Genomic DNA, 55359 nt, shown 5'->3' on the forward strand with positions numbered 1-55359 from the left:
GAAAGGCCCCTTCATGGCAAAATTTGCCATGAAGGGGCCTTTCATCTCAAAAGGGGGAGACGGCCTCAGTAGCGGTAGAACTTCTCCTTGCGGCCCTGGCGCACCAGCTTGAGCCACTGCAAGAAAGCCTTCGGATCCCGCTTCACCCCGACGAAGTACAGCCCGAACCGCACCACTTCGAGCGCGCCGATCTTGCGCATTCCCGGCTGCGACAGCAGGTACCCGCGGTTGCGGTAGGTGTAGTAGCGCTTGACCTCGTTCTCCGGGTCCTGCGCGTGGAACCGGCCGCCCAGCATCGGCTTGAACTCGTCCGAGCCGTCCGGGTGCAGGTACGCGGTCTTGAGCGACGTGCCGAACGGCAGCCCCGAACGCACCAGGCGCCGGTGCAGTTCGACCTCGTCGCCGCGGAAGAACAGCCGCAGGTCCGGCACGCCGACGACGTCCAAAGTGGACGCGCGGAACAACGCGCCGTTCATCAGCGAGGCGATACCGGGCAGGAAGTCGACGCCCAGTTCCGACGACGAACGTTTCCAGGTCAGCCCGCGCCGCAACGGGAACGCGAGCTTGTCCGGCGCGTCGATGTTGGACACCACGGGGGAGATCTCGGCCAGATCCCGCTTTTCGGCCTCGTCCAACAGGATCGCGAGGACGTTCTCGTCGGCGGGACGGCCGTCGTCGTCGGCCAGCCAGATCCAGTCCGCGCCCAGCGAGAGCGCGTGCAGCATGCCGAGCGCGAACCCGCCCGCGCCACCGAGGTTGCGGTGCGAAGGCAGGTACGTGAAGGGGAGCGGGTAGCTCTCGACGATGTCCCGCGCCGACTTGTCCGGCCCGTTGTCGACCACGACGAGGTGGTCGACCGGCCGCGTCTGCGCGGCGATCACCTTGAGCGAGTCCGCGAGCAGTTCCCGCCGATGGCGCGTGACGACGACGCCGACGACGGCGCCTTCGGGCAACTGCCGGGTCTCGCTGGTCATCCTTGGCCGCCGTTCGTGAGCGCCACTGCCTCGGGCTCGGGCTCGATGCCGAACCGCTCCAGTGTCTCCTGGCTCATGTTCTCGAACGGGTCGCGCCCCTTGTAGCCGGTGAGCACGTCACGCAGCGAACCGCGCTGTTTGACGTGTCCCTCGTCCATCCAGATCGCGGAATCGCAGAGCTCGAAGAGGAACTCGTCCGAGTGGCTGGCGAACACCAGGATGCCGGACCGCTTCACCAGGTCCTTCAGCCGGTCCTTGGCCTTGTTGAGGAACGCCGCGTCGACCGCGCCGATGCCCTCGTCGAGGATCAGGATCTCCGGGTCGATCGAGGTGACCACACCCAGCGCCAAGCGCACGCGCATACCGGTCGAGTACGTCCGCAGTGGCATCTGCAGGTAGTCGCCGAGTTCGGTGAACTCGGCGATGTCGTCGACGCGGGACTCCATCTGCTTCGCGGTCATCCCGAGGAACAGGCCGCGGATGATGATGTTCTCCATCCCCGAGATCTCCGGGTCCATGCCGATGCCCAGGTCGAAGACCGGTGCGATCTTGCCGGAGATCCTCGCCGAACCTCGGGTGGGCTCGTAGATGCCGGACAGCAGGCGCAGCAGGGTCGACTTCCCGGCACCGTTGTGACCGACGAGGCCGACACGGTCACCTTCGCGGAGCTGGAGACTCACGTCATGCAGGGCCTCGATGATCGGCACCTTGCTCTCGGTGCCGATCTTGCCGCCGACCTTGCCCAGCACCTTCTTTTTCATGGAGCGGGTCTTCGCGTCGAAGATGGGGAAGTCGACGTAGGCGTTGTGCACATCAATGCTGACCATCTGTCACACCCAATAAGAGACGCGGGAACGGTAATTACGCATCGCGACCAGGGCGAGGCCCCAGCCGACGACTGTGATGCCGAGCACCACGTACCAGCTGTTGATGCTGACCGCTTGTCCGATCAGCGGCGCACGCACGATCTGGATGAAGTGGAAGAGCGGGTTGGCGTAGACGAACGGCAAGGCTCCCGAAATGCTGTCACGGGCACCGCCTGCCATCAGCTGGTCGATCGGCCACACGATCGGCGTCATGTAGAAGAGCAGCTGGATGAGCGAGTTGATCACCTGCGGGATGTCGCGGTAGCGAGTCGAGATGATGCCCAGGAGCAGGGTGACCCAGCCGGCGTTCAGTGCGAGCACCAGGATGCCGGGGATCGCGCTCAGTGAGTACCAGCCGATGCCGGGGTGGCACAGGACCTGCCCGACGCATTCGCCGCTCATCGCATACGGCTGGTCCAGGCTGGTGAAGAAGATCGCGACCACGATGACGTAGACGATCAGGTTGTGCGCCAGCATCAGCGTCTGCCGCCACACCGTGCGGAGGACGTACACCGAGAGCGGGGCCGGGAGCTGTTTGATCAGCCCTTCGTTGGAGATGAAGGTCTCCATGCCCTCGGACAGGCAGCCGCTGATGAAGCCCCAGATGATGAAGCCGGTGCTGATGTAGGGCAGGAACGTCGCTGTCGGCAGAGCGAACAACTGTGAATACAGCAGTCCGAGGCCCAGCGCGATGATGCCCTGGCTGATGGTGATCCAGAACGGGCCGATCACCGAGCGGCGATAACGCTGCTTGATGTCCTGCCAGCCGAGGTGTCCCCACAGCTCTTTGGCGGCGAACCCGGTCTTGATGTCGGCGAACGCGCGCGAGAAGGTCTTGCTGTCCGAAATCGGCGGAACCGAGGTCGGCGCAGCACCGTCGGCGGCGTGAACCGTGCTGGTGGCATGCACGGGAACGAGGGTACCGATGGAGCCGATGGTGCCTGGGCCACCCCGCCCGACCACGGAAAGCTACCGACGGCTTCGCACTCGAATGCGGTGCGTGTCCTGGTATTTTCTGCCCTCATGACTGCTGCACTCGGCGACGCGAGCCTGATGGTCAATCTGCTCGCCGCATACGCCGACCGGCCGGAGCCCCGTTCGGTGGCCGTGGTCGGGAACCAGCCGCTTCCGCCGGACTCCCGGCGGGCGAAGGCCATCGACGCCTGCGACCTGGTGATCCGGGTCAACGGCTTCGTCGTGGACGAACCGGGCGGACCCGAAGCCGTCGGCAGCCGGGTGCACGTCGTCGTGTTCAACCGCGCCGTCCGCGCCACCAAGCACGTCTTCCGTGACTACCGCAAACGGCTCTACCTGCTGGTCGAGCCGGGGCGGATGCACTGGGAGCCCGAAGACATCCCGGGCTGGTGGCCCGGTGACCTCGGTTACGTGCCAGTGCCGAACCGCGAGGTCGTCCTGCCGCTCTCGGACGCGCTCGGCCTGCCGAGCCGCGAGGAGGGCCTGTGGTCGACCACCGGGACGCTCGCCGCCTGGATCGCGCGCACGTCTTTCCCGCACGCCAACCTGGTCCTGTCCGGGTTCTCGTTCATCGACGACCCGGCCCAGACCCACTGGGAGCACGCCGCCGGCGACTCCTGCATCGTCGGACCCGAGCACCGGATCGCCGCCGAGGGCAGGCTGCTCGACTCCTGGACGAAGACCGGCGAAACCGAACTCCTGCGCTGAATCGCAGCCAGCTCACCCCGAGAAGGAACCACCCATGGCAGTGCAGAAACTCCGCAGCGGCGTGATCAGCCGGATCGCCAGGCTCATCGACTTCCGGATCGACGAGCGGCTCCGCGACCTCAACGGCCGCGTCAACGACCTCGAACACGCCACCGCGGACCACCGCCGTCGGCTCGACGGCGCCGAGGGAGGCCTCGAGCACGCGCGCGGCGACCTGCGCTGGACCCGCGCCGAGCTGGACCGCCTGATCCCGAGCGTCGCGGCCCAGGAGGCCCAGCTGGAGGACCTGCGCGAGTCGCTGTCGCTGCCGGCGCACGCAGACAAGCCCGAACTGGCCGAGGCGCGCAGCCTGATCCAGGAGATCCAGCGCCAGCACGCCCAGATCCGGGTCCGGCTCGCCGGGATCGCCCGGTACGAGGACCGGCTGCGCCGTCTCGAAGAGACCATCACCGTCCCGGCAGGCGAATGACCGGCCTGCTGGTCGAAGCCGGGGAAGACGATCTCGACCGGATCCGGCGGTGGCGCAACCACCCGTCGGTCCGCCGGGTCAGTTTCACCACGCACGAGATCGGTGCCGAAGAACACCGTCGCTGGTTCGACGCGGTCCGGGCCGACCCGAGCCGTCGCGTGCTCGTCTACCGGCACGGTGGCGTGCCCGCCGGTGTCGTGCTGTTCAGCGACATCGACGTCGAGGCCGGTAGTGCGGAATGGCACTTCTACCTGGACGTCGAGGGGCTCGGCAGGGACACCCTCCCCGCCTGGCTGAAGCTGGAGGGCGCGGCCGTCGACTACGGCTTCGACGTTCTCGGCCTGAACCTGCTGGGTGGCGCGACGCTCGCGGACAACCGGCAGGTCCTGCAACTGCACAAGCGATTCGGCTTCACCGAAACACGCAGGTATGTTCGAGAGGTCGACGGCGAGCCGCGCGAGGTCGTCTGGACCGAATTGCGCGCCGCCGACCGCCGGACCAGGAAGAAGAGGTAGTCCCACCCCGATGACCGCCAGCGAGGTGCGCATCGGCGCACATGTCCTCTCGGCGGCGCACCCGCCGTTCGTGATCGCCGAAATGTCCGGTAACCACAACGGTGATCTCGGCCGGGCGCTGGAGATCGTCGACGCGATCGCCGGAACGGGCGCGCAGGCGGTCAAACTCCAGACCTACCGGCCGGACACGATCACCATCGACGTGGACACGCCGGACTTCCGGATCGGCGACTCACATTCGCTGTGGGGCGGCGAGAACCTCTACAAGCTTTACGAGCGCGCCCACACACCGTGGGAGTGGCACGAGCCGCTGTTCGAGCGTGCCCGCGCCCGCGGTCTCGAGATCTTTTCCAGCCCGTTCGACCCCACCGCCGTCGACCTGCTGGAGTCGCTGGACGCGCCCGCGTACAAGATCGCGTCGTCGGAGATCGTCGACCTGCCGCTGATCGAACTGTGCGCGAAGACCGGCAAACCGCTGATCATCTCGACCGGGATGGCCAGTGTCGCCGAGATCGACGCGGCGGTCCGGACAGCGCGCGAGGCTGGCAACGAGCAGATCGTCGTGCTCGGCTGCACGGCCAGCTACCCGGCGTCGCCCGCCGAGAGCAACCTGCGTGGCCTGCCCGTCCTGGCGGGCGTGACCGGGACACTCGTCGGCCTGTCCGACCACACGCCCGGCATCGGCGCCCCGCTCGCCGCCGTCGCGCTCGGCGCCGTCGCCATCGAAAAGCACGTGACGCTGGCCAGGAACGACGGCGGCGTCGACTCGGAATTCTCGCTGGAGCCCGCCGAACTGGCCGCGTTGGTGACCGAGTCACATCGCGCGTGGGAGGCGCTGGGCGCCGCGGTGATCGGGCCGCGTGCGAGCGAGAAGGAAGGCCTGCGGTTCCGGCGCTCCCTTTACGTCGTCGAGGACGTGCGCGCCGGGGACACGGTGACGCGGGAGAACGTCCGGTCGATCCGGCCCGCCGGCGGTCTGGCGCCCGCCGAGATCGTGAACGTGCTCGGCCGCACGTTCGCCTCCGACGTCCCGAAGGGCACCGCGCTCACCTGGGGACTGATCTAACGGAATTGTCGGGGTGGGCCGGCACCATCGCGCGGTGACCATCTCGTTCGCCGAACTGCTCGGCCCACCGCCTCCCGATCCGATCCCCGTCGACTGGCCCGGTGTCGAAGCCTGGCTTGGGCTGCGCCTGCCGAGTTCCTACAAGGCCTTGGTCGACGTCTATGGCCCGGTGTTCGTCGGCGGGCGTCTCTGGCTGAAAGCTCCCGTCGCCCGTGACGATCGCTTCGACTACGCGGGCGAACTCGCTCACTCGCACAAGCTCTGCGGCGCGCTGTCGATGGATCTTCCCATCGACGACAGGCCCAGATTCCATCCGAAGCCGGGTGGTCTGCTCGTCTGGGGAAGCACCACTTTCTCGGAGCATTTGTTCTGGGATACCGGCGCTTCGGACGATCCCGAGCACTGGCCGGTCGTGGTCTTCGGGTAGAGAGCGCTCGAGCGGGGAAAGAACCCTTGGTTCGACTTGGAAATGCCCTTCGAGGAGGCGCTGATCGCCATCGTCCGGACCGGAGTCCGGCTCTCCGATGCCACCTTGGGGCCATTGGCGCCGACGGTCGAACGGCGCTCCGACTATCTGAAGGCCCGTTCCTGGGCCGTGCCACCACCTCCTGGACCGAAGCCCGCTCCGGATCCGCGAAGGCTCGCCGCGTTCACCCAAGGGACCGGGTTGGACGCCTTGTGTGAGTTGGTTCCTCCTCCGGAGGCGCCCTACCTCGGCGAGGGTTCGTGGGACGAACTCTTCGAGCGGCTGGGCACGCGGTTGCCCACCGAGTTCGTCGCCTTGATGGAGCGATACGGCTACGGACTTTTCGCCGATTGGCTCCACTTTCCAGCGCCTCTTCGCTCGGACCATCGTGGATTGGCCAAGGCGGTGGAGGAGTCGTTGTACAACTATCGCGACCTTCGTGACGACTTCCCCGACTATCAGCCGCTCGCGGTGTGGCCGGAACCTGGCGGGTTCCTTCCCGTCGTCGACACCCAGGGTGGTGACGAAATCGGGTGGCTCACGATCGGCGAGCCGGACGAGTGGCCGGTCATCGTCTACCCACGCCACAACGACCAAGGGCCGCCACTCGACGGACGGCTCACCGATCTCATCCTCGAGTGGCTTCGCGGGAACTTCACCACGGACGGCTTCGTCAGGCTGTTCGTGGATGAAGACGATCCCTTCGAAACGATTCGTTTCGAAGGGATGAGCCCCGCCCCCGAGCAGGTCTAGCCGAAGAAGCCGTGGACCTCGTCGATGACGCGGTCCGCGTCGGCGTCGGTCAACGCCGGGAACAGCGGCAGCGAAATTTCCTGGCTGTAGTACAGCTCCGCGTTCGGGCACATCCCGCGCTGGTACCCGAGGTCCTCGAACACCGGGTGCCAGTACGCGGGAATGTAGTTGACCTGCACGCCGATTCCCTTGGCGCGCAGGTGATCGAACAGCGCGCGGCGACGTCCTTCGAGGACTCGAAGCGGGTACAGGTGCCAAACCGGGTCCGCGCCGTCGCGTACGGCGGGAGTCAGTATGCCGTCCAAAGAGGACAGTGCGGCGGTGTAACGAGCGTGGATCTCCGCGCGCCGCTTCTTGAACTCGGCGAGTCGACGGAGCTGGCTGCTTCCCAAGGCGCACAACACATCCGGCAGCCGGTAGTTGAGGCCGAACCCGTGCACTTCCTGGTGCCACGCGCCTTCGTCCGGATACCGCTGCGCGGCTTTGTCCCGCACCAGTCCGTGGTTGCGGAAATCTCGAGCCCGCGCCAGCAGCTCGTCCGAACCGGCGACCACCGCGCCACCTTCGGCCGTGGTGAGGTTCTTGGTGGGGAAGAAGGAGAACGTGGTGAGGTCGGCGAGTGAGCCGACCGGCCTGCCCTGCCAGCTTCCGCCGACGGAATGCGCCGCGTCCTCCAGGAGCAGCGCGCCGTTGTCGCGCGCGATACGGCCGAGTTCGTCCAGCTCCGCCGGGTGACCGGCGTAGTCCACGGCCGCGACGACCTTGGTCCGCGGCGTGACGGCCGCCGAAGCCGCCGCCGGATCGAGGTTGCCGGTGTCCGCTTCGACGTCGGCGAAAACGACCTTGCCGCCGAGCAGCGCGGCCGTCGCGGCGGTGGCGACGAACGTCATCGGCGAGGTGACGACCTCGTCCCCGGGGCCGATCCCGGCTGCCGCGTACGCGACGTGCAGCGCGGCCGTGCCCGAGGTGACGGCTACCGCGGGCGTGCCGCCGGTGTGCTCGGCGAGGTCGGACTCGAAGCGCGTGACGGCGGGACCGGTCGTCAGCCAGTCGCCGCGCAGCACCTCGGTGACCGCGGCGATGTCGTCGTCCGAAACCGACTGGCGGCCGTAGGGGAGGAAGTCAGCCATACTGCTCGACCAGGCTGCGCAGCTCGTCCGCGTCGAGCCACAGGTCGTTGGTGTCCGAGCGGTACGCGAAGTTCTCCGGCACGGCTTCGCCGTCCGACGGCGGTTCGTAGCCCCAGCCCGCGATATGCGGTTGGACGACGTACCGGTCGCTCAAGCGCACGGTCCGGCGGGCGTCGTCGGGGGCGATCATCTCTTCGTGCAGCTTCTCTCCGGGCCGGATGCCGACCTCGTGCATCGGCGAACCGGGCGCGATGGCCTGCGCGAGCTCCACCAGCCGCATGCTGGGGATCCGCGGCACGTAGAGCTCGCCGCCGTTCATCTGGTCGAAGGAGTCGACCACGAACTGCACGGCCTGCGGGAGCGTGATCCAGAAGCGGGTCATCTCCTTGTGCGTGATCGGCAGTGACTCACCCTTGGCCGCGAGCGCGCGGAAGAACGGGATCACGCTGCCGCGCGAGCCCATCACGTTGCCGTAGCGGACCACGGAGAACCTGGTCGGATGTGTCGCGGCGTAGTGGTTCGCGCTGATGAACATCCGGTCGGCGCACAGTTTCGTGGCGCCGTAGAGGTTGATCGGGCTGGACGCCTTGTCCGTGGAAAGCGCGACGACCTTCTTCACACCCGTGTCGATCGCGGCCTCGATGACGTTCTGCGAACCGACGACGTTGGTCTGCACGAATTCGAACGGGTTGTACTCGCCCGTGTCGACCTGTTTGAGGGCGGCGGCGTGCACCACGTAGTCGACGCCGTGCATCGCGCGCTCGAGGCGGCGGCGGTCCCGGATGTCGCCGATGAACCAGCGCAGCCTCGGGTCGTCGCCGAACTGCTGGCGCGCTTCGTACTGCTTGAGCTCGTCGCGGGAGAGCACGACCAACCGTCGCGGGTTCAGCTCGGCCAGGGCGTAGGTGATGAACGCCTTGCCGAACGAACCGGTCCCGCCGGTGAGCAGGATGCTGGAGCCATCCAGCTCGGACATCGTTGACCTCCGCGTTTCGGTGCTACTGCCGCAGGACATCATGTCACCCATGGATCCAGACCCCGGGGCCCACGTGGTCAACGCCGTCATCCAGGCACGCGCGTCGTCGACCCGGCTGCCTGGCAAGGTGCTCCGCCCGCTGGCCGGCCGGAGTGTGCTCGGCTGGGTCGTCCGCGCCGCCGCGAGTTCGCCCGGAATCGACAACGTCGTGGTCGCGACCTCGACCGAGGCCGATGACGACGCGGTGGCGGAGGAGGCCGCCCGGCACGGCGCCCTGGTCGCCAGGGGGCCGCTCGACGACGTCCTGGCGCGCTTCGCGGTGGCCGTCGAGTCGTACCCGGCCGACGCCGTGGTGCGGCTCACCGCCGACTGCCCGCTGCTGGACCCGGAGCTGATCGGGCAGCTCGTCACGCTGTGGCGGGCGACGCCGTCGCTGGACTACCTGAGCACGACCCTCGTGCGCACGCTGCCCCGAGGCTTCGACGCGGAACTCGTGCGCGCGGAAGTGCTGGCTGAGCAGGTCGAGACCGCCCGCGGCGCCGACCGGGAACACGTCACTTCGGGTATCTACTCGCGGCCGGAGACGTACTCGTGCTCCGGTGTCGTGGTCAGCCCACCCGCCGACGACCTCCGCGTGACCCTGGACACCGTCGAAGACTGGTCGGTCATCGAAGGCGTCGTGGCGGAACTGGGGGATCGCGTCGGAGACTGGCGTGAGGTGGCCGCGGTGCTGCGCTCTCGGCCCGAGCTCGCGACGCTCAATCGGCACGTCGAACAGAAGAAGGTGGCCCGGTGACGAGGCTGGTGCTGCGGGCCGATGCCTCCGGGACGATCGGCGCGGGCCACGTCTCGCGCATGGTCGCCTACGCCGAACGCGCGGTCGCGCGGGGCTGGGAGGTCGTTTTTTCGGGCCGGGTGGACAACGCCGAATGGCTGGCCGCGCGGTTCGGCGAGCTGGCCGTGCCGGTGGTGCCGTCCGCGCCGTTCGACGGTTTCGACGTGGTGGTCGTCGATCACTACGGCCTCGGTGAGCTGCGCGAAGAAGTGAATCGCGCGGGAGCGCTGCTGGTGTCCGTCGAGGACGACGTGTTCGGCAGGCGCGCGGCGGACCTCGTCGTCGACTGTGGTTTCGCACCCGCGCCGCGGCCCGACGACGGCTCCGGCGAGTTGCTCAGGGGCGTGGCCTACGCGCCGATGCGAGACGTCGTCCGGGCCGCGCGCGAAAAGCGCCACGGCCGCGAAGAGGCCGTGCGGCCGCACGTGACCGTGGTGCTCGGCGGCGGGACCGAATGGGCGAGCACGGTCAGCGCGCTGCTGTACGCGTTGCGCGACACGGGGCTGCCGTTCGTCGCCGACGTGCTCGTGCGCGGCGAACCTGTCGTACCTGAAGCGCTGCCCGGGCAGGAGTTCCGTGTTCAGCCGCCTGGCCCCGGCCTGCTCGACCTGCTGGTGGAGACGGACGTAGCGGTGAGCGCGGCCGGGGTCACGCTGCTGGAGCTGTGCTGTCTCGGTGTGCCTACGGGCGTAGTGAAGCTGGTCGACAATCAGGAGACGGGCTACCGGGGCGCGCTGGGCCTCGGGCTCGCGGCTGGGCTGGGGAGCGCGGCGGCTCTGGACGACGACGTCGTCGAGACGCTGCGGACGTTGTTGAGCGACGCGGAGACGCGGCGTCGGTTCTCGGAGACGGCGTCGTCCGTCGTGGACGGCCGGGGTGTGGACCGCGTGCTGGACGCCATCGAGAGGCTTGGCTGACGCCATGGACATCAGTGCGGGTTTCGGCTCGAACTTCTGGCGGAGGTCGCCGAGGGAAGGAGCATCTTCGAGATCCGTCCCTTGCTGGCAGCGGAGCTCGAACGGGGCGTCTCACGGGAGAATCTGTATCAGGAGCTGCTCGAAGACGTCGCGGATCTGATGTCGGATTGGGTTCCGCCTGAACATCGCCTGTAGCGGCGGACGGTAGAGGTGTGGACCGCGTGGAAAACGCTCGTCGCGAAGGGACGCCATGACTGTGAGCAAGGACTTCCGAGAGCGGCTGATGGAGATCATCGCGGAAAAGCACTACGACAAGTGCCGTCCGCTGCTCATCGAGGAACTCGAGCGGACTCCTCATGAGGAGCTGTATCAAGAGCTCCTTGACCTCATGAAGTCCCTCCGCGACGAGGGACGAGACCACGATGAAGAAGACGTTGCCGAGGTCGCCGAGCTGATGACGGAATGGGCTCACCCGGAGTACCGGGTTTGACTCCTTTTCGGACTCGCGGCACGGCGAACTCGTCTTCGCGGATCTACGCCGCACCCGCTCCTGCCTGGGGCGCCGAGCCGCCGAAGTCCACTGTGCCCACCGGGGTGCCGTGTTCCGGGCAGGGGGCGGATGTCATGAAAGGGTCGTTCAGGACGAAAAACGTCCTGAACGACCCTTTCATGACACTCGGGATAGCGCGTGTCAGAGGTACTGGCCCGGCCCGTGAGCGTCGCCGCCCGCACCGTGGCCGCCCAACGCGCCACCAGCGGAAGGACCGGCCGGGAGCCCCCGCCGCATCTGCTCCAGCTGCACCCGCGCGGCCATCTGCTGCGCGAACAACGCGGTCTGGATGCCGCTGAACAGCCCTTCCAGCCAGCCGACCAGCTGGGCCTGCGCGATCCGCAGCTCGGCATCGGACGGCGTCGAGTTCTCGGTGAACGGCCGCACCAGCCGCTCCAGCTCGTTCTGGAGCTCCGGTGCCAGCGCCTGCTCCAGCTCCCGGATCGAGGTCTGGTGGATCTCGCGCACGCGCGTGCGGCTGGCGTCGTCCAGCGGCGCGGCGCGGACCTCCTCCAGCAGCTGCTTGATCATCGTGCCGATCCGCATCACCTTGGCGGGCTCTTCGACGAGGTCGCCGAGCGATTCCTCCTGCGCCCCCTCGCCGGAGTCGGAACCGGAGGCGAGCCGGGCGGTGCCGACCGGGACGCCGTCGGGCCCGACGACCACCACGTGGGGTGAGGAGTCCCCGCCGCCGTCACCGGGGGTGTTCGATTCGCGGGAAACTGGGTCGGTCATGTGCTCCATCCTGGCCTACGTCGGGCACGAAGCGCAGTGTGGTTTTCGGCGCCGTCTCCGAGCGTAGCGGGAATCGTCGCACCGCGTGGTCGGCTGGCCAACCCCGGGTAAAGCGCCAAACCGCACGTCCGTACGGTGTCCCCCATGGCGTTCGACGTCGCTCGTATCCGTGGGTTGTTTCCCGCGCTGGGTGACGGCTGGATTCACTTCGACGGCGCCGCCGGAATGCTCGTACCTGAACAGGTCGCTTCGGCCGTATCCACGGCCATGCGCGCTCCGGTGTCCGGGCCGGGTGGAGCGTTTCCGGCCTCCCAGCGTGCGGAAAGCATTGTCACGGCCGCTCGCCGGGCGGTCGCCGACCTGGTCGGCGCCGACCCGGCCGGAGTCGTGCTCGGACCCAACGCGCCCGACCTCATCCGCCGTCTCGTCGACGCGATGGCCGACCGCTGGACGATCGGCGACGAGGTCGTCGTGTCCAGGTTGGACGAAGAGGCCAACCTCGCGCCGTGGCGCCGCGCCGCGAAACGCGTCGGCGCGGTCGTGCGCTGGGGCGAGATCGACATCGAGACCTGCGAGCTGCCCGCCTGGCAGTACGAGAACCTCGTCTCCGCGCGCACCAAGGCCGTCGCGGTCACGCTCGCGTCCGGTTCGGTCGGCACTCGGCCCGACGTCCCGACGGTGATCGAGTTCGCCAAACGCGTCGGCGCGCTGGTCGTCGTCGACGCGACGTACGCGGCGCCGTTCGTGCCGCTGGACCTCAACGCGCTCGGCGCTGACGTGATGGTGGTTTCGGCGCAGGCCTGGGGCGGGCCGTCGGTGGGGGCGCTGGTCTTCCGCGATCCCGAACTACTCGAACGCCTGCCGTCGGTCTCGCTCGACCCGGCCGCGCGCGGCCCGGCCCGGATGGAACTGGGCCCGCACGCGTACCCGCTGCTCGCCGGGCTGATCGCGTCGATCGACTATCTGGCCGGTTTGGACGACGCGGCGATCGGCTCGCGGCGCGAGAAGCTGGTGACGTCGCTGGGCTCGGCGAAGTCGTACCACGCGGGACTGCTGGCGCAACTGTCCACGGAGCTGCGTTCGCTGCGGCACGTGATGGTCATCGGCGACGCCATGCGCCGGATCCCCGCGCTGGCCTTCGCCGTCGCGGGCAAGAAGTCGCCCGAGGTCGCGGAGTATCTCGCGTCCCAGGGGCTTTGCGCCTTCGCCGACGACGGCACGAGCGGGGTCTTCGGCTCGCTCGGCGCCGCCGAAGTCGGCGGCGCCGTCCGCATCGGACTCGCGCATTACTCGAACGTCTTCGAGGTCAATCAGCTCGTCCGGGTGCTGGAAGAGATCCGCTAGCCCTTGGCGGCGAGGAGAACCTTGCCGAAGACCGTGCCTTCCTCCAGCGCGCGGTGCGCCGAAGCGGCCTCGGCCATCGCGACGACCTGACCGACGATCGGCTTGACCGAACCCTGCTCGACCAACGGCCACAGCCGCTCGCGGACGTCGGCGACGATCGCCGCCTTCTGGTCCAGCGGCCGCGACCGCAGGCCGGCGCCGAACACGCTCGCGCGTTTGCCCATCAGCTTGCCGAGGTTGAGCTCGCCCTTGACCCCGCCCATCATGCCGATGACCACGAGCCTGCCGTCCATGGCCAGCGCGTCGATGTTGCGATCGAGGTACTTGGCGCCGATGTTGTCGAGGACGACGTTCGCGCCGCCGGTCTCGGCGCGCAGGACCTCGACGAAGTCCTGCTTCTTGTAGTTGATCGCGAGGTCGGCGCCGAGCTGGCGGCAGCTCTCCAGCCGCTCGTCCGAACCCGCGGTCACCGCCACCGTCGCGCCGAGCGCCTTGGCGACCTGGATCGCGTGCGTGCCGATCCCGCCGGCGCCACCGTGGACGAGCAGGACCTCACCCTCGGACAGACCGGCGTGCATGACGACATTCGCCCAAACCGTGCACGCGACTTCGGGCAGTCCGGCGGCCGCGAGCAATTCGACTTCGGCGGGCAGCGGAAGCAGTTGTCTGGCCGGGACGGCGACCTTTTCCCCGTAGCCGCCACCGGCGAGCAAAGCACAAACCTCGTCGCCGATTCGCCATCCTTCGACGCCTTCGCCGATTTCGGCGATCGTGCCCGAACATTCGAGCCCGAGAATGTCGCTCGCACCCGGCGGAGGCGGATAGTTTCCCTGGCGTTGCAGCAGGTCAGCCCGGTTGACCGCACTCGCGGCGACCTCGATGACGACTTCGCCTTCACCCGCCACCGGATCCGGGACCTCGGTCCATTCGAGAACATCGGGATCGCCGGGCTCACGGATGGTGATCGCGTACATACAGGCGACCCTATAACGGTGAAGGTAAGTCCGCCGAACGTCGGTTGACCTATGACGTAAACCACACAAAGGTGACGCCCATGTCATATTCGCGAAGAAGCATTGTTCCCTCGATCGTGGTGATGGCCACCGCCGCGCTCACGGTCGGAATGGCTCCCGCTGCGACGGCCGCGCCGAAGCTCGACGGCCCCGCTCTGGCCAAGCAGCTCGTCAACAAGGTCGACGTGAACAACGTCAACCGGCACCTGATCGCGTTGCAGCGGATCTCGGACGCCAACGGTGGCCGCCGCGCCGCCAGCACCGAGGGCCACAAGAAGTCCGCCGAGTACGTCGCCACGAAGCTGGAGCAGGCGGGCTTCACGGTCACGCGCCAGGAGTTCCCGTTCACCTACGCGGAGACTCTCGCGGAGAAGCTGACGGTCGCGGGCGCCGACGTCCCGATCATCATCATGTCCTACAGCCCGTCGACGCCCGCCGGGGGAATCACCGCCCCGCTCGCGGTGGTCCCGGTCGACGACACCAGCGGCTGCGAGGCCGCCGACTACGCCGGTGGGGTCACCGGCAAGATCGCGCTGATCCAGCGCGGTGGCTGCTCCTTCGCGCAGAAGCAGGCGACCGCCGCCGCGGCGGGCGCCGTGGGCGCGATCGTCTACAACAACGTCCCGGGCCCGGTCAACGGCACCCTGGGCGACCCGGCCGCGGGCAAGATCCCGACCGGTGGCATCACCCAGGCCGACGGCCAGGCGCTCGCCGGCAAGGCCGGCGCTTCGGTCACCCTCGACCTGCGTGCCTTCCAGGAGGCGCGCACCAGCTACAACGTCATCGCCGAGACCAAGACCGGTCGCAAGGACAACGTCGTGATGCTCGGCTCGCACCTCGACAGCGTCACCGAGGGCCCCGGCATCAACGACAACGGCTCCGGTTCGGCCGCGCTGCTGGAGACCGCGCTCCAGCTGGGCAGCAAGCCCAAGGCCAACAACGCCGTCCGCTTCGGCTGGTGGAGCGCCGAGGAGTTCGGGCTCGTCGGCTCGACGTACTACGTCAACTCGCTGAGCTTCGAGCAGCAGCTCGACATCGCGCTCTACTACAACTACGACATGATCGGCTCGCCGAACGCGGCGTACTTCGCCTACGACGGCGACAACTCCGACGGTGAAGGCGCGGGCGCCGGCCCGTACGGTTCCGCGCAGCTCGAGAAGACCCTCGTCGACTACCTCCAGGACGGCAAGGGTGTCCCGGTCGAGGGCACGGACTTCACCGGTCGTTCCGACTACGGCCAGTTCATCGCGGTCGGCATCCCGGCCGGTGGCCTGTTCACCGGCGCCGAAGGCGTGAAGACCGCGGCTCAGGCCGCCAAGTGGGGCGGTAGCGCCAACGTTCCTTACGACAAGTGCTACCACCAGGCCTGCGACAACCTCGGCAACATCGACCGCGTCGCGCTCGAACGCAACTCCGACGCCGTCGCCTGGGCGCTGGGCGTGTACGCGACCAGCACCGAGAACATCAACGGTGTCCCGGGTGGCAAGGCCGCGAAGGCCAAGGCCGTTCGCGCGGCTGAGCGGTCCAAGCAGAAGAGCATGAAGGCGTCCATCCACGCTGACGACCACCACGGCGCTGTCGCCGCGTAATTCAGTTCCAAGTACATGAAGGCCCCCTTCCTTGCGCTAGACGCAAGGAAGGGGGCCTTCATGTACTCCGGGGAGGGCGGCGGCGAGTCACGTGTTCAAGCACGCGAGTTACGTCTTGAAGCACGCGAGTTACGCCTTCGCCCCCGGCGAGCGGGCCCACGCGGTACCGGAGCGGCTCAGCCCAGGCTGTTGGTCGCGAAGGTGTCGCACCGCGCGGGCTGGCCGGTCTGGAAGCCGGTGGTGAACCACTTCTTCCGCTGCGCCGAAGTGCCGTGGCTGAACTTCGACTCGTCGACCCGGCCCCCGCCGAGCTTGGACTGGATGTAGTCGTCACCGATCCGCGAAGCGGTGTCCAGCGCGGAATCGACGTCCTGCTGGCTGACCTCGCTGAGCAGCGGCCGCCCGGTTTCGGTCGGCGTGGTCGTCGCGTGGTTCGCCCAGACCCCGGCGTAGCAGTCGGCCTGCAGTTCGAGCCGCACCGAACCCGACGTCGGCCCGCTCCCGGTGCCCTTTTTGGACACTCCGGTGAGGTTCTGCACGTGGTGCCCGTATTCGTGGGCCAGCACGTACGCCTCCGCGAACGGCCCGCCCTCCGCGCCGAACTTCGTGCGGAGTTCGTTGAAGAACCCGAGATCGATGTAAACGTTGGAGTCGCCGGGGCAGTAGAACGGCCCGACGTCCGAAGTCGCGCTGCCGCAGCCCGTGTTCACGCCGCCGTTGAAGAACTTGGTGACCGACTTGCGATAGGTCGACCCGGACCGCTGGAATTCCTGGCCCCAGTAGTCCTGGATCGAGTTGATGATCGCGACGATCGCGCAGTCGTGCTTCCGGTTCGCGTCGGCGCCGGTCTTGCACTCCTGTGCCAGCGAGGTGTTGTCCACCTGCTGCCCGGAGCCCACGCCGCCGAGGCTGCCGATCCCGCCCGCGGACGGGCCCAGGCTCACGCCGCCGAACTGGGAGATGAGGAAATAGATGACGAGTCCGACCACGCCGAGCCCGCCGCCGCCGAGTGCCACCCGGCCGCCGATACCGCCACCGCCACCGCCACCTCGCAGGTCCTCGACTTCGGAGGTGTCCAGGCCCGCGCCTTCGTCGAATCGCACGGGGGAAGCGTAGCCGGAAGGACCCGTATATGCCTGGGTGCGGCCACGCAGAGCGGCCGCACCCAGGTCTACCGAGGTTGTCTTTTGATCGCCGGTTGGCCGCGATCACCGGGCCGGCGCCGGGCGCTGCCGAGGCGGTCGAAGAGGCCGCGAACCCGAAACAGGCCGGAGTGACGCCGAATGCGCGAGAATGGTCGAGCGCATCTGAGATGCCCGCGCTCGTCGCTGTTCACAGTCGCGACCGACCCGGTTCCTTCCGTTCCGATCGCGGGGACACAGCAGGCGGTCAACCGCGAGAATCACCCGCCATACCACCACCTGACCTTTCCCGGCTGGGAGCAGGTCCGGCGACCTTCCGAGGAGTTCGCCCGATACTTGCCCGAACCATCCGCTGACAAGCAGCTTGCGCCTTTTCTCGCCGAGTCTCAACCTTTTCGTAACCCTCCTTCGGGCGAATGTTCCCGCGGATTTTTCAGGGCCGAAAAGTGACCGGTGGGTATGCGCCTTGTGCGATCAACGCTCTACCCTGCGTGGATGGCGGTGGAGCAGAAGGAAGTGCGCTGGCTGTCCGAGTCCGAGATGATCGCTTGGCGCTCGTACATCGTCGCCACCATGCGGCTTCGACAACGCCTGCACCGTGAGCTCTCCGAGCGGCACGACGTCACGCTCGCCGACTACGAGGTCCTGGTCTGCCTTTCGATCCAGCCCGACAACCGGATGCGGATGACGGAGCTGGCGATCATGCTCGGCTCGACCAAGAGCAGGCTTTCGCACCAGATGGTCCGGCTGGAGGCCGAGGGCATCATCCGCCGCACCCGCGACCCGGCGGACAAACGCGGTGTCGTCGCCGAGCTGACCGGACGCGGCGTGGAACTGCTGGAGGGCGCGGCGCCGACGCATGTCGAAGGCGTCCGCGAGCACCTGATCGACCTGTTGAGCCCCGAAGAGCAGCGGGTGCTGGGGCTGGCTTTCGGGCGGGTGCTGGAGCACCTGTCGGAGATCGACGGGCTCCCGCGCCTGCCGCCGGTCACTTCCTGAGGGCGTTGATCCGCGCGGCCTGACGCGTCAGGTGGGCGCGTTCGGCCAGGTCGGCCGCCTTCCCGGCGGCTTCGACGTAAAGCCGTGCCGCAGTCACCAGGTCGCCGTCGCGTTCGTGGAGGTACGCCGCCACCGCCGCGTACCGGGGCAGCGAATCGTCCAGTTCGGCGAGCGCGGCCAGCCCCGCGCGCGGTCCGTCCGCCTCGCCGACGGCCACCGCGCGGTTCAGCCGCACGATCGGGCTGCCGGTCAGGCGCGCGAGTTCGTCGTACCACTCGACGATCTGCACCCAGTCGGTTTCCTCGGCCGCGGGCGCGTCGGCGTGGAGCGCCGCGATGGCGGCCTGTGCCTGGAACTCGCCCAGGCTGTCGCGGGCCAGCGCCGCTTGGAGGATGTCGACGCCCTCGGCGATCAGGCGCGTGTCCCATGCGCCGCGGTCCTGTTCGGCGAGCGGCACGAGTTCGCCGCCGGGCGCCGTCCGGGCGGCGCGCCGGGCGTGGTGGAGCAGCATGAGCGCGAGCAGGCCCGCGACCTCGGGATGGTCGATAGCGGCCGCGAGCCGCCGGGTGAGCCGGATGGCTTCGGCGGCGAGGTCGACGTCGCCGGAGTAGCCCTCGTTGAAGACCAGGTAGAGCACGCGGAGCACGGTGGCGACGTCGCCCGCCTGGTCGAAGCGCACGCCGGACACGGTGCGCTTGGCCCGGCTGATGCGCTGCGCCATGGTCGCCTCGGGCACCAGATACGCCTGGGCGATCTGGCGGGTGGTCAGCCCGCCGACGGCGCGCAGGGTGAGCGCGACCGCCGAAGACGGCGTCAGGGAAGGATGCGCGCACAGGAAGTAGAGCTGCAACGTGTCGTCCACCGCGGGGGCGGGCCCCGGCTCCGGCTCGTCGTCCACGACGTCCTCGCGACGGCGCCGGGCGGCGTCCGACCGGGCCATGTCGAGGAACTTGCGCCAGGCGACGGTGACGAGCCAGCCCTTCGGGTCCTTCGGCCGGTCGCCGGGCCAGACGCGGACGGCCTCGATCAGCGCTTCCTGCACGGCGTCCTCGGCCGACGCGAAATCGGCTCCGCGGCGGACGAGGATCCCGAGGACGTCCGGGGTGAGGCTCCGCAGCAGCGCCTCGTCGAACTCGGCGTTCACTCCGTGATGATCAGCTGTTCGCTGAACAGCGGACGCAGTTCGAGCCATTCGTGGATGGGCTTCCCGCCCGCCCCCGGAGCGGCCGACAACTCGCCCGCCAGTTCCAGCGCCCGTTCGTAGCTGTCGACGTCGATCATCATCCAGCCGGCGATGAGGTCCTTGGTCTCGGCGAAAGGACCGTCGGTGACAGGCGGTTTGCCCTCGCCGTCGTACCGGACGAAGGTGCCTTCGGGGGCGAGAGCCTGCTCGCCGACGAACTCGCCGGTCTCGACGAGCCGGTTCGCGAAGTCTCTCATGTACTGCATGTGCGCCGTGATCTCCTCCGGCGCCCATTGGTCCATTGGGATGTCGTTCACCGCCGCCGGAGCGCCGCGGTAGTGCTTGAGCAGCAAGTACTTGGGCATGGCGGAAGAGTATGGCAGTCTGCCGGTTTTTCTGCCTGGTGGTCTATACATCCGACCTCTAGCCTTTTTTCGCGACAGTTCGAGAAGTGTGCGTTTCTTCATCGCGAAAGGAAGACACTTGTCCAGAACGAAAAGACGCTTCGGCGGAGTGCTGGTGACCGCCGGTCTCATCTGCGGTCTGCTCGCGGGTGAGACCGCGGGAGCCACGGCATCGGATGACTCCACCGCCTTCAGCGCCTTCACCGCCCGGCCACTGCCGCCCGGCGCGACCCCGGTGGCCCCGCTCGCCGCCTCCGTCGCCGAGGCACAGATCGCCGCCAACCCCGTGGTCTGCGAAGGCGACGGTGTTTCCGGCAAACGCATCGAGCTCGTCTATGTCCGGGAAGCCGCTCAGCCCGACCGGTACACGACCGTCGCGCCGTCCCTGCGCGCCTACGCGTCCGGGATCGACGACGGGTTCAACGACAGCGCCGCCGTGACGGGCGCCAGCAGGCACGTCCGGTACGTGACGACCGCCGGTGCGGGCTGCCAGGTCGCCGTCGCGAACCTCGTGGTGCCCGACGGCACGTACCTGTCCGGCGCGATCCGCGACCGCGCGATCCAGGCGGGGTACTACAACGCCGACCGCGACTACATCCTGTTCTCCGACAACCCGCACACCTGCGCGGGCACCTGGGGTGACAGCGACGATCAGCCCGGTCCGGCCAACGCCTTCAACAACGGCAGGCACTACACGGAGATCGCCGTCCCGTGCTGGGGTGTCAACGCGACCGCGCACGAACTGGGGCACATGCTCGGCGCGGTCCTGCCCGGGGCGCCGCACTACCAGGGCGGCGGGCACTGCTCCCAGGAATGGGACCTGATGTGTTACGGCGACACGCAGTCCTTCGACTGCACGGCGCGCGATTTCGACCGGCTGCTGGACTGCGGCAACGACGACTACTTCAGCACGAACCCCGTCCCCGGCAGCTGGCTCGCCACGCACTGGAACGTGGCCAACAGCGCCTTCCTGATCAAGAACAGCACTCCCGACAACGACGACGGCCACGCGCAAGGCGGGAAGACCTACGTCATCACCGGCGCGAACGGTGACGCGATCGACGTCATCGGTTCTTCGACCGGCGGCCTCGTCAACCTCAGCAAGCGGGCCCGGACCGACTCCACGAGCCAGAAGTGGATCCTCGGCTACAACACCGGTCTGCAACTCGTGAACGCCAACAGCCAGCTGTGCGCCGACAGCGCCCAGAGCGGAACGGCTCCCGGGACGCAGATCCTCCAGTACAACTGCAACGGCCAGAACGGCATGCGGTGGGCGTTCCAGCCGCTCGGCAACGGCAAGGTGGCGATCTTCAACTACCTGACGGGCTACGCGATCACCGACGGCGGCGCGTATCCGGCGCCGCTCGTGCAGCAGCCCTACACCGGGGCGGCCAACCAGCAGTGGACCCTGAACCCCGTCGCGGACCCCGGTCCGCAGGCGGCCAAGAAGTATTACCTGTCCGTCGCCACCAACGGCAACAGCGCGGCCGTGGTCGACGGCTCGACGTCCGCCGGGGCGAAGATCACCCACGTGGCCAGGCAGGACGACAACGGCCAGAAGTGGAGGCTCACCGACGCGGGCGGCGGGTACTGGAGGATCAGCAACGAGCGGAGCGGTCAGTGCCTGCGGCCGGTGTCCGGCAGCACCGCGGACGGCGCGCAGCTCGAACAGACGCACTGCGGATCGGCCACCAACCAGCAGTGGAAACTGCTCCGCAGCGCCGACATGCGCTACGGACTGGTGAACCGGGCCAGCTCGCTGGCGATGCGACAGGCTTCGCTCCTGGAGCAACGGCCCTTCGTGGGCGGCCGTAGCGACGAGACCGTCTGGGCGCTCGTGCCCGCGTGACGAAAACCGCCCCAGGTCCGCGGACCTGGGGCGCTTTCCGTTTTCAAGACTGGCGGTAGCGGTGGGATTCGAACCCACGGAGGACAGAGCCCTCGCATGTTTTCAAGACATGTTCCTTCGGCCGCTCGGACACGCTACCGCTGTCGAGGGTATCCGACGGTCCTTTGCCGGAACGCTTCGGATCTGGTCGAAGTCCGCTAGTCGAAGTCCCAGTCGGTCGCGATGCCGACGATGACCACCAGCAGGGCGAGAGCGACGATGATCGCGATGCCGAGGTAGCCGATGATGATCGCCGCGAGCGCCATCCCCTGGCCGCCTGCTTCCCCGCGTTTGGCCTTCGAGTGCGCGATGTGCCCCATGATCACGCCGATGACCGACAGCAGCCCGGTGCAGGCGACGAGACTGGCGATCGACACGACCAGGGCGGCGATCGCCAGGCCCTGGTCCTGCGGCGGCTGAGGCGCGCCGTAGCCGTATCCATAACCCGGCTGCGGGTACGGCTGGCCGTACGGGGGTTGCTGGCCGTAAGGCTGCTGTTGACCGTAGGGGTCCTGCGGATATGTCACCGGCTCACCGTAACCGCCGATGCTTGGTTCAGGAGGCTTGGCTCTTCGCGGCTTTCGCGGCGATTCGCGCCTGGACCTCGGGACGGCGCAACGGCGGCACCGTCGTCGGCGGCTGACGGCGGGCTGGCAGTTCGGACAGCAGCCGCCTGGTGACCGCGGTGATCTCGGCGACGGCGGCCTCGAAGGGCTCGCGGGTGGCGTCGGACAGGCTCTGCACCCCGGACACCTTGCGGACGTATTGGCGGGCGGCGGCCTCGATCTCGTCCGGCGTCGCCGCCGGCTCCAGGCCTCGAAGCGTGGTGATGTTCCGGCACATGCCCCGATCCTACGTCCGCCCACCGACGTTTCCGGGCGCTTCGATCACACAGTCGGTTAGAAGCTGCCCCGGTTCGTTGACGACGGAAAACGTGCGAAGGCACCCTCGGCGGAGTGCCCCTCAGACCCCGCTCTCTTCGCCGTGCGCCCGTCGAGCCGATCCCCGAACCGGCCGAACCTTCCCCGATCCCGGAACAGGTGTGGCAGCGCGTCCCGATCGACGCCCTGATCGACCTCGTCACCGAGGTCTTCACCGCGCACGACCTGCCGTGGTCCCGTGCCAGGATGGCCGCCGAGGCGCTGTGCCACGGCGATCTCACCGGAACCCCGGAAGCGGGGGTCGCCGAGCTGACCCGGCTGCATCTGCCGATGCTGGTCAACGGCCTGGTGCGGCCGCGGGCCGAACCGCTGATGATCGCCGACCGCGGTGCCGCCGCCTTGATCGACTACCGCCGCGCGCCGGGGCTGTGGGCCGTCGGCGACGCGATGGACCGGGCGGTGTCCCGGGCGGGCCGGTACGGCGTCGGGCTCATGTCGGTCCGGGGCGTCGGGCCGTTCGGCCGCGCCGGGCACCATGCCGCGAGGGCGTTGCCGCATTCGATGATCGGGCTGGTCATGGCGGCGGGCGGGGAGCGCGGGATCGCCGCGAATCCGCTCGGCATGGCCGCCCCCGCCGGCGCGTACCCCGAATTCGTCCTCGACATGGACACGCTGGCCGACGACACCGCCAGCGCCTCGATCGCCGGTTTCGCCCTGCTGGTCGAGATCTTCGCCGGGGTGCTTTCGGGCGTCGGCGACCACGATCACGACACCGGGCTCATGGTGATGGCCATCGCGCCGACGACGCTGCGCAGCGCCGACGGGTTCTACAAGGCCGCGAGCGCGTTGTTCGGCAGCCTGCTCGGCTGGGAGGGCGGGAACCCGGTCCGCTACCCCGGCTGGCGTGAGGCGCAGTACCTCGAACAGTGCCAGGCCCTGGGTGTGCCGCTGAACGAGCCGGTGCACCGCGAACTCGAAGACCTCGCGAAGGCGCTTCGCCTGGCCCCGCTGAAGGGCCGCTAGGCGAGAACGACGCGGCCGCCTTCGCCGCCGACCTCCACGACGTCGCCGTTCGTCAGCTGACGTCCGCGCCGGACCTCCACCTCGCCGTTGACCGTGACCTCTTCGGCGTCGAGGAGGTCTTTGGCGTGCGAACCGTCTTCGGCCAGGTTGGCCAGTTTGAGGAACTGGCCGAGGCGGATCGGCTCGCCGGTGATCGGGACGTCGTGGATGCTCATGGGGAGATCATCCCCGGGCGTCCATCTTCCGGTACAAGGTGGCGACGTCGGTGTCGAAGTAGCTGCTGTAGGACGTGTCCGGGTCGTCCCCGCCGTACAGATAGCCGCCGATCACGCCGACGACGGTGCCGAGTCCGGTCTTGGGGTCGGGGTCGACCACCCACGGGCCGCCGCTGGTGCCGGTCGTGAAGCCGGGGCAGCCGACGCGCATCTGGTAGGTGTCGGCCTGGCTGCTGGTGCCGTGGCAGACGACCGGCGCCTCCCGTTCGTCGGGATACCCGGTCAGGGTGATCGGGTGGGCGAATCCGCCGCCGGTCACCAGGGTGTTGGCGCCGGTGACGCTTTCGAGGGTCTTCGTGCTGCCCGCCTGGCGGGCCGTCGCGAACCCGACATCCAGGTCCGGATCGGACGAAACGGCCCAGCCGTCGGGAACCTGCGGATCGGAGACGTCCCAGTAGCCGTAGGGCGCGACGCCGTCGTGATAGCCGGGCGCGAACGAGATCCCCGTCGCGTACTCGCCGCCTTCGCCGTCGTGGAGGCAGTGCGCCGCGGTGAGCAAGAGGTCCCCCGGGCCGCTGTGGACGACGCTGGCCGTGCAGAAATGCGTCCCGTCGAGGAAGAGCGCGCCGATCGCCGGATTGGTCCGCGGCGTGGCCGGGGTGACCGCCACCGTCGCGGGGGTGTCCCCGGGCTCGGGTTCGGCGGGTTCGGACGCGGCGGAACAACCGGTCAGAACGAAACAGAGCGCGAGCAGCAGGGCGCGGCGCATCCTCTTCCCTCCGGTCGTCCACGGCTGTCCTGGTTACAGATCACCATAAGCGGTCCACGAACACAGCCCGAATCGATCAACGCACAGCAAGCTCACAGCCGTAGTATGTGTTACCTCCGGTAACAGTCGAACTTGGGAGCGGGTATGAAGTCGTTCACGGACAAGGTCGCGGTGATCACGGGCGCGGGCTCGGGAATCGGCAGGGCGCTCGCGATCGAACTGGCGGGACGCGGGGCGAGGCTGGCGCTTTCCGACGTCGACGCCGTCCGCGTGGCGGACACCGTGGCGTCGTGCGAGAAAGCGGGCGCGACCGCGAAGGCCTACGCGCTGGACGTCGCCGATCGTGACGCCGTTCTCTCGCACGCCGAGGAGGTCGCCGTCGATTTCGGGGGCGCCAACCTCGTGGTGAACAACGCCGGGGTCGCGCTCGGCGCGACGGTCGAGGAAATGACCTGGGACGACTACGACTGGCTGATGGGCATCAATCTCGGCGGTGTGGTCAACGGCACGAAAGCCTTTCTGCCGCAGGTGATCGCTTCGGGCGACGGCCATATCGTCAACCTTTCGAGCGTGTTCGGCTTCATCGGCGTGCCCACGCAGAGTGCCTACAACGCGGCGAAATTCGCGGTGCGGGGCTTCACCGAGGCGCTGCGGCAGGAAATGCTGATCGCCCGGCATCCGGTCGCGGTCAGCTGCGTGCATCCCGGTGGCATCAAGACGAATATCGCCCGCGACGCGCGGGGTGGCGTCGAGCGGGACATCGACAAAGCCGCCGAAGGCTTCGAAAAGATCGCGAGGACGACGCCGGAGAAGGCCGCGCAGACCATCGTTCGTGGTATCGAACGGGGGACGGCGCGCATCCTGATTGGACCGGACGCCTATGCCATCGACGCGATTCCCCGCGTGCTCGGCTCCTTTTACCAGCGGCCGTTGGCACTACTGGGGCGCTTGGGGATGAAGAACCTCTGAACGGAGTAACCCTCCGTGGTCCGGACGGCTCGGGATAACTCGATCGGGGTGCGTTACTTACGGCGGCGTCGGAAATGCACCACAATGCTCAAGTTCGTGATTCCGCTTCCGGAGGTCCCCATGCCGCGCGCCGCCCAGCGCCGTACGCCGACCGATGCCGCCCTCAGCGCGAGTGTGCCCATCGAGACAGCCGAGTTGCTGGACCGGACGGGGATCATCGCGGCGAGTCTGCCGAAACGGCGGCGCAGCCCGGAGAACGAGATCGAGCCCGAGCCGATGCCGGTCCGTGCCCCGGTCTGCGAGCCGGTCGTCGACAAGGATCTGCGGCCCAAGGCCGTCGTCATCCATCGCCGGGCCAGGTCCTGGCTGGTCGGTGGCACCGGGGTGGCGCTGCTCGCGATCGGCTGGTTCGCCGGCACGTTCACCCTCGCGCCCGTCGACGACACCGCCTTGCCCGAGCGGCCGCTGCCCACCGTGGCGACCCAGCAGGCCGCGCCGCCGGTGGTCCAGCCCACGCAGCCCGCCCCGGTGACCGTCTACGTCCCGGTCACCGTGAAGCAGAAAGCGCCCGCGACGACGAAGAAGAAGCCCGCCAGGGAACAGGTCGTCGCGCTGCCGCCCGCCGAGCCCCGGCCGACGGAGCAGCCGCGCTCCGACATCACGGCGCAGAACAGGGCCACCGAAGACCTGCGGAACATGATGGACCCCGTCATGGCCGGTTCGCTGGCGATGGAAATGGCGCAGGGGATGATGGGTTACGGCACGGGGCGCTGACCTCGCGAGATCGTCTCTCCACAGTGGACGATACCGGGCGTCGTGGGCCGGATGGCCGCTGACAGTGCGGAAGTGATCCATTACCGTGAGCCAAGGGGAGGGGCTCATGGAGAAAGGGGACTCCGCACGGGACACCGGTTTCAAGGCCGCTTTCGCGGTCGGTGAATTCCGTGCGTTGTGGGCGGCCGAGGCGCTTTCGCAGGCCGGTGACCAGCTGGCCAGGGTCGCGTTGTCGGTGCTGGTCTGGGAAAGAACGGCGTCGGCCGGGCTGACCGGGCTCACTTACGGATTGACGTATCTGCCGACGCTGATCGGCGGCACCTTGTTCGCCGGATTGGCGGACCGGTATCCACGGCGGACCGTGATGATCGCCGGTGATCTGGTGCGCGCGGCGCTCGCGATGCTGATGGCCGTGCCGGGAACGCCTTTGCCGGTGCTGGCCGGGCTGTTGGTGGTCCTGACGATGGCGGGCGGACCGTTCCGGGCGGCGCAGCTCGCGTTGCTCCCGGACGTCCTCGAAGGCGAACGGTACGTCGCCGGGCTCGCGGTCCGCACGATCACCATCCAAACGGCACAGCTGGCCGGATTCGGCGGTGGCGGACTGGTGATCGGGCTCGTGACGCCCTACTGGGGCCTGGTGATCGACGCGGTGACCTTTGTGGTCTCCGCGCTGCTCGTGTCCACAGGGGTGCGTCGACGCGGGCCCGCCGTCACGGAATCATCGGTGAAAAGCCGTGTGGCGCGGGCTTTCAGTGGTGAAGGCGCCAGAGAACTGTGGCGGGGCAAGGGAATCCGCGTGCTGTTCGGGTTGAAGATGCTCGCCGGGTTCGCCATCGCGCCCGAAGGGCTCGCGGCACCGCTCGCCAACGGTCTCGGGGCGGGGAGTTTCGCGGTCGGGCTCATTCTCGCGGCGGATCCGGTGGGTTCGGTAATTGGATCGTGGATCTTCACGAAATGGGTTCCGGCGCGACGGAAAACGCGAATGGTCGGCATTCTCGCCATTGCATCCGTCGTTCCTTTGCTTTTTGTCTTCTTTCGTCCTCCGCTGCCGGTCTGTCTCGCGCTGATCGGGCTCAGCGGGGCCTTCGCGGCGCCGTACCACCTCCAGGCCGTCGCGCTGATGGCCCGCGCGGTGCCGGACGGCGTCCGGGCGCAGGTGATGGGCCTGACCTCGACGAGTTTGGTCACGGTGCAGGGAATCGGGATCATGCTCGCGGGCGGCCTCGCCCAGTTGACCGGTCCGTTCGTGGCCGTCGGGGTGGCCGCCGCGGTCGCCGTCGCCGCGGCGGGCCCGATGGTGATGGCATGGAAACGCGCCATCGCCACCGGGCCCGATGTATGGCTCCCGGCCGGGAGCCGGGCCGGCTGAATTGGTGGGATCAGTCCTCGCGACCGTTCATGATGGTCCTCCCTCCCACTGCTCCATCTGTGTGTTCCGGAAATGACTCGAGCCACCCTCAGTACTACCTCGGATACATTGAATTGTGTACGGAAGGGGGACCGGTGACGATGATTATGGGGGATGCGGAACTCGCCGGAGAAGGGACCGGTACACGTCTGAGAGCCTGGGTCCGACACTGGGAGCTATGGTCCGGACCACGTGGCGTACCTGCGATTTTTCTTGTGGTGGAAGGACTTGCGGCTACAGTCGCCGTAATCGCCTTGCTCCGATCGAACTACGAGACTACGGAATTCGTCCGATTTGGATCACTGCTCGGCCTTGCTTTCCTGCAAGCCGAGCTTTCCCGGTCGGTGGAACGTTTGCGGCGGACGCTGTGTGACCGACCGCACATCAACATGACTTCGGTGTGGACTTTCGCGGGGGTGCTCGTCCTGCCGCCGGGGCTGGCGCTGGCCCTCGGATTGCTCATCTACCTGCATCTTTGGCTCCGGGTGTGGCGGGGGATGAGCCACCGCCCGGCGTACCGCGTCGTCTACTGCGCGGCGGCCATCGTGCTCTCCTGCCTGGCCGGGGGAGCGATCGTGGCCGGGTGGAACGGCCTGCCGGTGGGGTTCTCCGGCTCGCTGCGGATCGTCGAGGCGGCGGCCGTGTTCACCGCGGCCAACGCGTTCATCGTGGCGCTGTCGGTCTACCTGCACACCGGGGGCCGGTCGCCGCGTTCGCTGTTCGGCACCGGGGACGACAACCTGCTGGAGGTCACCACCCTGGTGCTCGGGACCTCGACCGCGCTGGGCATCGTGCACGCGCCCGCGCTGGTCCCGTTCGTCCTGCTGCCCGTGCTGGTGCTGCACCGCAGTGTGCTGGTGCGGCAGCTGGAGATCGCGGCGAACATCGACGGCAAGACCGGCGTGCTGAACGCGCACGCGTGGCACGTGCTGAGCGAGCGGGAGCTTTCGTCGGCGGCCAGGGCGAAGAGCAAACTCGGGGTGCTGATGCTCGACCTCGACCACTTCAAGCAGGTCAACGACGTCTACGGACACCTCGCGGGCGACGCCGTGCTCAAGGTCGTCGCGACGACGATCTCTGAGCACGTACGCGACTACGACTCCGTCGGGCGCTTCGGCGGCGAAGAGTTCGTCGTGCTGCTGCCCGGTGCGACGGAGACCGAGGTGATCCCCGTGGCCGAGCGGGTCCGGCAGGCGGTGATGGCGATCGAGGTCGAGGTCGTGACGGCGTCAGGACCGCGGACCGTACGAGGACTTTCGGTGTCGATCGGCGTCGCGGTCTACCCGGCGGGCGGGCCGGTGCTGGAACGGCTGCTGCACGTCGCTGATTCCGCGCTGTACCAGGCCAAGCGGAGCGGGCGGAACCGCGTCGTCTCCCTGGCGGCCGCCTGATCCGCTCGCGTGCGGACTTCGGGTGTCGCGAAAGCCACTTTCAGGAAGTCCGTGAAGGCCTCCTTCCCTACCTTCAAGGTAGGGAAGGAGGCCTTCACGGACTCAAGAGGGTCTACCAGGGCGAGTTGCCCTCGTCGTCCGGAGCTTCGTGACGCCGCTCGCGAGGAGCCTGCGAAGGCGGCGGAGTGGAGGCCGATGGCGGCGGAGGAGGCGGAGGCTCGGACGCCGTCGGCTCCTCCTCTTCGATCTCGGGGAAGCGGCTGCGCAGGGTGCCGATCATCAGCTCCCTGGTCTCCTGGTCCTCGTCGCCGAGCGACTCCTGCATGACCTCCGCGACCTTGCCGGCGATCCCGCCCTGCGCCTGGTGCATCGTCGCGAGGATCTGCCGCGACAGCTCCTCCATCGGGTACGTCCTGGCCTTGTTCCCGAATTCGAGAGCCGTCACGCCGCCGTCCGCCCCGACGGTCACCTTGACGGCGCCGTCGGAGCTGGTGGCCGTCAGCCGCAGCTCCTCGGTCCGCTCCTGGGCGGCCGCGTAGCGCTGGGCCTTCTCCTCCAGGCCCGCGGCCCACTGGTCCATTTTGCGCTGGGCCTCGTCCGGGTCCAGCATGAGCTCACCGAGCTCGTTCGGCCTCGTCACTGCTTTCCTCCGATGTCCAAGGCCTTGAAGTCGGCCTTGAACGGTTCCGCGTTGGTCTTGTCACCGTCCACATAGGACTTGGCGGCGGAGCGGACGTTGTCCGCCGTCGCCTGCACTCCTTCACCCGCCGCCTTGATCGCCTCCGCCGCGCGTTCGCCCGCCGGGTTGACGATCGGCGGAAGGAACGCGCACAGCAGGCCGTACGCGTCCGCCGACATCGCCGAACCGGTCGCGCCGTGCGCGGTGTTCAGCCGGTCCACGAGCCCGTCGAGATGGCTCGCGTGCGCGGTCAGGTCGTCCGGATCGACCTCGAACGAGGGCGCTGTCACTTCCAGTCCTTGTTCTGCCAGTCACCGATCACCGGAGGTGCCACGACCTCGTCGGCGGCGAAGAACGACGGGTCGTCGGACTCGAGGTACTCGGCGGCCTTGTGTTCCTTGTCGTCCTGGCCCTGCCCCTTGGCGCCACCGGGTGCCATGCCGCCCATCGGGCCCATGCCGGTGCTGCCGGGCTTGCCGCCGGTACCACCGGCGCCGGCCGCGCGGGCCGCGGCCGCTTCGGCGTCCATCGCGCCCGCGGCGCCACCCATGCCGAGCGAGCCCGTCGACCTTCCGGCGCCACCGAGACCACCGGCGCCCGAGCCACCGGCACCGCTACCACCGCTGCCACCGAAGCCGCTGCCACCACTGCCGCCGCCGAAGCCGCTGCCGCCGGTGCCCCCACCGGGGATACCGGGGATGTTCGGCATCTTGGGCGGGGTGTACGGCGTGGGCTTGTAGGAGGAGCCGGGGTCCGGGAAGTTGGGGATGTTCGGGCGGGGGATCGGCGGGATCCTCGGCGGGACCGAGTTCGGTCCGCCGCTGCTGGGTCCCGGGATGTTCGGCAACGGGATGTTCGGCGGGTTGTACGGGAGACCGCCGCCCGGACGCGGGCCGCCGCTTTCGGGGAAGGGCATGTTCGGCGGGTTGAACGACGGCGGCGAGACGGACGGCGGGGTGTAGCCCGTGGTGTGCGTCCCTTCGTCGATCTTGGGCATGCTGATGTTCGGCGACGACGGCGGGCGGTAGTTCTCGCCGGACGGCCCGTTCGGGATGTTGGGCATGACCGGGTTCGTGACGGGGCCACCGCCGGGACCGCCACCAGGACCGCCACCGGGGCCACCGCCACCGGGGAAACCACCGCCGGGGAAGCCGCCACCCGGATTACCGCCGGGGTTGCCCCCGCCCGGGCCGCCGTTCGGCGAGCTGAAGGGGCTCATGCCGCCGGGGCCACCGCCCGTGCCGCCGGGTCCGCCCTGCGGGCCCCCGTCGAGCGAAGCGGCGATGCCGTCCGGACGGGTACGTCCGTCCGCGTCCACGTTGAAGGGGCTGGGGTTCTGCGTGCCGTCACCGGACATGGGGGTGCCCTGCATGGCGGGCTTGAACCCGCCGCCACCGGCGCCGCCACCGGACATCGGCGTGCCCTGCATCTGCCGGGTCGCCTGGGCCGTCTTCAACTTCGGCGGGGCAGGGAACGCCGGGGTGGCGATCGCCGAGCCGACCGTCTTGTCGAACTCGGTCATCACCTTCGCGGCCTGGTCGCGCGCGTCCTGCTGCTTCTTGAAAGTGCCGAGGTCCTTGCCGAGCTGCGCCATGTACAGCACCGGGTCTTTGATCGTCTGCAGGTTGGCGTTGGCCTCCTGCACGCTGAACGCCACCGGCGGGTTCGCCGCCATCAGCTTCTGCGTCTCGTTGAGGGTCTGCGAGTGGATCTGCTGCTGCCGTCCGGTCAGCGTCGCGCCGTTCGCCGTCGCGCCGAGCCACTTGCCGACACCGGCGAGGTGTTCGCGGGCCGCGTCGCCGCCCTCGCCCTCCCAGTTGGCCGTGCTCGCGCTGATCGCCTTCGCCAGGTTGCGCTGGTGACCGGCCAGGTCGTTACCCGCCCGGACCCATTCTTCGGAGGACTCGCCGACCGAGGCCGGGTCCGCGTTCTCCGCGATCGCGGACTGCATCTGCTCGTGGGTGGCGTTGCCCCAGACGGTGGACGGCGGGTCGCCGGGCTTCCGCATGTCCAGGTTCTTGTCGAGACCCTCGCGCGCCTTCTCCAGTTGCCCCTCGTACATCTTCTGAGTGAACTGGTCCTTCAAGCCGACGAGTGGGGTCTTCCCCCAGCCGAGCAGGTTGAAGATGAGGTCCGTTCCGGCCGAGGCCCCGGCCCGGATCTCGTCGCCGGACGCTCCCTTGTCCGCCAGTGGCCCGACGTAGTAGTCGGACGACGAGTCGGCCGTCGGGTCGTAGTGCCCGTCGAGCTTGTCGTAGTCGGGCGAGTTCGGGTCGGAGACCTTCGCCGTCTTCTCCTCGGATTCGGTCACAGGTCTCTCCTCAGATCTCGGTGTCGATCTGCTTCAGGTTGCGCTGGTTCTCGTTGTCGCGTTCGCGGTAGTTCCGCTTGGCGAGTTCGATCGCCTCGACGTAGGTGGGGAACTCGGCGCGAGCGGTCTGGAGCTGGGTGAGCAGGCCCTGCGCGTCCGTCGCGGTGCCGAGCATGTGCTGGGAAACCCACTGCGCGGTCGCGGTGGAGCTCATCGGCGGCGACTTCTGCAGCTTGGTCAGCGCGCTCCAGCGCTCTTCGAGGCTGTCGATCACACCTTGGAGTGACCGGATCATCTCCTGGCCGGTGGTCTCGTCGACGGCGAACCCGCCCTGCACCGCCAGTCGCTTCAGCGCCATGCCTTGGAGGGCCGGCTTGAACGCGGCCATGGGCCGCAGGTCCTGCGCCGCCTCGAACTTCGCTGTCGGCTGCAGTTCTTGTGCTTCCTCGGTCAACGGAGGGTCCTCTCGCCGGGTTCAGGAAGGTCAGTAGATGTCAGCGATGGCGTCCCGGATCGCGTTCGCCACGCCCGACTGACTGGCCGGGTCGTAGTGACCGATCACGGCGCCCGAGGCTTCGTCGGTCTCGGTCCAGACTAGGTACCGGCCGTCTTCGGTGTCGAGCCAGCTCAGCGGCGTCGACCGGAGCCGTTCGCCGCGGCGGCCGATCCCGCTCACGATGATGTACCCGCCACCGAGGCGGGGCCCGGCCAGCACCTGCTCCAGGACTTCGAGGTCGCTCTCGTCGTTGCGCGGGGCCGGAGACTCCGGCCGGGCGCGGACGACGCCGGTGAACTGGAGGTTGCCGAACGCGTCGGTCTCCTCCTCGTCGAACTCGGCTTCGGCCTGACGGCGCGCGGTCATCGCGGAGACGGCGCGCTCCTCCTGCTGCACGATCGTGCGGCGGCCGGTCGACGCGGGGCGCATCCGCGGCAGCACCCCGGAGAGGACCTCGACCAGCTCGTCGTCGGAGAAGAGCGCGAACTGGAGTTCGTCTTCGCCGTGGGCCTGCGTGATGCCGAGCGCCTGCCTGCCGTCGGTGAGGGTGAGGACGGCGATGTCCTGGCCGAGACCGTCGATGCCGTTGATCGAGACGGTGATCCGGTGATTCCCCAGCAGCGCGAACGCGGTGCGGACGGCCTGGTTCAGCTCGCCGTTGATCGACAGGCGGCGCTGTTCGAGATCGGTGTAGACCTTCCGGACGATCGCGGTGTACCGCTCCGGGACGATCGAGGTGTTCTGGACACGCAAGGGAAACAACCGGGCATCGACGCCAAGCGCCCGCCCGACCACCGTCGCCTCGATCGTCCCCAGCGCGAAATCGGCTCGCTCAGCCATGCTTCTGCGCTACTCCCTCACGGGGGCCGTACCCCGTCACGATCGGCTGACCTGCATAGAGGGGGCCGACTTTGTTAATGGCCAAAACAAACTAGCACAGCGCATGACTGTACGGAACCACACGAACAGCACCGAACCCGATGGAATGGATCACAATGCCCGATCGGGCACTTTTCTTGCCCCTAAAGGAATAACGGCCGTTCACCGCGATGCTACCGGTCGACCGTCGCGGGTGCGTAAGTCGTCATCCGGCGGGCCACGTCCGTCCGTGAACGGGCTCCGAGTTTGCGCAGAACCTTCGCCACGTGTTGTTCCACGGTGCGCGGGGAAAGGAACAGTCCGTCCGCTATCTCCCGGTTCGTCCGCCCGTCGGAAAGCATCCGCGCGACCTCGAGTTCCCGGGGCGAGAGTTCCTGGCCGTAGCCGCGCCGCCCGCGTTGCGAGGGCGCCCACGCGCCGTGCTCCCGGAGCAGGTGGCGGCACCGGCCGGCGTCCCTGGTCGCGCCGAGCCGCTCGTAGGCCTCCGCGGCCGCCGCGAGCTCCTCGATCGCCTTGCCGTCGCCCGCGGTGAGCCGTCCCGCGTCGAGGCGGCCCGCGGTGAGACGGCACAACGCGGCCCGCTCCCGGGCGCCGATGGCCTGGTACGGCATCGGCAGCGCCTCGTAGCCCGCCGCCGCCTCGTCGAAAACCGTTGCGGCGGCGGGATGTTTGCCGCGCGCGTCGAGCAGGATAGCCTGCCCGGCCAGCAGCGCGACCCGGGAGACCGGCGAGTCCTTGCCCTCGACGCCGCGGGCGAACTCCTCGACCACGGCGTCCGCCTCCGACCAGCGCCCGGCCCGCGTGTAGGCCTCGGCCGCGGCGGGGACCAGCCCCGCCGCCCACACCCAGACGCCCTTGCGCCGGGCCGCCGCGACGGCGTTGTCGGCCGCCGCGCACGCGCCGTCGACGTCGTCCGTCGCGAGGAGCACCCTGATCAGGACCCCCGACGCCGAAAGGACGACCGGGATGGGTCCGTGCTCCGGCGCGTGCACGCTCGCCGCGGCCAGATGCCGTTGCGCGGCGGCGAATTCCCCGCGGACGGCGGCCAGCCCGCCGAGGACGAGCGAGGACTCCATGACGATCGGGCCGAGGTCGGGGTAGCCGTCGCGGAGCTGTTCGGTGACCTCCGCGAGCCCGGACCAGCGGCCGCGCACCCAGTCCAGCCGGACCTGGGTGCCCTGAGCGAGCCCGGCGGCGTAGAGCGCGCCGGCGTCGGTCGCGCGGCGGATCCCTTCCGTGACCAGCTTTTCCGCCCTGGCCAGGTGCCCGGCCCAGGACTGCGCGTCGGCGAGGTTGCACCACAGCCGCGCGAGCTGGACGCGTTCGGCGACGCCGGTGCCCTGTTCCGGCAGTTCGGTGAACTCGGTCCAGGCCGAGCCGTCGCCGATGTGCGCCTGGGTGGCGATCCGGTCGCCGAGGAGCGCGAGCCGCAGCTCCGGGTCTTCGAGCCGGTCGAAGACGTCGCGGGCCCGGTCCATCCAGACCTCGTGCCAGGACAACGGGGTCAGCCCGTCGATCGGCTGGGCGAGCAGATTGATCCCGCGGGCGGCCAGTTCCGGTTCGTCGACCAGTTCCGTGATCGCCTTCTCCACCTCGACCCGGCCCCGGCCCAGGCGCCCGATCGTGCGGACCAGCAGCATCCCGAGACTGAGCCGGATCGTCCCGCGCACGCTCGTGCGCAGGTCGGTGAGGTCTTCGAGGATCCGCTCCAGCGTCTCGATGACGTCCGGGCGGAAGCCGCGCAGCGCGACCTGGCTGAGTTTCGTGGCCAGCCGGGCGATGTCGTCCTCGCCGAGGCCCGCCTCGGCCAGTACGGACTGGAGCAGGTCGATCGCGCGTGACGTGTCGCCCTGGGCGATGGCCTCGTCGGCGGCAGCCTCGGCGTAGTGGCGCCACTGTTCGGTCCGCCCCGCCGCGCGCGAGTGGTTCGCCAGCAGCGTCAGCGGCGGGATCGGCTGGGCGGCGAGCACCTGGATGGCGCGCGAATGCAGCAATGTCCTTTCGGGACCGCTGATGGTGTCGTAGACGGCCTTGCGCGCCAAGGGATGCCGGAAGCCGTAACGGTCGCCGCCGAGTTCGCCGAGCACCCCGCCATCCAAAGTGGACAGAAGGGCCGAGCGGAGCGCGTCGCCGCCGAGACAGGCGAGTTCACCGATCACCGGCGGTTCGGACGGGACGGCGAGCACCGCCGCCGCGCGGGCCAGCCGGACCGCGGGTTCGGGAAGTCCTTCGAGCCGTTCGGTGATGGCCTCACGCAGGGAGATCGGGACTTCGAGGCTCTCCAGGAGCCGATCCGAGAGCACTTCGCCGATCGGCAGCCGTCCGGCGGCGTCCCGCAGCGCCCGAAGGGTCTCCTCGACCACGAACGGGATCCCCGCGGTGCTTTCGTGCAGTTTCGCGGTGAACGGCGCGGAAACCCGCGGCAGGTCCAGCAGTTCCTCCGCCAGCTTCCCGACGGCTTCGACGTCGAGCGCGCCCAGCGTCACGCGGGCGGTCTGGACGTTCGGCGGGGTGCGGAACGGGATGACGGAGCCTCCGTGGCCCGAGGGCGCGCCGGTCCGGTAGGCCGCGACGACGGCCAGTTCGGCGGGCATGGCCGAGGCGAGGAACCGCATCAGGTCACGGGTGCCCTCATCGGCCCACTGGAGGTCGTCGATCAGGACGAGCGCGGGCCCGCAGGCGATCAGGAGTTCGCGGACGGCGCGGAACTGACGGTGTCGTTCGGCGCACGGGTCGGCGAGTGGTTCAGGTTGGGGTGGAAGGCTTTCCGCGAGTTCGGGCAGCAAGGGTCTCAGCACCCCGGCGACCGGGCTGAGCGGGCCGAGCGGCCGGTCGCCCGCCGAACGCAGCGCTTCGAGCACCGGTCCGAACGGGAACGGTTCGCGCATCGGCTGGCAGGAACCGGAGAGCACCCGGCCCGCCGCGAACTCTCGGCGTCCGGCCAGCTCTTCGAGCAGCCTGCTGCGGCCCATCCCGGGTTCGCCCTCGATCAGCACGGCGGCGGGACGGCGCAGCAGGATCTTCACGATCGCCGAGACCTCGACGTCGCGGCCCACTAGTGCCGTCGATCCGGCGCGGACCGAGACCGAGGTCGGGCGAGGGGTGGCAAGCCACATCATGCGCTCCTCGGTAGGGAGTTCCCGGTGAGCCCGACACGATCTTGTGCGTTGTCCTGCGGAGCCTAAGCACTGCCTACCGGGTCGTAAACCACCCAACACGGACAGCACGGGCATCTCGCTAGGCCGTCTGCCGACGCACCGTCACCGGTTGGACGACGGATCGTCGGTTGGAAAATCACCAGGCGCCCGAAACGTCGGCGAGAAACCCGATCCGGCGATTCATCCCACGTTCAGGGGGTGGCAACGACTACGCAAGGTATTCACTCCGAAACCCTACTTACGGACGTGCCCGTACGGGTGCCAGCACTGAGTGATCGTCACCGGAGCAGGGGACTCGGCTCCCGAAGAATGGGTATACCTATCCCGCGCCGACCCGGATTGCGGGCTTCACCGGAGTCCAGAACTCTCACCCGTCAGGGGAGGGCTATCGCATGGCGAACCGGAGCCGTGCGTGATGACGAGGGAGAAGCATGAAGATCACGAAGCTCCTCGGTGTGGCCGCCACGACGGCACTGGCCACCGGTGCGCTCGTCACGGGCACCCCCGCGGCGGCGTCCTCGACCACCAGTCTGCTCAACGCCGAGATGGTTCCCGCCCTGCAACGGGACCTCGGCCTGACCGCGAGCCAGGCGCTCGCCCGGATCCAGAGCGAGACCGCCGCCGGCGCGCTCGAACAGTCACTCGCCTCGGCGCTCGCCGGCAGCTTCGGCGGCGCGAGCTACAACGAGGCCACCGGAAAACTCCGGGTCGGCGTCACGGACGCCGCGAAACTGGGGCAGGTCCTCGCCAGTGGCGCGGAAGCGGAACTCGTGCGCTTCTCGGCCGCCCAGCTCGATTCCACTGTGGACAAACTGAACGCGGGTGAGCGCGCGGCGGACGGCGCGATCACCGGCTGGGGCGTCGACACCAAGACCAACCGCGTGACGCTGAACGTCCTGCCGGGCGAAAGCGGCGTCGTCGACTCGTACCTGGAGAAGACCGGTGTGGACAAAGCCGCCGTCTCGGTGGTCGAGACCGCCGGGGTGCCGACCCTGAAGTACGACGTCCGTGGCGGTGACGCCTACTACATCAACAACTCTTCGCGCTGTTCGATCGGCTTCTCGGTCAACGGCGGCTTCCTCACCGCCGGGCACTGCGGCCCCGGCACGGTGACCGGCTCCAACCGCGTCGCGATGGGGTCGTTCTCCCGCGTCAGCTTCCCGAGCAACGACTACGCCAGCGTCCGGGTCAACAGCAACTGGACCCCGCGTGGCGTCATCAACAACGGCACCCGGGTGAGCGGGTCGAGCGAGGCCGCGACCGGCGCCTCGGTCTGCAAGTCGGGTTCGACCACCGGCTGGACCTGCGGCACCGTCGGCGCCAAGAACCAGACCGTCCGCTACTCCGAGGGCACGGTCTACGGCATGACCGCCACCAACGTGCGCTCGCAGGCGGGCGACTCCGGCGGCTCGTTCATCGCGGGCAACCAGGCGCAGGGCATGCTCTCCGGCGGCAACAGCTCGGTGACGTACTTCTTCCCGGTCCGGCCGGCGTTGTCCGCGACCGGGACCTCCCTGGTCCTCGGCTGACACCGTCCCCGGTCACCGAGAACCACCTGAAAAAGACGAAGGGCGGACCGAGTGCCTCCAGCGCACTCGGGCCGCCCTTCGCCTCTTTCCGTACCGCGGGAGCGGTGGCTGGGGGATCAGACGTTGCTGATCTCTTCGATCAGCGCCTCGACGTCGAAGTGCTCGCTCTCGGAGCCGAGCGGGACCAGCTCGTAGGTGGACTCGAGGAACGTCTCGACGTCCTCGCGTTCGAGCTCGAACGACGCGTAACCGTCGGGTGACTCGATCTCCAGCGTCAGCATGTCCTCGTCCTCGGAGAGGTCGGGGCGGACGCGGACGTCGCCGAGCCCGGACGGGTCGGTGAGACCGGTGGCGAGCAGCTCACGCGCGAAGGTCCACTCGACCCACCGGCCGCGCTCGGTCCGGAACGACACGGTCACCGCGAACGGTTCGCCGGCGTGGAAGGACAGGCGGGAGAGAACGGGCGTGCTGCTGTTGTTCAGCAGAACGAACTGGCTCTGGTGAATTGCGTCGGTGTGCACGGCCACTCCTCGGTGCTCTCGTGGTTCGCGCGGCGCGAACTTTTTCGTCTCGGGGAGGAGATGGCCGGACATACGGCGGATGACGCCAATGTCGCCACGTTCACGCTATCGGCTGCACCTGTCCATAGTGGTGTAACGCCGGGCACAGACCCCTTGCGTTCGGGCAGATACCCGTGGTGACGAGGTCGGGGAGTCCTTTTTGGACCGCTCAGGGATCCAGCGGCAGGGTCAGTCCCGTCTTGACCCGGTCCATCGCCACCGACGTCGTGAAGTGGCGCACGTTCGGGTTGTCGAAGAACATCCGCCGCGTGAACGCCTCGAAGTCCGCCATGTCCCGGCAGGTCACCACGAGCACGAAGTCCGCGTTGCCGGTGACGTAGTAACACTGCTGGACGTTGTCGTCGGCGAGCACCTGCCGCCGGAACCCGTCGAGCACCGCGAGGTTCTCCCGCTCCATCTCGACCATCACCACGAAGGTCATCGACAGCCCGAGCGCCCGCGGCGACAGCACCGCCACCTCGCGTTCGATCACCCCGGCCTCGCGCAGCCGCTTGATCCGCCGCTGCACGGCGGCCGCGGACAGGCCCACCTTGGCGCCGATGTTCTCGGCGATCGTGCGGGCGTCCGACTGCAGGCAGGCGAGGATGGCGACGTCCAGGCGGTCGAGGTCGGGTGTGTGCACCAAGCCAGGCTAACCGGACGACTCCTCCGGGCGCCCGCTCTTCGAGCGCGCCGTCGCGCGGCGTGGATCACCCCATCGGGCAAGGCGGGTTTCTTTGAATTGTGACCCGGAACACAACTGACGGGTCTACTGAATGGTAGCGCTTACAAGTGAATGGCAGACCGTGTATTCGCCCCGCGAAAGGATTTCTTGGTGCCCTCATCTCAGGCGGCCGTTCTCGCCGGTCTCGGCTCTTGGCTGCCTCCGCGCGTGGTGGGCAACGAGGAGATCGCCCAGCGGCTGGACACCTCCGATGAGTGGATCCGCACGCGGACCGGCATCGCCGAACGCCGGGTCGTCGACCCCGGGACGTCCACTGTGGATCTCGCGGTCGAGGCGGGCCGCCGGGCGCTGGCGTCGGCGGGGGAGAGCGAGGCGGACGCCGTCGTGCTCGCGACGTCGACGGCCGACCAGCTGTGTCCGGCCAGCGCGCCGCAGGTCGCGACCGAACTCGGGCTGAACGGCGTCGCCGCGTTCGACGTCAACGCCGTGTGCAGCGGGTTCATCTACGGGCTCGCCACCGGCGCCGGGCTGATCGCCGCCGGGATCGCCCGCCGCGTGCTGGTGATCGGGGCGGACGTCTTCACCTCGCTCGTCGACCCCGAAGATCGCGGCACGGTGCCGATCTTCGGCGACGGCGCGGGCGCGGTCCTGCTGCGCGCGGGCGACGCCGGAGACCTCGGCGCGCTCGGTGCCTTCGACCTGCACAGCGAGGGCGCGCTCGCGGAGCTGCTCTGGGTCGAGGCCGGCGGCGCGAAGAACCGCCGTTCGGACGACCCGCGTGACCACTACCTGGTGATGCAGGGCCAGACCGTCTTCCGGCACGCCTGCGCCCGGATGGCCGAGTCGGCGCGCGCCGTGCTGGAGTCCGCCGGCTGGACGGTCGGCGACGTCGACCGGTTCATCGGGCACCAGGCGAACATCCGCATCCTGCAGACCTGCGTGAAGCAGCTCGGGCTCGCGGCGGACGTGATGTACTCGAACATCGAAAAGGTGGGCAACACGAGCGCCGCGTCGATCCCGATCGCACTGGCCGACGCGGCCAAGGACGGGTCGCTCCAGCCGGGGCACCGCGTCGTGATGGGGGCCTTCGGGGCCGGGCTGACCTGGGGTTCGACGCTGCTGCGCTGGCCGGACGTCATTCCGGGCTGAGCGCGCTCGCCTCCCAGGCGTGCGTCGGTTCCTGGCGTCCGCGCAGCTCCAGTTCCGCGTACGGCTCCCAGTGCGCGCGTTCGCTCTCCAACGCGGCCTTGAGCACCGTCTCGCTCGCCAGGATCCGGCCGTCGGCGGACTTCGCGTGCTCGGTCAGGCGCGCGGCCTCGTTCACCGCGTCGCCGATGACGGTGTACTCGAACCGGCTGCTCGTCCCCAGCTGACCCGCGAAGACCCGGCCGCTCGCGACCCCGATGCCGAGATCCAGCTCGCCGGTCTCCTGTACCGCGTCCCGGATCGCCCGCGCGGCCGACAGTGCCGCCGTCTGCGCGTCCGCGAGCCGGGTCGGGGCGCCGAAGACGCAGAGCGCGGCGTCACCCTGGAACTTGTTGAGCAGCCCGCCGCGGGCGCCGACCGCGTTGACCACGCTGGTGAAGAACCGGTTGAGCATCTTCACCAGGTCTTCCGGCGGGGTGCGCCCCGCCAGGGCCGTCGAATCGACGACGTCGACGAACAGCGCCGTCACCTCGCGCACGTCACCCGAAAGCGAGGCGCCGTACTCGAGCGCGTGCCGGGCGACCTCGTCCCCGACGTGCCTGCCGAACAGGTCCCGCATCCGTTCCTGCTCGCGGAGCCCGGCGGCGAGGTCGTTGACCGAGGTCTGCAACAGGCCGATCTCGCTGGAGTCGTCGACGTCGACCCGGATCTCCTTGTTGCCGCGCGCGATCTCGTCGAGCGCGACCCGCAGCCGGTGCAACGGCGTCGCGACGGCCTTCGCGAGCAGGCCCGTCCCGATCGCGCCGACGCCTAGCCCGATCGCCGAAAGCATGATCAGGCTGGCGACGTGATCGCCCTGGCCGAGGTCCGGCGGCGTCGCCACCAGCAGGACACCGAGGAACGGGACACCGCTCGCCAGCGACCAGGTGACGATCACCCTGGTCCGCACGGTGACCCTGAGCGTCCCCTTCGGGGGCGTCACCTTGAGCGCGATCGTCATCACCGGGCGCGCGACCCATTCCGCCGCGAGATAGGTGAGGCCGACCGTGGTCAGCCCGCCGAGCCCGATCACCAGCGCCATCCCGAGCGCGTCCATCCAGGATCCGAGCACCCGGGCGAGTGAACCGAGCACGATGGTGCCGATCAGCCAGAGCGTCCCGCTCACGATCCCCATGTCGACCGGGATCCGCAGCGCCCGCGAGGCTTCGGCCTCCGTCGGCGGGCGGCCGAAGACGAACCAGACCGCCGTGCGCCGCTGCAACCAGGCCGTCCAGACGGTGCCGACCACCAGCGACAGCGCCACGATCCCGGCCGCGGTGACGCCGAGGATCCAGCCGTCTTCGCCGACTTCGCTCGGCAGGCCCTGCAGGAGCAGCAGCAACGCGACCACGCCCGCCCCGCACACACTGGACCCGAGGCCGAGCGCGGCGAACCCCAGGCTGGTCCTGAGCACCAGCCTGAACCGGCTCGACATCGTCTTCCCGCGCACCCGGTGATCGTATGACCTCCGCCGGAAAACGGTTCGCCAGTTCTCCCGTGCGGTGGTTACCGTGCGGGTATGGAACCGCTGGGCCAGGACGAGATCAGGGCGTCCTTCGTGAACTGCACGCGCGGCGAGGCCAAGGGCGTCACACTGCCCGCCCCGCCGAGCGAGATCCCTTGGGAGAAAAGGGAATTCCTCGGCTGGCGCGATCCGAAGGCGACCGCTCGCGCGTATCTCGTGCTGCCGTATCGCGGGGAGACCATCGGGCTTTCCCTCCGCGCCGCGCCCCGGCCGAAGGGCCGCGTGCTGCTGAGCAACATGTGCGGCCTGTGCACGACGACACATCCGCTGTCCGACATCGCGCTGTTCTCCGGGCGCCGCGCGGGGAAGCTCGGGCGGGAGGGGAACACGCTGGGCATCTACGCGTGCTCGAACCTCGCGTGCAGCCAGTACATCCGCGGCGAACTGAAGTCGGATGTGCCCCAGCCGACGGAAACGCTGTCGCTCGAAGAGCGCGTTTTCCGGCTGGAGGACAAGCTGCACCGGTTCGTGGAGCGGGTACTGGAGTCACGCTGACCTCCGCCGCGCGTGTGTGTCATGAGGGGTCCCCTTGGGACAATTTTCGTCCCAAGGGGACCCCTCATGACACGGAACCCTGCCCCTCGTCCTCGGGACTGCCGAGCCTCGGAGCGGATCACGCGAGATCCGTCTCCAGTCACGCGAGTTCCGTCCCCGATCACGCGAGTCACGCCTCCCGGCACCGGCGCCGACACACTTCAGAAGCGGAACCGCAGGATCCGCCCCATCTTCTTGAACGCGGGGAACAGCCCCGCGACCCACAACTGCGCCCGCAGCGACGTCGAGAGCCGGTCCTTCACTTCAGGCGTCGCGTAATCCGTCGAGTCGAGCTTCGAGACCAGCGTCAAGCCGAGACGCTCCAATTCGGAGATCTCGTCGATGCCCCAATACAACGTCGCGTTGGCCTTGCGGACCACGGGATTCAGCTTCTGCAGTTTGATCCCCAGCCTGCTGAAAGTGTCGAAGACCATTTCGCCGCCCTGCGGGAAATGCGCGATCAACCGCCGAAGCAGCTCTTCGCCTTCCGAGGGCCGCAAGTACATCGTCAGACCCTCCGCGATCACCAGACCGGGTTTGTCCGACGGGATCTCGTCGATCCAGCCGAAGTCCGTCACGGACGAACCGATGGTCCGGTAGCCGTCCCGCTCCGGGTAGATCCGGGAGCGCAGGTCGACGACCTCGGGGTAGTCGACGTCGAACCACCGCACCGTGGGCGGCGGGTCGAGGCGGTACACGCGGCTGTCCATCCCGCAGCCGAGCTGGACGACGGTCGCGTCCGGATGCGCGCGCAGGAACGACGCGGCCCAGTCGTCCATCGGCTTGGCCCGCAGCGCGACGGTCAGCCCGAGCTGACCGTCGACGCCGAGCGAACCGAAGTCGTAGTCGATCCGCTTCACGGCCTCGTCGGCCGCCTTGTCGCCGAGGACCGGCCGTTCGCTGCGGGCGTCGAGCGCCCGGCCGTACAGCGTGGCCAGCATCGTCGCCTTCTCTTCGGTGAAATGGACCTTCTCCACCGCACACCCCCGTCAGAAGTTTCATAAACTTCTGAAAACAATACTCGGGCGGAGGCGGCCCCGCTATCAAGGAAACGTCAATCCCGGGCCGTGTAGTCGTGGACGTAAGTCTTGGCGTCGAGCAGATGCCGCCGGGTGATGTCCCGCGCGGCCGCCGCGTCCGAACGGCGGATCGCTTCGAGGATCGCGCGATGCTCGTCGACGGCCTTGCGGATCTGCCCCGGTAGCCGCAGCGCCGCGCGCCGCTCCTCGCCGACCAGCGAGAGCACCGAACGCAGCAGATCGGTGACGTCGTCGTTGCCCGCGTTGCCCGCGATCACCCGGTGGAATTCGGCGTCGGCCGCGATCACGCGCAGCATGTCGCCGTCGGCCGCGGCCCGGTCCATCTCGTCGACGGTGCCTTCCAGCCGCTCCAGCACCCGCGGCGTGTGCTGGAGCGCGAGCCGCTCGGCCAGCGTCGGCTCGACGGCGGTCCGCAGATCGAACAGCTTCTCGACCAGTTGCTCGTGCTCGGAGAACCAGTTCCGGAGCGGCTGTTCGTCGACGGTCTCGCGGACATACGTGCCCGAACCCGGCCGCACCTGCACGTAGCCGATGGAATCCAGCACTCGCAACGCCTGCCGCAGCGAACCGCGGCTGATCCCGAGCTGTTCGCAGAGCGCCCGTTCGGCCGGCAGTCTCGACCCGGCGGGGAGCCTGCCCGAGTCGATCATCGTGCGCAGATGATCGACGGTCGCACTCCACACCTGCTCGCGCTCGTCCTCGGCCACGGACTCATCCTCGCAGGTTCGGCGGAACGCCCGGAAATGTCGGTGGAGGGTGTCATCATCTGACGATGACTGGGGTGGCAGGGCTGATCAAGGCATGGGTGCACGGCTGGGCGCTGTCCCGCGGCGTGGGGAGCCCGGTGGCCGAACCGGACGGATACCGGCTCGACGTCGGGCGTCCGGGGCATCGCGTGAGATACGTACTGGAGCACGCCGGGTCCGTCGAGAGCCGGGCCAGCGCGCTGACGGAGCCCGGCACCTGGCTGAAGGTGAGCGCTTCGCGTGAAGAGGTGGAAAGGACGGTGCCGTCGAGCTGGGAGGTCGGCCCGCCGGAGTACCTGATGAGCGCTCCGCTCGCGATGCGGCCCGTCATGGCCGCGCCCGAGCCGTACCGGGCGGAACTGGTCGGCGACGGCGTGGTCACCGACGTGGTGGTACGCGCGCCCGACGGCTCGCGCGCGGCCACCGGCCGGGTCGCGATCGCCGGTGACACGGCGGTGATCGACCAGGTCGTGACGGAGCCCGAGCACCAGCGCCGCGGGCTCGGCCGGTTCGTCATGCGCAGGCTCGACGAGGTGGCGGTCGCGGCCGGGGCGGAGCGAGCGGTCCTGGTCGCGACGGAGGAGGGCCGGGCGCTGTACCTGACGCTCGGGTGGACGGTGGCCGCGGAGATCACCGCGGCCCATCTGCCGGAGAAGAACTGAACAGGTCTTTGCCCGTGTCGTCCGCCTGATCACGCGTGTCGTCCATCCGGTCACGCGTGACGTCCGGTGCGGCACGAATCATCGCCACCGGCCGAACAAGACATAACGGGCCGGCTGAATGTTCGACTAGACACATCCAGAGCGCGAAAGGAGGTAACGATGCTTAGGGTGCGCAAGTGAGCGCTTTATGACGTGGTGGCACGCGGTAGTGATCTTCATCGCGGGGCTCTGGGCGGGCACCATCAACACGGTCGTCGGCTCGGGCACGCTGGTGACGTTCCCGGTCCTGGTCGCGCTCGGCTACTCGCCGCTGACGGCGACGACGTCCAACGCGATCGGCCTCGCGCCCGGCACGGTCAGCGGTGCGATCGGTTATCGCGACGAGCTCAAGGGCTACTGGCCGGAGGTCGTGAAACTCGCGGTGGCGTCGTTCTTCGGCGCGATCTGCGGGACGATCCTGCTGCTCTCCCTGCCGAAGGACGCCTTCGAGACCATCGTGCCCGCGCTGGTCGGGCTCGCGGTGGTGCTCGTGATCGTCCAGCCGCGAGTGGCCGCCTGGGTCGCGAAGCGCCGCGAGGAGAACGGGAAGGTCCACAAGATCGGGCCGCTCCTGCTGTTCCTGATCTTCCTGATCGGCATCTACGGCGGATACTTCACGGCCGCGCAGGGCGTGATGATGGTGGCCGTCATGGGCATGCTGATGTCGGAGTCGCTGCAACGGCTCAACGGCGTCAAGAACGCGCTCTCCGCCGTCGTGAACATCGTCGCCGGCGCGATCTACGCCTTCATCGCGCCGGTCAGCTGGCCCGTGGTCGGCCTGCTCGCGGTCGGATCGGTGATCGGTGGCCAGATCGGCGCGAAGATCGGCCGCAAGCTCCCGCCGAAGGTGCTGCGCGGCGTGATCGTCGTGGTCGGCCTCGCCGCGATGGTGCAGCTGCTCCTCAAATAGGAGACGGCCCGCACTCGTGAGCGCGGGCCGTCTCGAAGAGCTTGTCAGCGCGGGAAATCCCCGGCCGCTTCGAGGAAGAGGTCGTTCTCCTCGGGCGTCCCGATGGTCACTCGCGCGCCTTCGCCGGCGAACGGGCGCACGATCAGCTTCCGCTCCAGCGCGTGCTCCGCGAACTCCGTCGTCCGCTCGCCCAGCGGCAGCCAGACGAAGTTCGCCTGCGTCTCCGGCACCTCGTAGCCCTGGGCCACCAGGGCGTCCCGTACGCGGGTCCGCTCCGAGATGATCTCCTTGCAGCGCTCCAGCAGTTCGTCGGCCGCGTCGAGGGACGCGATGGCCGCCGCCTGGGCGATCATGTTCACCGAGAACGCGACGTAGACCTGCTTCAGCGCGACGGTGATCGCTTCCGGCGCGACCGCGTAACCCACGCGGAGACCGGCGAGGCCGTACGCCTTCGAGAACGTCCGCAGCACCGCGACGTTGTCCCGGCCGCGGGCCAGTTCGACGCCGTCCGGCACCTCGGCGTCGGTCACGAACTCCTTGTACGCCTCGTCGAGCACGACGAGCACCTCCGACGGCACGGCGTCGAGGAAGCGTTCCAGTTCGGCGCGCCGCAGGACGGTCCCGGTCGGGTTGTTGGGGTTGCACACGAACACCAGCCGCGTCTTCGGCGTGATCGCGGCGAGCATCGCGTCGAGGTCCAGTCCGTGCCCGGTCGTGAGCGGAACCTTCACGCTGACGGCGTTCGCCACCTGCGTGACGATCGGGTACGCCTCGAACGAACGCCACGGGAAGACGACCTCGTCGCCCGGGCCGCACAGCGCCTGGATCATCTGCTGGCAAAGGGAAACCGAACCGCAGCCGATGGCGATCCGCTCGACCGGTTCGCCCAGTTCGCGGGCCAGCCGCTCGACGAGCGCGGACGCCGTGATGTCCGGGTACCGGTTGATGCCCTGCGCGGTCTCGGCTATGGCCTGCGCCACACTCGGCAGCGGCCCACCGGGGACCTCGTTGCTCGCCAGCTTGATCGCGCCCTGGATTGTCCGGCCAGGGACGTACTTCGGCAACGATTCGAGATCCGCACGCGGCGAAACAGGGGACATCTTCGGCGCTCCTACGTCGGGGGGACGGTTTCGACACCGTATCCTCCCGCGTCGAGGCAAGCTCTGAATATTTACCTAAGAGTGGTCTGATGGAGGAATGACCCTGACGACCACGGTGGAACACCAGCACGCCGACGGCCACACGCTGAGCCTGACCTTCGCCGAACCGGATGGCGTCGTCCGCGGCGGGCTCGTGGTGCTGCATGAAGAGACCGAAGAGGTCGAAGAGGGTCTGGGACTGCTTCTGGCCGGGCTCGCCGGCGAAGGCTGGCTCACCGTCACCCCGCACCTGGACCGGGACAACCTCACGCAGCAGGATCTGCTCGAAGCCACCGACGCGACGCTTTCCTGGCTCGCCGAGCGCGGTGTCGAGGCGGATCTCGTCGGCGTCGTCGGTTTCGACCTGGGCGGAACGGCCGCGCTGGTCGTGGCGTCGAACCGCAGGCTGGGCGCGGCGGTCAGCGTCGGCGGGCAGGGCGTGACCGGGCTGCCGGTCCTCGTCGAGATCGCGGGACGGCTCACCAGCCCGTGGCTCGGCATGTACGGCGACGCGGGCGACGAGGCGGGAGGCGCCGAGGTCGAGCAGTTGCGTGACGCGGCGGCCAAGGCGAAGGTCGCGACGAACGTCGTGCACTACCCGGGTGCCAACCACCGCTTCGACGCGGATCCGGACGCCGCGGCGGAAGCCTGGCAGCGCACGCTGAATTGGTTCGACGCGCACCTGCGCTGACTCCATTCGCGCTAACATCTCCCTTGAATGTGACAGGGGAGGGTCGAATGGCACAGTCACCCAAGGTACCCGTGACGCCACAAGCCGCGTTCGGAGCTTCGGCTCCGGCGCTGGCTCCGGTGGCGGGTCAGATCCGGGACACCAAGACCGATGCCAAGAAGGGGACCGTCAAGGTCACCGAGGACGCCGCCAAGAAGCTCGTCGACGCGCTGCTGAAGGCGCGTCACGAGCTGAACGCGCTGATCAAGGACTCGGCGGAGTTCACGGCGCCCTTGAAACTGGGCGACAACTTCGTCGGGCGCACGATGAGCGAGCGTTTCCAGGGCGCCGCGACCGAGGGGGCCGAAGCCGCCGTGCCCGTGCTCAAGGACTTCGCCGTGGTGCTCAAGGACTTCCAGCTCACCGTGATGGCCGCGCGGAAGATGTACGTCGCCGCGGACGAAGAAGGCCAGGAGCAGCTCGAACGGGTCGCCCGCCGGTTCGACATGCAGGACATCGTCGAACCCGAGCGGAAGGACGAGCACTGATGCGCATCCTGCCCACGCCGTGGCCGCCGCCGGAACCCGAGCCCCAGCCCGGTCCCGACCACCTCACCGCCGAAATCGACTGGATGAGTTACCCGCACCGCGAGCTCTACGCGATGGTCCACGACGAGCTGGACCTGACGAGCGCGGAGGCCGTCGCCGCGCACTGGACGAAGATCAGCTCTTTCCTCGACCGGGTCGGCACCGAACTCAGGGCGGCCATCGTCGCCACCGCCGACGGCTGGACGGGCGAGGGCGCGGACAGGGCCCGTGACGCCGCGATCAAACTCGTCGACTGGGCCGGGGAGACCGGCTGGCGCGCGGAGAACGTCGCGAACTGCGTGCGCCGTCAGGCGGACATCGCCGAAACCGCGCGGCGCACGATGCCCGAGCCGCCGGGAGCCGCTCCCCGGCCGAAGCCGCCGGAGCGGCCGACACGTCGTCCGATCCCGGTTTCCGATTCGACGCAGGCCATGTCGGCCGCGTCGCCGTCGCGATCCGGCTTCGCCGAGGCCGGGCGGATCGTCGCCGAACCCACCGACGAGAGCTCGCAGGACCTGCATCGCCAGGCCGCCGACGTGATGACGCGGATGCAGCGGAACTCCGGTGAGGTCTACGAGAACGTCCCCCGCTTCACCTCGTACGGCAAGCAGCCGCGGCTCCTCAAGACACCCGAGGAACCGAATCCGGTACCGAAACCCGAGCCGGTTCCGGTGCCGCCGCCGGACGACTCGACCCGCAGCAGTGCCACCGACGACGTCGCCCCGATCCAGGTGCGGGAGCCGGTCGAAGCCCCGCGCTCGCCCGGCGCGAGCAGCGGCGCCTACGCCCCGCCGTCACCCGGCACCGCCGGCGGAACCCAGGAACAGCTCGGCCAGGGCAGCCGATCCGGTGTCGGCGGCTTCGGTCCCTCGGGACAGCCCGGCCAAGTCGCCGGGACACGCGCGGCGGCCGCGGGCCTGGGCGGCTTCGGCGGGATGCCGATGGGAATGGCGGGAGCTCAGGGGCGGCAAGGCGAAGAAGAGCGGCACAAGGCGCCGGACTACCTCGTCGAGGACTCCGACGTCTGGGGGCTCAGCGGGCAAGTGACCCCGCCGGTCATCGGCGAAGACCCGCGGGGCGGCCGCTGATGGACTGGATCCGGTTGCACATCGGCGAGCTGTTCCTGCTCTGGTCGGCGCACGGCCGCGACGAGCTGCCCGCGGTACTGGAGGTCCCGCACGTCGGGCGGACGCCGGAATTCCGGGCGGAACTGGTGGCCACGGCGAGCCGGACACTGTCGGATCGCGGCCTCGGCACCGTGGAAGCCCCCGCGCCCGGGCTGGTGGGGCTTCTGCACACCATGGCGAACAGCGAACTGACGCTGGACCTGCGGCTCGACGGCGACCCGGCGTACCGGGCCGTCGGCTGCGTGTCCGATCGCGGCGCGGTCGCGATCGGCGTCTCGGGCACCGACGTCGAGCTGTCGGCCCTGCGGGAACCGCTCGTCGCCGCGACCCTGCTCCAGGCGTTGCCGCCGTGCGAGCAGGGGCGAGGCCTGTCGGTCAACCTGCGAGTCGACGACTACACGGCCGCGTGCGAGGCGGGGGAAAGTGGTGGGCAGCCGGCGTTTTCCGACGTCCTGCGCGACGCCGGGCTGCGCGAACCCGAGATCATCGTGATGGTGCGGATCGCGACGCAGCGGATCGGCAGCGGGCGGCTCGGCGCGACCAGGAAGTCGTGGGAGGGCCGCTGGGTGCGCGGCGAGGGTACGTTGACCTGGGTGGACACCCCCGACGGTCGCTACGGGCTTCGCCGCGACAGGGGCTGGCTGACGATCACCCCGCTCGATGCCGGGCGGCTCAAGACGATGGCGTACGAGCTGTTCACGGGGGCTCGCGAGTTCGGTTGACCGGGGTTAGATTCGCGGGGTGACGCACACCGCCGACGCCCCGGAAGTGCTCTGGCGCCCCGAGCCGAGCCGCCTGCCCGACACCAGGATCGACGTGTTCCGCCGGTGGCTGCGCACCGAACGCGGGGTGGAAGCCGACGACTACAACGGGTTGTGGGAGTTCTCCGTGCGACGCGGGCCGGAGTTCTGGTCCGCCGTCGGCGAATTCCTCGGCCTGCGCTGGCACGATCGGCCCGGTGAGGTGCTCACCGGCGAGATGCCGGACGCACGCTGGTTCGAGGGCGGCACGCTGAACTACGCCGAGCACTCGCTCATGCCCGGCGTCGCGGGCGCCGCGAAGGCGGACGACGAGATCGCCGTGATCTTCCACCGCGAAGACGGCCTTTCGTCCCAGCTGACTTTCGGCGCCCTGCGTTCCGCCGTCGCCGCCGCGCGGGAAGGACTGCGGAAGCTGGGAGTGTCCAAAGGGGACAGAGTGGTCGCGCTGGCGCCGAACTGCCCGCAGACACTGATCGCCTTCCTCGCCACCGCGAGCCTCGGCGCCGTCTGGTCGTCGTGCTCGCCGGACTTCGGCGTCCGCGCGATCGCCGACCGGTTCGCGCAGACCGAGCCGAAGGTGCTGATCGCCGTCAACGGCTACGTCTACAATGGACGGTGGTTCGACAGCCGGTCGACGGTGAACTCGTTGCGGGACGAGATCTCCACCCTCGAAGCGACGGTGCTCGTCGACTATGCCGGCGGCCGCCTCGACGGCACGCTCGACTGGGATGAGCTACTCGCCGACAACGAGGGCGCGGAACTGGCCTTCGAGCCGGTCGAATTCGGCCACCCGCTGTGGATCCTGTACTCCTCGGGGACCACCGGCCTGCCGAAGGGCATCGTCCACGGCCACGGCGGGATCACCCTCGAACACCTCAAAGCCTTTGCCCTGCAAAACGATCTCGGCCCGGGCGACCGGTTCTTCTGGTTCACCACCACCGGCTGGATGATGTGGAACTTCCTCATCTCCGGCCTGCTGACCGGAACCACGATCGTGCTGTTCGACGGCAGCCCCGGCAGCCCGGACCTCACCGTGTTGTGGCATCTGGCCGAACAGCACCGCGTCACCTACTTCGGCACGTCGGCGCCGTTCATCCAGAGCTGCCTGAAGGCCGGGATCAAACCGGCCGAACGGTTCGACCTCACCGCGTTGCGCGTCCTGGGCTCCACCGGCGCGCCGCTGAGCGTCGAGGGTTTCCGGTGGATCGTCGACGAGGTCGGCAAAAGCGTCCAGATCTGCTCGGTGTCCGGCGGCACGGACCTGTGCGCGGCGCTCGTCGCGTCGGCCCCGGACGTCCCGGTCTGGCTGGGCGAGATCTCGGTGCGCGCGCTCGGCGTCGCCGTCGCCGCTTTCGACGAGGACGGGACGCCGGTGGTGGACACGGTCGGCGAACTGGTGATCACCCAGCCGATGCCGTCGATGCCGGTGTGCTTCTGGAACGACCCGGACGGCTCGCGGCTGCGCGAGGCGTACTTCGAGATGTACCCGGGGATCTGGCGGCACGGCGACTGGATCCGGATCACCGGGCGAGGCTCCGCGGTCATCTACGGCCGCAGCGACTCGACCTTGAACAGGGGCGGCGTCCGGATGGGCACGGCCGAGTTCTACCGGGTCGTCGAAGCGTTCGACCAGGTCGCGGACTCGCTGGTGATCGACACGTCGGCGGCGGGGAACGAGGACGGGCAGCTGCTGTGCTTCCTCGTGCTGACCGACGGCGCGTCGCTCGACGAGGTCGAGCCCGCCCTGCGCAAGGAGCTGCGAGGCGCCCTCTCCCCGCGCCACGTGCCCGACCGGTTCGTCCAGGTGAGCGGGGTGCCCCGGACGCTCAACGGGAAGAAATGCGAGGTCCCGGTCAAGAAGATCCTCGCGGGGGTTTCACCTGACCGCGCCGTCAGCCGGGATGCGCTGCTGAATCCCGACGCCCTTGTACCGTTCGTGGAGCTGGCAAGGAGCTGACGGGGGCGAGACTTGGCGGGCGTTTGGCGGGTGGCCGGTGCCACTTCGGTGGTGGCGGTCACCTGGGTGACGCGGCTGGCCGGACTGCTGGCCCTGGTCTCGGTGCTGGTGCCGGCCGGGGGGCGCACCCTGCGCGGACGCGTCGCCGAATGGCTGGAGCTGCCGCACGAGGCCACGGTGGGCGCGGCGACGGTCGCGCTGGTGACCGGCGTACTGCTGGTGCTGCTCGCCGCCGGTCTCAAACGGCGCAAACGCCGGGCCTGGCAACTCGCGATCGCCGCCGCGGCGCTGCTGACGGTGTCGCACCTCGGGCTCCGGCACGTCCTCGGCCCCGGCCTCGTGTCGCTCGCGTTGCTGATCGCCCTCATCGCGACGCGGCGGTACTTCATCGCGCTCCCCGACCCGGTGACTGGCCGGTGGCGCGCGGTCCGGGTCTTCCTGCAACTGACGCTGGCCGGGGTCGCGATCAACTTCGTGTTGCTGTCGGTCGCGCGGGCGGTGGAACCCCTGGACGTCGGCGACCGGCTGGCGCAGTCGGTGCTGGCCCTGGTCGGCGTCAGCGGCCCCGCGGTGTTCCGCGCGCTGTGGCTGGAGGACCTCTCGGCGGCCGTCGGGGTGTTGTTCGGTATCGCCGCGGTCCTGCCGGCGGCGTACTTCCTGCTCCGCTCGGCCGAACCCGCGCCGGAACTGACCGACGACGAGATCGGACGGCTCAGGGCGCTGTTGGACGAGCGGGACTCGCTGGGGTACTTCGCCCTGCGGCGGGACAAGTTCGTGGTCTTCTCGAAGTCGGGGAAGGCCGCGGTGACCTATCGCGTGATCGCCGGTGTCGCGCTGTGCTCGGCCGACCCGCTCGGCGACCCGGAAGCGTGGCCCGGCGCGATCGAGGAGTACCTGGACGTCTGCCGTCGGTACGCCTGGACCCCGGCGACCATGGGCTGCTCGGAACTGGGCGCGACCGTCTGGGCCCGCTTCGGGCTGGAAGTGCTCGAGATCGGCGACGAGGCCGTCGTCGACACAGAGACCTTCACCCTCGAAGGCCGCGTCATGCGCGGAGTCCGCCAAGCCGTCTCACGCACGAAGCGCGCCGGCTACACCGTCCGCGTCCGCAAGGCCGAGGACTTGCCGTCAGGCGAGCTCGACGAACTCCGCGCCCTCGCCGCCACCTGGCGGGGCACCGACACCGAACGCGGCTTCTCGATGGCCCTCGGCCGCATGGGCGACCCGGGCTCGGTCCTCGTCACCGCCGAACACGACGGCCGGGTGCGCGGAGTCCTCCAGTTCGTCCCCTGGGGCGAGAAGGACCTGTCCATGGACGTCATGCGCCGCGACCGGACCGCCGACAACGGCATCAACGAGCTGATGATCTCCGAACTCCTCCTGACCACCCCCGCGCGGCACGTGTCCCTGAACTTCGCCGCCTTCCGCGCGGTGCTGGAACAAGGCCAACGCATCGGCGCCGGCCCCGTCGCCCGCCTGTCCGCCCGGACGCTGCGATTCTTCTCACGTTGGATCCAGATCGAGACCCTCTACCGCTTCAACGCCAAGTTCCAGCCGCGGTGGGTCCCGCGCTATCTGGCCTACCCCGCGGCCCGCGACCTACCCCGGGTCGGCATCGCCGTCTTCGAAGCCGAAGGGCTCGGCGGACGCCCATCCGGCCTGCTCAGAGCGTTGCGGCGGATCTAAGGGGGGTCCCTTTCGCGGGGGTTCCCGGGGTGTGTAACCTATTTGAGCAGTGGTCGTTGGGCCCAGGAGGCTTCGCCTAGTCTGGTCTATGGCGCCGCACTGCTAATGCGGTTGGGGGTAACCCCCCCTCCCGGGTTCAAATCCCGGAGCCTCCGCTGGTGCCTGTTCCGGCAGGTGCTAGATTAACAACTGAACAAGCGCCCGTAGCTCAGCTGGATAGAGCATCTGACTACGGATCAGAAGGTCAGGGGTTCGAATCCCTTCGGGCGCACGTCTGGTTGAGACAGCACTAAGGCCCTCCCGTTCGCGGGAGGGCCTTTTTGTCTGTCCGTCGTGGACCCAGCCGTGCTGACACGCGAGCAATGACTAGTGCTTGGCCGCGTGGCTGTCTGAAGATAGCTCCAGGCCTGCCTAGTCTGCGATCCGATGGGGTAGTCGCCGGGCGAGGTGAGGCAGGTTAGCGACTGTTCTGGGGCGGTGTTGGGGCGGCCCGCTTACTCTTGAGGCGCGGCTTCTAAGCGACGTCGCACGTAGGCTAAGTCGAGTGAGCAATGCTTCGCGATCAGCTCGTGCTGACGCTTCTGTCTCTCTTGGATCGTGGTGTCATCGGTCACGTAGACGACCATCAAAGGCTTGCTCGGCGTCGTAACGGCCTTGTTGACAGCTGCCCAGAGAAGGTCTCTAAAAGTGCGTGCCCGACCCCAACAGACATAGCGTTCGTGTTTACCGTCAGTCACAAGGCAGTGCATCGGCTTTTCTCGGATAGAGTTGGGTTTGATCTCCCATGCATCACCGAGTATCTCAGTGATGAACTCGTCGGCCGGCGAAAGTCTCTTGGTAGCGTATTCGGCATATGATCCGAAGTTCTCTAAAGCTCGAGCGTATTCCTTCAGCGGGCCATCCTTAAGCCACACGCGCATACCCTCTGCTGTGTAGTAGTCCGCCAATTCACCTCCGATCAATTCATCTTCTACCCATTGGGTGTAGTAGGCAGTTCGTTCACGCGTCGAAATATCCTCCCAATCCAGTGATCCTACTTGCCGGTAGAGCTCACGAATAACAGCTTCCCTGGTAGCTTTCGGTAGCGTTATCGCAGGCACGGTTCCCCCCTCGCTTTATGAACTGCTTACGAGTGACCCAGTGCTGTGACGACCCGGTCGGCGACGGTCTTCGGGTCTTCGTGCTCCCAGCACCGAATCACCATCCACCCTTCTGCGGTGAGCAACTGATTGGTTTCGATGTCGCGCTTCCTGTTGTCGGTGATTTTATTCCTCCAGAACTCTGAGTTCTTCTTCGCAGGGCGATGGTGCTTCTCACAGCCATGCCAGAAGCAGCCGTCGACGAAGATCGCTAAGCGAGCCTTGGGGAAGACGATGTCAGCTGTACGCCGCAACGCGCGTAGCGGCCGTACAGACACGCGATACCGCAAGCCGCGGGCGTAAAGTTCGGAGCGTAACCGGAGTTCAGGAGCAGTGTCCTTTCCTCGATTCGCCCTCATCGAAGCTCGTACCTCTGGAGAAGAGGCCCATGAGCCGCTGGGGACCACCTCATCCTGTACTAGCCCGAG

Annotated in this window: 57 protein-coding genes and 3 tRNA genes (1 of these 60 only partly in view); 31 read left to right on the plus strand and 29 right to left on the minus strand. The window is 68.7% G+C overall.

Features of this window, described 5'->3' with window-relative positions:
• Positions 1-65: 65 nt before the first annotated feature.
• Genes glfT1 through wzm form a run of 3 tightly spaced genes read right to left on the minus strand, consistent with a single transcriptional unit; the run spans position 66 to position 2749 of the window.
• A complete protein-coding gene (gene glfT1 / locus CFP71_RS00015; RefSeq protein WP_093931739.1) occupies positions 66-974 on the minus strand; it encodes a galactofuranosyltransferase GlfT1 in 909 nt (302 codons plus the stop codon).
• Positions 971-1801: a galactan export ABC transporter ATP-binding subunit Wzt/RfbE gene (wzt, locus tag CFP71_RS00020; RefSeq protein WP_093931740.1), complete on the minus strand. Its 831-nt coding sequence runs from the start codon at positions 1799-1801 to the stop codon at positions 971-973. The genes glfT1 and wzt overlap by 4 nt, the downstream gene beginning before the upstream one ends.
• Before the next feature lie 3 nt (positions 1802-1804).
• Positions 1805-2749: a galactan export ABC transporter permease subunit Wzm/RfbD gene (gene wzm / locus CFP71_RS00025; protein WP_167405943.1), complete on the minus strand. Its 945-nt coding sequence runs from the start codon at positions 2747-2749 to the stop codon at positions 1805-1807.
• Positions 2750-2893: 144 nt separating this feature from the next.
• Between wzm and CFP71_RS00030 the strand changes: the two genes are divergently transcribed.
• From CFP71_RS00030 to CFP71_RS00055, 6 genes are read left to right on the plus strand one after another with little or no spacing between them, the layout of a single operon-like run.
• On the plus strand, positions 2894-3523 hold the full coding sequence (locus CFP71_RS00030) for a glycosyltransferase family 29 protein (RefSeq protein ID WP_093931741.1): 630 nt from the start codon (positions 2894-2896) through the stop codon (positions 3521-3523).
• A 34-nt stretch (positions 3524-3557) separates the two neighbouring features.
• On the plus strand, positions 3558-3992 hold the full coding sequence (locus tag CFP71_RS00035) for a hypothetical protein (protein ID WP_093931742.1): 435 nt from the start codon (positions 3558-3560) through the stop codon (positions 3990-3992).
• On the plus strand, positions 3989-4507 hold the full coding sequence (locus CFP71_RS00040; protein ID WP_093931743.1) for a GNAT family N-acetyltransferase: 519 nt from the start codon (positions 3989-3991) through the stop codon (positions 4505-4507). Before CFP71_RS00035 ends, CFP71_RS00040 begins: the two co-directional genes overlap by 4 nt.
• Positions 4508-4517: 10 nt before the next feature.
• A complete protein-coding gene (gene pseI / locus CFP71_RS00045; RefSeq protein ID WP_093931744.1) occupies positions 4518-5573 on the plus strand; it encodes a pseudaminic acid synthase in 1056 nt (351 codons plus the stop codon).
• Between the two features lie 34 nt (positions 5574-5607).
• Positions 5608-6000 (plus strand): SMI1/KNR4 family protein, encoded by a 393-nt coding sequence (locus CFP71_RS00050; RefSeq protein WP_143267001.1) that lies wholly within the window; start codon positions 5608-5610, stop codon positions 5998-6000.
• Between the two features lie 42 nt (positions 6001-6042).
• Positions 6043-6792, plus strand: a complete 750-nt coding sequence (locus tag CFP71_RS00055) for an SMI1/KNR4 family protein (protein ID WP_093931746.1) — start codon at positions 6043-6045, stop codon at positions 6790-6792.
• On the opposite strand, the gene CFP71_RS00060 is transcribed toward CFP71_RS00055, so the two are convergent.
• Positions 6789-7922, minus strand: a complete 1134-nt coding sequence (locus CFP71_RS00060) for a DegT/DnrJ/EryC1/StrS family aminotransferase (RefSeq protein WP_093931747.1) — start codon at positions 7920-7922, stop codon at positions 6789-6791. The two genes, CFP71_RS00055 and CFP71_RS00060, sit on opposite strands and share 4 nt — an antisense overlap.
• A complete protein-coding gene (gene pseB / locus CFP71_RS00065; protein ID WP_093931748.1) occupies positions 7915-8898 on the minus strand; it encodes a UDP-N-acetylglucosamine 4,6-dehydratase (inverting) in 984 nt (327 codons plus the stop codon). Before pseB ends, CFP71_RS00060 begins: the two co-directional genes overlap by 8 nt.
• A 49-nt stretch (positions 8899-8947) precedes the next feature.
• Between pseB and CFP71_RS00070 the strand changes: the two genes are divergently transcribed.
• The 3 genes from CFP71_RS00070 (at position 8948) to CFP71_RS00080 (ending at position 11140) form a co-directional block, all read left to right on the plus strand.
• Entirely contained in the window at positions 8948-9694 is a 747-nt protein-coding gene (locus CFP71_RS00070; protein WP_093931749.1) for a cytidylyltransferase domain-containing protein, read from the plus strand.
• Positions 9691-10650, plus strand: coding sequence for a spore coat protein (locus tag CFP71_RS00075; RefSeq protein ID WP_093931750.1), 960 nt, complete (start codon positions 9691-9693; stop codon positions 10648-10650). Before CFP71_RS00070 ends, CFP71_RS00075 begins: the two co-directional genes overlap by 4 nt.
• Before the next feature lie 256 nt (positions 10651-10906).
• Positions 10907-11140, plus strand: a complete 234-nt coding sequence (locus CFP71_RS00080; protein ID WP_425266585.1) for a hypothetical protein — start codon at positions 10907-10909, stop codon at positions 11138-11140.
• A 201-nt stretch (positions 11141-11341) separates the two neighbouring features.
• On the opposite strand, the gene CFP71_RS00085 is transcribed toward CFP71_RS00080, so the two are convergent.
• Complete coding sequence (locus CFP71_RS00085; RefSeq protein ID WP_093931752.1) at positions 11342-11944, minus strand: bacterial proteasome activator family protein; 603 nt, start codon at positions 11942-11944, stop codon at positions 11342-11344.
• Between the two features lie 135 nt (positions 11945-12079).
• Here CFP71_RS00085 and CFP71_RS00090 point away from each other — a divergent pair, with 135 nt between their 5' ends.
• Positions 12080-13279: a cysteine desulfurase-like protein gene (locus tag CFP71_RS00090; RefSeq protein WP_005149639.1), complete on the plus strand. Its 1200-nt coding sequence runs from the start codon at positions 12080-12082 to the stop codon at positions 13277-13279.
• Here CFP71_RS00090 and CFP71_RS00095 read toward each other — a convergent pair.
• Positions 13276-14253 (minus strand): NAD(P)H-quinone oxidoreductase, encoded by a 978-nt coding sequence (locus tag CFP71_RS00095; protein ID WP_093931753.1) that lies wholly within the window; start codon positions 14251-14253, stop codon positions 13276-13278. The two genes, CFP71_RS00090 and CFP71_RS00095, sit on opposite strands and share 4 nt — an antisense overlap.
• Before the next feature lie 80 nt (positions 14254-14333).
• On the opposite strand from CFP71_RS00095, the gene CFP71_RS00100 reads away from it, so the two are divergent.
• Positions 14334-15881: a M28 family peptidase gene (locus CFP71_RS00100; RefSeq protein ID WP_208635845.1), complete on the plus strand. Its 1548-nt coding sequence runs from the start codon at positions 14334-14336 to the stop codon at positions 15879-15881.
• 176 nt (positions 15882-16057) lie between these two features.
• Here CFP71_RS00100 and ypfJ read toward each other — a convergent pair whose 3' ends face one another.
• A complete protein-coding gene (ypfJ, locus tag CFP71_RS00105) occupies positions 16058-16984 on the minus strand; it encodes a KPN_02809 family neutral zinc metallopeptidase (RefSeq protein ID WP_093931755.1) in 927 nt (308 codons plus the stop codon).
• 534 nt (positions 16985-17518) lie between these two features.
• On the opposite strand from ypfJ, the gene CFP71_RS00110 reads away from it, so the two are divergent.
• On the plus strand, positions 17519-18022 hold the full coding sequence (locus CFP71_RS00110; protein WP_208635846.1) for a MarR family winged helix-turn-helix transcriptional regulator: 504 nt from the start codon (positions 17519-17521) through the stop codon (positions 18020-18022).
• Here the strand turns inward: CFP71_RS00110 and CFP71_RS00115 are convergent.
• Positions 18012-19166, minus strand: a complete 1155-nt coding sequence (locus CFP71_RS00115; protein ID WP_093931756.1) for an RNA polymerase sigma factor — start codon at positions 19164-19166, stop codon at positions 18012-18014. The genes CFP71_RS00110 and CFP71_RS00115 overlap by 11 nt on opposite strands.
• Positions 19163-19570 (minus strand): YciI family protein, encoded by a 408-nt coding sequence (locus CFP71_RS00120; protein ID WP_093931757.1) that lies wholly within the window; start codon positions 19568-19570, stop codon positions 19163-19165. Before CFP71_RS00120 ends, CFP71_RS00115 begins: the two co-directional genes overlap by 4 nt.
• 118 nt (positions 19571-19688) lie before the next feature.
• Here CFP71_RS00120 and CFP71_RS00125 point away from each other — a divergent pair, with 118 nt between their 5' ends.
• The gene (locus CFP71_RS00125; protein WP_093931758.1) at positions 19689-21458 is read left to right on the plus strand and encodes an RICIN domain-containing protein; all 1770 of its coding nucleotides are present in this window, start codon (positions 19689-19691) and stop codon (positions 21456-21458) included.
• Between the two features lie 50 nt (positions 21459-21508).
• Here CFP71_RS00125 and CFP71_RS00130 read toward each other — a convergent pair.
• From CFP71_RS00130 to CFP71_RS00140, 3 genes are all read right to left on the minus strand, one after another.
• Positions 21509-21597, minus strand: a tRNA-Ser gene (locus CFP71_RS00130).
• 58 nt (positions 21598-21655) lie between these two features.
• Positions 21656-22024 carry a DUF4190 domain-containing protein gene (locus CFP71_RS00135; RefSeq protein WP_093931759.1) on the minus strand — a complete coding sequence of 123 codons (369 nt, stop codon included), beginning with the start codon at positions 22022-22024 and terminating at the stop codon, positions 21656-21658.
• Between the two features lie 28 nt (positions 22025-22052).
• A complete protein-coding gene (locus CFP71_RS00140) occupies positions 22053-22340 on the minus strand; it encodes a DUF2277 domain-containing protein (protein WP_093931760.1) in 288 nt (95 codons plus the stop codon).
• Between the two features lie 113 nt (positions 22341-22453).
• On the opposite strand from CFP71_RS00140, the gene CFP71_RS00145 reads away from it, so the two are divergent.
• On the plus strand, positions 22454-23401 hold the full coding sequence (locus CFP71_RS00145; protein ID WP_093931761.1) for an Ldh family oxidoreductase: 948 nt from the start codon (positions 22454-22456) through the stop codon (positions 23399-23401).
• Here the strand turns inward: CFP71_RS00145 and CFP71_RS00150 are convergent.
• Both CFP71_RS00150 and CFP71_RS00155 read right to left on the minus strand, forming a co-directional pair.
• The gene (locus tag CFP71_RS00150) at positions 23398-23616 is read right to left on the minus strand and encodes an RNA-binding S4 domain-containing protein (RefSeq protein WP_005149665.1); all 219 of its coding nucleotides are present in this window, start codon (positions 23614-23616) and stop codon (positions 23398-23400) included. The genes CFP71_RS00145 and CFP71_RS00150 overlap by 4 nt on opposite strands.
• A 7-nt stretch (positions 23617-23623) precedes the next feature.
• A complete protein-coding gene (locus CFP71_RS00155) occupies positions 23624-24385 on the minus strand; it encodes a trypsin-like peptidase domain-containing protein (RefSeq protein ID WP_093931762.1) in 762 nt (253 codons plus the stop codon).
• 144 nt (positions 24386-24529) lie between these two features.
• Here CFP71_RS00155 and CFP71_RS00160 point away from each other — a divergent pair, with 144 nt between their 5' ends.
• The 4 genes from CFP71_RS00160 to CFP71_RS00175 all read left to right on the plus strand — a co-directional run bounded on the left by CFP71_RS00160 (position 24530) and on the right by CFP71_RS00175 (position 28927).
• Positions 24530-25354, plus strand: coding sequence for an SDR family NAD(P)-dependent oxidoreductase (locus tag CFP71_RS00160; RefSeq protein ID WP_093931763.1), 825 nt, complete (start codon positions 24530-24532; stop codon positions 25352-25354).
• Positions 25355-25450: 96 nt separating this feature from the next.
• A complete protein-coding gene (locus tag CFP71_RS00165) occupies positions 25451-26128 on the plus strand; it encodes a hypothetical protein (protein ID WP_244199502.1) in 678 nt (225 codons plus the stop codon).
• Positions 26129-26234: 106 nt separating this feature from the next.
• Positions 26235-27497: an MFS transporter gene (locus CFP71_RS00170; protein ID WP_093931765.1), complete on the plus strand. Its 1263-nt coding sequence runs from the start codon at positions 26235-26237 to the stop codon at positions 27495-27497.
• Positions 27498-27790: 293 nt separating this feature from the next.
• A complete protein-coding gene (locus CFP71_RS00175; protein ID WP_378378580.1) occupies positions 27791-28927 on the plus strand; it encodes a GGDEF domain-containing protein in 1137 nt (378 codons plus the stop codon).
• 112 nt (positions 28928-29039) lie between these two features.
• Here CFP71_RS00175 and CFP71_RS00180 read toward each other — a convergent pair whose 3' ends face one another.
• From CFP71_RS00180 to CFP71_RS00205, 6 genes are all read right to left on the minus strand, one after another.
• Positions 29040-29567: a YbaB/EbfC family nucleoid-associated protein gene (locus CFP71_RS00180; protein WP_093931767.1), complete on the minus strand. Its 528-nt coding sequence runs from the start codon at positions 29565-29567 to the stop codon at positions 29040-29042.
• A complete protein-coding gene (locus CFP71_RS00185) occupies positions 29564-29896 on the minus strand; it encodes a type VII secretion target (RefSeq protein ID WP_093931768.1) in 333 nt (110 codons plus the stop codon). Before CFP71_RS00185 ends, CFP71_RS00180 begins: the two co-directional genes overlap by 4 nt.
• Positions 29893-31917 carry a hypothetical protein gene (locus CFP71_RS44570; RefSeq protein ID WP_093931769.1) on the minus strand — a complete coding sequence of 675 codons (2025 nt, stop codon included), beginning with the start codon at positions 31915-31917 and terminating at the stop codon, positions 29893-29895. The genes CFP71_RS00185 and CFP71_RS44570 overlap by 4 nt, the downstream gene beginning before the upstream one ends.
• A gap of 10 nt (positions 31918-31927) precedes the next feature.
• The gene (locus CFP71_RS00195) at positions 31928-32371 is read right to left on the minus strand and encodes a hypothetical protein (RefSeq protein ID WP_167405944.1); all 444 of its coding nucleotides are present in this window, start codon (positions 32369-32371) and stop codon (positions 31928-31930) included.
• A 30-nt stretch (positions 32372-32401) separates the two neighbouring features.
• Entirely contained in the window at positions 32402-33253 is an 852-nt protein-coding gene (locus CFP71_RS00200) for an ESX secretion-associated protein EspG (RefSeq protein ID WP_093931770.1), read from the minus strand.
• A 212-nt stretch (positions 33254-33465) separates the two neighbouring features.
• Positions 33466-36408, minus strand: a complete 2943-nt coding sequence (locus CFP71_RS00205) for an ATP-binding protein (RefSeq protein WP_093931810.1) — start codon at positions 36406-36408, stop codon at positions 33466-33468.
• A gap of 473 nt (positions 36409-36881) precedes the next feature.
• On the opposite strand from CFP71_RS00205, the gene CFP71_RS00210 reads away from it, so the two are divergent.
• Positions 36882-37979 carry a S1 family peptidase gene (locus tag CFP71_RS00210; RefSeq protein WP_093931771.1) on the plus strand — a complete coding sequence of 366 codons (1098 nt, stop codon included), beginning with the start codon at positions 36882-36884 and terminating at the stop codon, positions 37977-37979.
• Positions 37980-38095: 116 nt separating this feature from the next.
• On the opposite strand, the gene CFP71_RS00215 is transcribed toward CFP71_RS00210, so the two are convergent.
• Both CFP71_RS00215 and CFP71_RS00220 read right to left on the minus strand, forming a co-directional pair.
• Positions 38096-38500 (minus strand): SsgA family sporulation/cell division regulator, encoded by a 405-nt coding sequence (locus CFP71_RS00215; protein WP_005149694.1) that lies wholly within the window; start codon positions 38498-38500, stop codon positions 38096-38098.
• Positions 38501-38708: 208 nt separating this feature from the next.
• Positions 38709-39182 (minus strand): Lrp/AsnC family transcriptional regulator, encoded by a 474-nt coding sequence (locus CFP71_RS00220; protein ID WP_093931772.1) that lies wholly within the window; start codon positions 39180-39182, stop codon positions 38709-38711.
• A 153-nt stretch (positions 39183-39335) separates the two neighbouring features.
• On the opposite strand from CFP71_RS00220, the gene CFP71_RS00225 reads away from it, so the two are divergent.
• The gene (locus CFP71_RS00225; protein ID WP_167405945.1) at positions 39336-40373 is read left to right on the plus strand and encodes a beta-ketoacyl-ACP synthase III; all 1038 of its coding nucleotides are present in this window, start codon (positions 39336-39338) and stop codon (positions 40371-40373) included.
• Here the strand turns inward: CFP71_RS00225 and CFP71_RS00230 are convergent.
• The gene (locus CFP71_RS00230) at positions 40360-41844 is read right to left on the minus strand and encodes an adenylate/guanylate cyclase domain-containing protein (RefSeq protein ID WP_093931774.1); all 1485 of its coding nucleotides are present in this window, start codon (positions 41842-41844) and stop codon (positions 40360-40362) included. The two genes, CFP71_RS00225 and CFP71_RS00230, sit on opposite strands and share 14 nt — an antisense overlap.
• 84 nt (positions 41845-41928) lie before the next feature.
• Here CFP71_RS00230 and CFP71_RS00235 point away from each other — a divergent pair, with 84 nt between their 5' ends.
• On the plus strand, positions 41929-42429 hold the full coding sequence (locus tag CFP71_RS00235; RefSeq protein ID WP_093931775.1) for an FBP domain-containing protein: 501 nt from the start codon (positions 41929-41931) through the stop codon (positions 42427-42429).
• 200 nt (positions 42430-42629) lie between these two features.
• On the opposite strand, the gene CFP71_RS00240 is transcribed toward CFP71_RS00235, so the two are convergent.
• Positions 42630-43445: a class I SAM-dependent methyltransferase gene (locus CFP71_RS00240; RefSeq protein WP_093931776.1), complete on the minus strand. Its 816-nt coding sequence runs from the start codon at positions 43443-43445 to the stop codon at positions 42630-42632.
• Between the two features lie 77 nt (positions 43446-43522).
• Complete coding sequence (locus tag CFP71_RS00245; protein WP_093931777.1) at positions 43523-44215, minus strand: FadR/GntR family transcriptional regulator; 693 nt, start codon at positions 44213-44215, stop codon at positions 43523-43525.
• Between the two features lie 74 nt (positions 44216-44289).
• Here CFP71_RS00245 and CFP71_RS00250 point away from each other — a divergent pair, with 74 nt between their 5' ends.
• Together CFP71_RS00250 and CFP71_RS00255 are read left to right on the plus strand one after the other, a co-directional pair.
• Entirely contained in the window at positions 44290-44916 is a 627-nt protein-coding gene (locus tag CFP71_RS00250) for a GNAT family N-acetyltransferase (RefSeq protein WP_093931778.1), read from the plus strand.
• 187 nt (positions 44917-45103) lie between these two features.
• A complete protein-coding gene (locus CFP71_RS00255) occupies positions 45104-45865 on the plus strand; it encodes a sulfite exporter TauE/SafE family protein (RefSeq protein WP_093931779.1) in 762 nt (253 codons plus the stop codon).
• Between the two features lie 44 nt (positions 45866-45909).
• Here CFP71_RS00255 and hisC read toward each other — a convergent pair whose 3' ends face one another.
• Positions 45910-46965 carry a histidinol-phosphate transaminase gene (gene hisC / locus CFP71_RS00260; RefSeq protein WP_093931780.1) on the minus strand — a complete coding sequence of 352 codons (1056 nt, stop codon included), beginning with the start codon at positions 46963-46965 and terminating at the stop codon, positions 45910-45912.
• Positions 46966-47062: 97 nt separating this feature from the next.
• On the opposite strand from hisC, the gene CFP71_RS00265 reads away from it, so the two are divergent.
• From CFP71_RS00265 to CFP71_RS00300, 8 genes are all read left to right on the plus strand, one after another.
• Positions 47063-47695, plus strand: coding sequence for a dienelactone hydrolase family protein (locus tag CFP71_RS00265; RefSeq protein WP_093931781.1), 633 nt, complete (start codon positions 47063-47065; stop codon positions 47693-47695).
• 47 nt (positions 47696-47742) lie between these two features.
• The gene (locus CFP71_RS00270; protein WP_244199504.1) at positions 47743-48222 is read left to right on the plus strand and encodes a hypothetical protein; all 480 of its coding nucleotides are present in this window, start codon (positions 47743-47745) and stop codon (positions 48220-48222) included.
• Complete coding sequence (locus CFP71_RS00275) at positions 48222-49349, plus strand: PPE domain-containing protein (protein ID WP_093931782.1); 1128 nt, start codon at positions 48222-48224, stop codon at positions 49347-49349. The genes CFP71_RS00270 and CFP71_RS00275 overlap by 1 nt, the downstream gene beginning before the upstream one ends.
• Positions 49349-50110 carry an ESX secretion-associated protein EspG gene (locus CFP71_RS00280; RefSeq protein ID WP_093931783.1) on the plus strand — a complete coding sequence of 254 codons (762 nt, stop codon included), beginning with the start codon at positions 49349-49351 and terminating at the stop codon, positions 50108-50110. Before CFP71_RS00275 ends, CFP71_RS00280 begins: the two co-directional genes overlap by 1 nt.
• 19 nt (positions 50111-50129) lie before the next feature.
• Positions 50130-52106, plus strand: a complete 1977-nt coding sequence (locus CFP71_RS00285; RefSeq protein ID WP_093931784.1) for an acetoacetate--CoA ligase — start codon at positions 50130-50132, stop codon at positions 52104-52106.
• A 30-nt stretch (positions 52107-52136) separates the two neighbouring features.
• Complete coding sequence (locus CFP71_RS00290) at positions 52137-53792, plus strand: phosphatidylglycerol lysyltransferase domain-containing protein (protein WP_093931785.1); 1656 nt, start codon at positions 52137-52139, stop codon at positions 53790-53792.
• A gap of 65 nt (positions 53793-53857) precedes the next feature.
• Positions 53858-53947, plus strand: a tRNA-Ser gene (locus tag CFP71_RS00295).
• A 42-nt stretch (positions 53948-53989) separates the two neighbouring features.
• A tRNA-Arg gene (locus CFP71_RS00300) sits at positions 53990-54063 on the plus strand.
• 223 nt (positions 54064-54286) lie between these two features.
• On the opposite strand, the gene CFP71_RS00305 is transcribed toward CFP71_RS00300, so the two are convergent.
• Both CFP71_RS00305 and CFP71_RS45490 read right to left on the minus strand, forming a co-directional pair.
• Positions 54287-54892: a hypothetical protein gene (locus tag CFP71_RS00305; RefSeq protein WP_093931786.1), complete on the minus strand. Its 606-nt coding sequence runs from the start codon at positions 54890-54892 to the stop codon at positions 54287-54289.
• Between the two features lie 26 nt (positions 54893-54918).
• On the minus strand, positions 54919-55359 hold the 3' portion of the coding sequence (locus CFP71_RS45490; RefSeq protein WP_093931787.1) for a very short patch repair endonuclease. The gene runs 237 nt beyond the window's last position; 441 of the gene's 678 nt are visible here — the last part of the coding sequence; its start codon lies off the right edge, out of view; the stop codon is at positions 54919-54921.

The sequence above is a fragment of the Amycolatopsis thailandensis genome (genome assembly GCF_002234405.1).
GTDB classification, from domain to species: Bacteria; Actinomycetota; Actinomycetes; order Mycobacteriales; family Pseudonocardiaceae; genus Amycolatopsis; species Amycolatopsis thailandensis.

Coding starts and splice junctions, on each gene's coding strand:
- glfT1 (WP_093931739.1), bottom strand. CDS start 974: ATGACCAGCGAGACCCGGCAGTTGCCCGAAGGCGCCGTCGTCGGCGTC.
- wzt (WP_093931740.1), bottom strand. CDS start 1,801: ATGGTCAGCATTGATGTGCACAACGCCTACGTCGACTTCCCCATCTTC.
- CFP71_RS00030 (WP_093931741.1), top strand. CDS start 2,894: ATGGTCAATCTGCTCGCCGCATACGCCGACCGGCCGGAGCCCCGTTCG.
- CFP71_RS00035 (WP_093931742.1), top strand. CDS start 3,558: ATGGCAGTGCAGAAACTCCGCAGCGGCGTGATCAGCCGGATCGCCAGG.
- CFP71_RS00040 (WP_093931743.1), top strand. CDS start 3,989: ATGACCGGCCTGCTGGTCGAAGCCGGGGAAGACGATCTCGACCGGATC.
- pseI (WP_093931744.1), top strand. CDS start 4,518: ATGACCGCCAGCGAGGTGCGCATCGGCGCACATGTCCTCTCGGCGGCG.
- CFP71_RS00055 (WP_093931746.1), top strand. CDS start 6,043: ATGCCCTTCGAGGAGGCGCTGATCGCCATCGTCCGGACCGGAGTCCGG.
- CFP71_RS00060 (WP_093931747.1), bottom strand. CDS start 7,922: ATGGCTGACTTCCTCCCCTACGGCCGCCAGTCGGTTTCGGACGACGAC.
- pseB (WP_093931748.1), bottom strand. CDS start 8,898: ATGTCCGAGCTGGATGGCTCCAGCATCCTGCTCACCGGCGGGACCGGT.
- CFP71_RS00070 (WP_093931749.1), top strand. CDS start 8,948: ATGGATCCAGACCCCGGGGCCCACGTGGTCAACGCCGTCATCCAGGCA.
- CFP71_RS00085 (WP_093931752.1), bottom strand. CDS start 11,944: ATGGAGCACATGACCGACCCAGTTTCCCGCGAATCGAACACCCCCGGT.
- CFP71_RS00090 (WP_005149639.1), top strand. CDS start 12,080: ATGGCGTTCGACGTCGCTCGTATCCGTGGGTTGTTTCCCGCGCTGGGT.
- CFP71_RS00095 (WP_093931753.1), bottom strand. CDS start 14,253: ATGTACGCGATCACCATCCGTGAGCCCGGCGATCCCGATGTTCTCGAA.
- CFP71_RS00100 (WP_208635845.1), top strand. CDS start 14,334: ATGTCATATTCGCGAAGAAGCATTGTTCCCTCGATCGTGGTGATGGCC.
- CFP71_RS00110 (WP_208635846.1), top strand. CDS start 17,519: ATGGCGGTGGAGCAGAAGGAAGTGCGCTGGCTGTCCGAGTCCGAGATG.
- CFP71_RS00120 (WP_093931757.1), bottom strand. CDS start 19,570: ATGCCCAAGTACTTGCTGCTCAAGCACTACCGCGGCGCTCCGGCGGCG.
- CFP71_RS00140 (WP_093931760.1), bottom strand. CDS start 22,340: ATGTGCCGGAACATCACCACGCTTCGAGGCCTGGAGCCGGCGGCGACG.
- CFP71_RS00150 (WP_005149665.1), bottom strand. CDS start 23,616: ATGAGCATCCACGACGTCCCGATCACCGGCGAGCCGATCCGCCTCGGC.
- CFP71_RS00155 (WP_093931762.1), bottom strand. CDS start 24,385: ATGCGCCGCGCCCTGCTGCTCGCGCTCTGTTTCGTTCTGACCGGTTGT.
- CFP71_RS00160 (WP_093931763.1), top strand. CDS start 24,530: ATGAAGTCGTTCACGGACAAGGTCGCGGTGATCACGGGCGCGGGCTCG.
- CFP71_RS00170 (WP_093931765.1), top strand. CDS start 26,235: ATGGAGAAAGGGGACTCCGCACGGGACACCGGTTTCAAGGCCGCTTTC.
- CFP71_RS00200 (WP_093931770.1), bottom strand. CDS start 33,253: ATGGCTGAGCGAGCCGATTTCGCGCTGGGGACGATCGAGGCGACGGTG.
- CFP71_RS00205 (WP_093931810.1), bottom strand. CDS start 36,408: ATGTGGCTTGCCACCCCTCGCCCGACCTCGGTCTCGGTCCGCGCCGGA.
- CFP71_RS00210 (WP_093931771.1), top strand. CDS start 36,882: ATGAAGATCACGAAGCTCCTCGGTGTGGCCGCCACGACGGCACTGGCC.
- CFP71_RS00225 (WP_167405945.1), top strand. CDS start 39,336: ATGGCAGACCGTGTATTCGCCCCGCGAAAGGATTTCTTGGTGCCCTCA.
- CFP71_RS00230 (WP_093931774.1), bottom strand. CDS start 41,844: ATGTCGAGCCGGTTCAGGCTGGTGCTCAGGACCAGCCTGGGGTTCGCC.
- CFP71_RS00235 (WP_093931775.1), top strand. CDS start 41,929: ATGGAACCGCTGGGCCAGGACGAGATCAGGGCGTCCTTCGTGAACTGC.
- CFP71_RS00255 (WP_093931779.1), top strand. CDS start 45,104: ATGACGTGGTGGCACGCGGTAGTGATCTTCATCGCGGGGCTCTGGGCG.
- hisC (WP_093931780.1), bottom strand. CDS start 46,965: ATGTCCCCTGTTTCGCCGCGTGCGGATCTCGAATCGTTGCCGAAGTAC.
- CFP71_RS00265 (WP_093931781.1), top strand. CDS start 47,063: ATGACCCTGACGACCACGGTGGAACACCAGCACGCCGACGGCCACACG.
- CFP71_RS00270 (WP_244199504.1), top strand. CDS start 47,743: ATGGCACAGTCACCCAAGGTACCCGTGACGCCACAAGCCGCGTTCGGA.
- CFP71_RS00275 (WP_093931782.1), top strand. CDS start 48,222: ATGCGCATCCTGCCCACGCCGTGGCCGCCGCCGGAACCCGAGCCCCAG.
- CFP71_RS00280 (WP_093931783.1), top strand. CDS start 49,349: ATGGACTGGATCCGGTTGCACATCGGCGAGCTGTTCCTGCTCTGGTCG.